The organism is Streptomyces sp. NPDC021019, assembly GCF_044333295.1.
GTDB lineage: Bacteria > Actinomycetota > Actinomycetes > Streptomycetales > Streptomycetaceae > Streptomyces.
In genome coordinates, this window is sequence record NZ_JBIRQR010000003.1 from 1023688 (window position 1) to 1080573 (window position 56886).

53 protein-coding genes and 2 pseudogenes (2 of these 55 cut by a window edge) are annotated in these 56886 nt (G+C 70.5%); 30 read left to right on the forward strand and 25 right to left on the reverse strand.

Translation table 11 applies throughout. The annotated features are described in order from the left end of the window. From ACH4RG_RS22160 to ACH4RG_RS22225, 14 genes and pseudogenes are all read right to left on the reverse strand, one after another. Positions 1 to 230 carry the 5' end (the start) of a rhamnogalacturonan acetylesterase gene (locus ACH4RG_RS22160; RefSeq protein WP_397918078.1) on the reverse strand. It extends 619 nt beyond the left edge of the window, so the window shows 230 of its 849 coding nt (coding positions 1-230); it begins with the start codon at positions 228 to 230; its stop codon lies off the left edge, out of view. A 116-nt stretch (positions 231 to 346) separates the two neighbouring features. Further along, entirely contained in the window at positions 347 to 1681 is a 1335-nt protein-coding gene (locus tag ACH4RG_RS22165) for an ABC transporter substrate-binding protein (RefSeq protein ID WP_397918079.1), read from the reverse strand. Continuing rightward, the gene (locus ACH4RG_RS22170; protein WP_398163662.1) at positions 1678 to 3282 is read right to left on the reverse strand and encodes a family 43 glycosylhydrolase; all 1605 of its coding nucleotides are present in this window, start codon (positions 3280 to 3282) and stop codon (positions 1678 to 1680) included. The genes ACH4RG_RS22165 and ACH4RG_RS22170 overlap by 4 nt, the downstream gene beginning before the upstream one ends. Then, a complete protein-coding gene (locus ACH4RG_RS22175) occupies positions 3279 to 4133 on the reverse strand; it encodes a PmoA family protein (protein WP_397918081.1) in 855 nt (284 codons plus the stop codon). Before ACH4RG_RS22175 ends, ACH4RG_RS22170 begins: the two co-directional genes overlap by 4 nt. Beyond that, a complete protein-coding gene (locus ACH4RG_RS22180) occupies positions 4130 to 5362 on the reverse strand; it encodes a Gfo/Idh/MocA family protein (RefSeq protein WP_398163663.1) in 1233 nt (410 codons plus the stop codon). The genes ACH4RG_RS22175 and ACH4RG_RS22180 overlap by 4 nt, the downstream gene beginning before the upstream one ends. Next, the gene (locus ACH4RG_RS22185; RefSeq protein ID WP_397918083.1) at positions 5359 to 6270 is read right to left on the reverse strand and encodes a carbohydrate ABC transporter permease; all 912 of its coding nucleotides are present in this window, start codon (positions 6268 to 6270) and stop codon (positions 5359 to 5361) included. The genes ACH4RG_RS22180 and ACH4RG_RS22185 overlap by 4 nt, the downstream gene beginning before the upstream one ends. Beyond that, complete coding sequence (locus ACH4RG_RS22190; protein WP_215103325.1) at positions 6267 to 7199, reverse strand: carbohydrate ABC transporter permease; 933 nt, start codon at positions 7197 to 7199, stop codon at positions 6267 to 6269. The genes ACH4RG_RS22185 and ACH4RG_RS22190 overlap by 4 nt, the downstream gene beginning before the upstream one ends. Positions 7200 to 7398: 199 nt before the next feature. Further along, on the reverse strand, positions 7399 to 9153 hold the full coding sequence (gene araD / locus ACH4RG_RS22195; RefSeq protein WP_397918084.1) for an L-arabinonate dehydratase: 1755 nt from the start codon (positions 9151 to 9153) through the stop codon (positions 7399 to 7401). Beyond that, entirely contained in the window at positions 9150 to 10052 is a 903-nt protein-coding gene (locus tag ACH4RG_RS22200; protein WP_397918085.1) for a dihydrodipicolinate synthase family protein, read from the reverse strand. Before ACH4RG_RS22200 ends, araD begins: the two co-directional genes overlap by 4 nt. Before the next feature lie 50 nt (positions 10053 to 10102). Next, a complete protein-coding gene (locus tag ACH4RG_RS22205; protein ID WP_397918086.1) occupies positions 10103 to 10759 on the reverse strand; it encodes a GntR family transcriptional regulator in 657 nt (218 codons plus the stop codon). A 563-nt stretch (positions 10760 to 11322) separates the two neighbouring features. Continuing rightward, complete coding sequence (locus tag ACH4RG_RS22210) at positions 11323 to 11757, reverse strand: hypothetical protein (RefSeq protein ID WP_397918135.1); 435 nt, start codon at positions 11755 to 11757, stop codon at positions 11323 to 11325. A gap of 140 nt (positions 11758 to 11897) precedes the next feature. Beyond that, positions 11898 to 12497, reverse strand: a complete 600-nt coding sequence (locus tag ACH4RG_RS22215) for a hypothetical protein (RefSeq protein ID WP_397918087.1) — start codon at positions 12495 to 12497, stop codon at positions 11898 to 11900. Between the two features lie 667 nt (positions 12498 to 13164). Beyond that, on the reverse strand, positions 13165 to 14079 hold the full coding sequence (locus ACH4RG_RS22220) for an ABC transporter ATP-binding protein (protein WP_397918088.1): 915 nt from the start codon (positions 14077 to 14079) through the stop codon (positions 13165 to 13167). Between the two features lie 70 nt (positions 14080 to 14149). Continuing rightward, positions 14150 to 15031: pseudogene (locus ACH4RG_RS22225) on the reverse strand (hypothetical protein); the annotation flags it as partial. A gap of 104 nt (positions 15032 to 15135) precedes the next feature. Between ACH4RG_RS22225 and ACH4RG_RS22230 the strand changes: the two are divergent. Then, positions 15136 to 15490 (forward strand): annotated as a pseudogene (locus ACH4RG_RS22230) (transposase family protein); the annotation flags it as partial. Between the two features lie 223 nt (positions 15491 to 15713). Beyond that, positions 15714 to 16589 (forward strand): glucose-1-phosphate thymidylyltransferase RfbA, encoded by an 876-nt coding sequence (gene rfbA / locus ACH4RG_RS22235; RefSeq protein ID WP_397925825.1) that lies wholly within the window; start codon positions 15714 to 15716, stop codon positions 16587 to 16589. Positions 16590 to 16971: 382 nt separating this feature from the next. On the opposite strand, the gene ACH4RG_RS22240 is transcribed toward rfbA, so the two are convergent. The 4 genes from ACH4RG_RS22240 to ACH4RG_RS22255 are packed head-to-tail and all read right to left on the reverse strand — an operon-like array spanning position 16972 to position 20667. Then, positions 16972 to 17985, reverse strand: a complete 1014-nt coding sequence (locus ACH4RG_RS22240; RefSeq protein ID WP_398540015.1) for a Gfo/Idh/MocA family protein — start codon at positions 17983 to 17985, stop codon at positions 16972 to 16974. Then, a complete protein-coding gene (locus ACH4RG_RS22245; protein ID WP_398540016.1) occupies positions 17982 to 19091 on the reverse strand; it encodes a DegT/DnrJ/EryC1/StrS family aminotransferase in 1110 nt (369 codons plus the stop codon). Before ACH4RG_RS22245 ends, ACH4RG_RS22240 begins: the two co-directional genes overlap by 4 nt. Positions 19092 to 19140: 49 nt before the next feature. Beyond that, positions 19141 to 19851 (reverse strand): class I SAM-dependent methyltransferase, encoded by a 711-nt coding sequence (locus ACH4RG_RS22250; protein ID WP_397925831.1) that lies wholly within the window; start codon positions 19849 to 19851, stop codon positions 19141 to 19143. A gap of 36 nt (positions 19852 to 19887) precedes the next feature. After that, a complete protein-coding gene (locus ACH4RG_RS22255; protein ID WP_397925833.1) occupies positions 19888 to 20667 on the reverse strand; it encodes a cyclase family protein in 780 nt (259 codons plus the stop codon). 189 nt (positions 20668 to 20856) lie between these two features. Here ACH4RG_RS22255 and ACH4RG_RS22260 point away from each other — a divergent pair, with 189 nt between their 5' ends. The 3 genes from ACH4RG_RS22260 (at position 20857) to ACH4RG_RS22270 (ending at position 22754) form a co-directional block, all read left to right on the forward strand. After that, on the forward strand, positions 20857 to 21300 hold the full coding sequence (locus ACH4RG_RS22260; RefSeq protein WP_397925835.1) for a nuclear transport factor 2 family protein: 444 nt from the start codon (positions 20857 to 20859) through the stop codon (positions 21298 to 21300). Positions 21301 to 21356: 56 nt separating this feature from the next. Next, a complete protein-coding gene (locus ACH4RG_RS22265) occupies positions 21357 to 22289 on the forward strand; it encodes an NAD-dependent epimerase/dehydratase family protein (protein ID WP_397925837.1) in 933 nt (310 codons plus the stop codon). Between the two features lie 207 nt (positions 22290 to 22496). Next, a complete protein-coding gene (locus ACH4RG_RS22270; protein WP_397925839.1) occupies positions 22497 to 22754 on the forward strand; it encodes a phosphopantetheine-binding protein in 258 nt (85 codons plus the stop codon). Between the two features lie 16 nt (positions 22755 to 22770). On the opposite strand, the gene ACH4RG_RS22275 is transcribed toward ACH4RG_RS22270, so the two are convergent. Continuing rightward, entirely contained in the window at positions 22771 to 23490 is a 720-nt protein-coding gene (locus ACH4RG_RS22275) for a class I SAM-dependent methyltransferase (RefSeq protein ID WP_397925841.1), read from the reverse strand. Between the two features lie 222 nt (positions 23491 to 23712). On the opposite strand from ACH4RG_RS22275, the gene ACH4RG_RS22280 reads away from it, so the two are divergent. The 4 genes from ACH4RG_RS22280 to ACH4RG_RS22295 all read left to right on the forward strand — a co-directional run bounded on the left by ACH4RG_RS22280 (position 23713) and on the right by ACH4RG_RS22295 (position 29309). After that, positions 23713 to 24939 (forward strand): aromatic ring-hydroxylating dioxygenase subunit alpha, encoded by a 1227-nt coding sequence (locus ACH4RG_RS22280; RefSeq protein WP_397925843.1) that lies wholly within the window; start codon positions 23713 to 23715, stop codon positions 24937 to 24939. A 66-nt stretch (positions 24940 to 25005) separates the two neighbouring features. Continuing rightward, entirely contained in the window at positions 25006 to 26223 is a 1218-nt protein-coding gene (locus ACH4RG_RS22285; RefSeq protein WP_397925845.1) for a methyltransferase domain-containing protein, read from the forward strand. Between the two features lie 48 nt (positions 26224 to 26271). After that, the gene (locus tag ACH4RG_RS22290) at positions 26272 to 27696 is read left to right on the forward strand and encodes an activator-dependent family glycosyltransferase (RefSeq protein ID WP_397932679.1); all 1425 of its coding nucleotides are present in this window, start codon (positions 26272 to 26274) and stop codon (positions 27694 to 27696) included. Next, positions 27687 to 29309 (forward strand): FAD-binding oxidoreductase, encoded by a 1623-nt coding sequence (locus tag ACH4RG_RS22295; protein ID WP_397925849.1) that lies wholly within the window; start codon positions 27687 to 27689, stop codon positions 29307 to 29309. The genes ACH4RG_RS22290 and ACH4RG_RS22295 overlap by 10 nt, the downstream gene beginning before the upstream one ends. A 43-nt stretch (positions 29310 to 29352) precedes the next feature. Here ACH4RG_RS22295 and ACH4RG_RS22300 read toward each other — a convergent pair whose 3' ends face one another. Continuing rightward, positions 29353 to 30471: a glycosyltransferase gene (locus ACH4RG_RS22300; protein ID WP_397925851.1), complete on the reverse strand. Its 1119-nt coding sequence runs from the start codon at positions 30469 to 30471 to the stop codon at positions 29353 to 29355. Positions 30472 to 30665: 194 nt separating this feature from the next. Here ACH4RG_RS22300 and ACH4RG_RS22305 point away from each other — a divergent pair, with 194 nt between their 5' ends. The 4 genes from ACH4RG_RS22305 (at position 30666) to ACH4RG_RS22320 (ending at position 34706) form a co-directional block, all read left to right on the forward strand. Next, positions 30666 to 31436 (forward strand): NAD-dependent epimerase/dehydratase family protein, encoded by a 771-nt coding sequence (locus tag ACH4RG_RS22305; protein WP_397925853.1) that lies wholly within the window; start codon positions 30666 to 30668, stop codon positions 31434 to 31436. After that, positions 31433 to 32668 carry an acyl-CoA dehydrogenase family protein gene (locus ACH4RG_RS22310; protein ID WP_397925855.1) on the forward strand — a complete coding sequence of 412 codons (1236 nt, stop codon included), beginning with the start codon at positions 31433 to 31435 and terminating at the stop codon, positions 32666 to 32668. The genes ACH4RG_RS22305 and ACH4RG_RS22310 overlap by 4 nt, the downstream gene beginning before the upstream one ends. Then, positions 32665 to 33744, forward strand: coding sequence for a methyltransferase (locus ACH4RG_RS22315; protein ID WP_398163094.1), 1080 nt, complete (start codon positions 32665 to 32667; stop codon positions 33742 to 33744). The genes ACH4RG_RS22310 and ACH4RG_RS22315 overlap by 4 nt, the downstream gene beginning before the upstream one ends. A gap of 68 nt (positions 33745 to 33812) precedes the next feature. After that, positions 33813 to 34706 (forward strand): alpha/beta fold hydrolase, encoded by an 894-nt coding sequence (locus tag ACH4RG_RS22320; protein ID WP_398540017.1) that lies wholly within the window; start codon positions 33813 to 33815, stop codon positions 34704 to 34706. Positions 34707 to 34768: 62 nt separating this feature from the next. Here the strand turns inward: ACH4RG_RS22320 and ACH4RG_RS22325 are convergent, their stop codons facing one another. Further along, the gene (locus tag ACH4RG_RS22325) at positions 34769 to 35389 is read right to left on the reverse strand and encodes a disulfide bond formation protein DsbA (RefSeq protein ID WP_397925860.1); all 621 of its coding nucleotides are present in this window, start codon (positions 35387 to 35389) and stop codon (positions 34769 to 34771) included. A gap of 27 nt (positions 35390 to 35416) precedes the next feature. Continuing rightward, positions 35417 to 35851 carry a SnoaL/DnrD family polyketide biosynthesis methyl ester cyclase gene (locus ACH4RG_RS22330; RefSeq protein WP_397925862.1) on the reverse strand — a complete coding sequence of 145 codons (435 nt, stop codon included), beginning with the start codon at positions 35849 to 35851 and terminating at the stop codon, positions 35417 to 35419. Positions 35852 to 36079: 228 nt separating this feature from the next. Here ACH4RG_RS22330 and ACH4RG_RS22335 point away from each other — a divergent pair, with 228 nt between their 5' ends. The 11 genes from ACH4RG_RS22335 (at position 36080) to ACH4RG_RS22385 (ending at position 46535) form a co-directional block, all read left to right on the forward strand. After that, positions 36080 to 36430 (forward strand): antibiotic biosynthesis monooxygenase family protein, encoded by a 351-nt coding sequence (locus ACH4RG_RS22335; RefSeq protein WP_397925864.1) that lies wholly within the window; start codon positions 36080 to 36082, stop codon positions 36428 to 36430. Then, positions 36430 to 37710 (forward strand): beta-ketoacyl-[acyl-carrier-protein] synthase family protein, encoded by a 1281-nt coding sequence (locus ACH4RG_RS22340; RefSeq protein ID WP_397925866.1) that lies wholly within the window; start codon positions 36430 to 36432, stop codon positions 37708 to 37710. The genes ACH4RG_RS22335 and ACH4RG_RS22340 overlap by 1 nt, the downstream gene beginning before the upstream one ends. After that, positions 37707 to 38927: a ketosynthase chain-length factor gene (locus ACH4RG_RS22345; RefSeq protein WP_397925868.1), complete on the forward strand. Its 1221-nt coding sequence runs from the start codon at positions 37707 to 37709 to the stop codon at positions 38925 to 38927. Before ACH4RG_RS22340 ends, ACH4RG_RS22345 begins: the two co-directional genes overlap by 4 nt. 8 nt (positions 38928 to 38935) lie before the next feature. Next, complete coding sequence (locus ACH4RG_RS22350; RefSeq protein WP_397925870.1) at positions 38936 to 39721, forward strand: SDR family NAD(P)-dependent oxidoreductase; 786 nt, start codon at positions 38936 to 38938, stop codon at positions 39719 to 39721. Positions 39722 to 39775: 54 nt separating this feature from the next. Then, a complete protein-coding gene (locus tag ACH4RG_RS22355) occupies positions 39776 to 40729 on the forward strand; it encodes an aromatase/cyclase (RefSeq protein ID WP_397925872.1) in 954 nt (317 codons plus the stop codon). Next, a complete protein-coding gene (locus ACH4RG_RS22360) occupies positions 40729 to 42066 on the forward strand; it encodes an activator-dependent family glycosyltransferase (RefSeq protein ID WP_398540018.1) in 1338 nt (445 codons plus the stop codon). The genes ACH4RG_RS22355 and ACH4RG_RS22360 overlap by 1 nt, the downstream gene beginning before the upstream one ends. Beyond that, entirely contained in the window at positions 42059 to 42832 is a 774-nt protein-coding gene (locus ACH4RG_RS22365) for an SDR family NAD(P)-dependent oxidoreductase (protein WP_397925876.1), read from the forward strand. The genes ACH4RG_RS22360 and ACH4RG_RS22365 overlap by 8 nt, the downstream gene beginning before the upstream one ends. 70 nt (positions 42833 to 42902) lie before the next feature. Beyond that, on the forward strand, positions 42903 to 44189 hold the full coding sequence (locus ACH4RG_RS22370) for a P450-derived glycosyltransferase activator (protein ID WP_397925878.1): 1287 nt from the start codon (positions 42903 to 42905) through the stop codon (positions 44187 to 44189). Between the two features lie 225 nt (positions 44190 to 44414). Beyond that, positions 44415 to 45299, forward strand: a complete 885-nt coding sequence (locus tag ACH4RG_RS22375) for an ABC transporter ATP-binding protein (RefSeq protein WP_397925922.1) — start codon at positions 44415 to 44417, stop codon at positions 45297 to 45299. Then, the gene (locus tag ACH4RG_RS22380) at positions 45296 to 46150 is read left to right on the forward strand and encodes an ABC transporter permease (RefSeq protein ID WP_397925880.1); all 855 of its coding nucleotides are present in this window, start codon (positions 45296 to 45298) and stop codon (positions 46148 to 46150) included. Before ACH4RG_RS22375 ends, ACH4RG_RS22380 begins: the two co-directional genes overlap by 4 nt. A 154-nt stretch (positions 46151 to 46304) precedes the next feature. Beyond that, positions 46305 to 46535, forward strand: coding sequence for a helix-turn-helix transcriptional regulator (locus tag ACH4RG_RS22385; RefSeq protein ID WP_397925924.1), 231 nt, complete (start codon positions 46305 to 46307; stop codon positions 46533 to 46535). A gap of 65 nt (positions 46536 to 46600) precedes the next feature. Here ACH4RG_RS22385 and ACH4RG_RS22390 read toward each other — a convergent pair whose 3' ends face one another. Continuing rightward, the gene (locus ACH4RG_RS22390; RefSeq protein WP_397932674.1) at positions 46601 to 47890 is read right to left on the reverse strand and encodes an activator-dependent family glycosyltransferase; all 1290 of its coding nucleotides are present in this window, start codon (positions 47888 to 47890) and stop codon (positions 46601 to 46603) included. A 162-nt stretch (positions 47891 to 48052) separates the two neighbouring features. Here ACH4RG_RS22390 and rdmE point away from each other — a divergent pair, with 162 nt between their 5' ends. The 6 genes from rdmE to ACH4RG_RS22420 are packed head-to-tail and all read left to right on the forward strand — an operon-like array spanning position 48053 to position 55145. Beyond that, positions 48053 to 49660, forward strand: coding sequence for an aklavinone 12-hydroxylase RdmE (rdmE, locus tag ACH4RG_RS22395; protein WP_397932673.1), 1608 nt, complete (start codon positions 48053 to 48055; stop codon positions 49658 to 49660). Positions 49661 to 49715: 55 nt separating this feature from the next. After that, positions 49716 to 50510, forward strand: coding sequence for a phytanoyl-CoA dioxygenase family protein (locus tag ACH4RG_RS22400; protein WP_397925886.1), 795 nt, complete (start codon positions 49716 to 49718; stop codon positions 50508 to 50510). A 16-nt stretch (positions 50511 to 50526) separates the two neighbouring features. Further along, entirely contained in the window at positions 50527 to 51681 is a 1155-nt protein-coding gene (locus tag ACH4RG_RS22405) for a P450-derived glycosyltransferase activator (protein WP_398540019.1), read from the forward strand. A 28-nt stretch (positions 51682 to 51709) separates the two neighbouring features. After that, on the forward strand, positions 51710 to 53020 hold the full coding sequence (locus ACH4RG_RS22410) for an activator-dependent family glycosyltransferase (RefSeq protein ID WP_397925890.1): 1311 nt from the start codon (positions 51710 to 51712) through the stop codon (positions 53018 to 53020). A gap of 50 nt (positions 53021 to 53070) precedes the next feature. After that, positions 53071 to 53880, forward strand: a complete 810-nt coding sequence (locus tag ACH4RG_RS22415; RefSeq protein ID WP_397925892.1) for an FkbM family methyltransferase — start codon at positions 53071 to 53073, stop codon at positions 53878 to 53880. A 20-nt stretch (positions 53881 to 53900) separates the two neighbouring features. Continuing rightward, positions 53901 to 55145 (forward strand): DUF418 domain-containing protein, encoded by a 1245-nt coding sequence (locus tag ACH4RG_RS22420; RefSeq protein WP_397932668.1) that lies wholly within the window; start codon positions 53901 to 53903, stop codon positions 55143 to 55145. Positions 55146 to 55166: 21 nt separating this feature from the next. On the opposite strand, the gene rfbB is transcribed toward ACH4RG_RS22420, so the two are convergent. Beyond that, positions 55167 to 56177, reverse strand: a complete 1011-nt coding sequence (gene rfbB / locus ACH4RG_RS22425) for a dTDP-glucose 4,6-dehydratase (protein WP_398540020.1) — start codon at positions 56175 to 56177, stop codon at positions 55167 to 55169. Between the two features lie 112 nt (positions 56178 to 56289). Then, a protein-coding gene (locus tag ACH4RG_RS22430) for a class I SAM-dependent methyltransferase (RefSeq protein ID WP_397925898.1) crosses the window boundary here: on the reverse strand, positions 56290 to 56886 show its 3' portion. The gene runs 264 nt beyond the window's last position; only the last 597 of its 861 coding nucleotides appear in the window; the start codon falls outside the window, past its right edge; its stop codon occupies positions 56290 to 56292.

The following is a 56886-nucleotide window of genomic DNA, read 5'->3' on the forward strand; positions in this document are numbered from 1 at the left end:
CGACCGGCGAGAAAGAAGGGGAGCGCCATGCCCCAACCCGTCTCGGGCGCGGCGTCGGCGTGTTTAACGGCGGCGGTGGAGTCACCGGCGACGTGGATCGTACGGGGCCGGGGTCTGCCGCCCTCTCTCCCGCCGCCATGGGCGAGCGCGGGGGTGGCGGCGAGGGCGAGGCCCGGGCCGAGGGGCAGGGTGAGCAGTGCGGTGGCGGTCTGTCTGCGGGTGAGTGACACGGGGAGGGCTGCCTCTCTTGTGTGCGCGCTTGCGCGGGAGAGGGGCCGGCGGCGGAGCGCGACCCGGACCGCCGCCGGCCCCCGTCAGTGGGGGAGGGACGGTGGAGGAGACCGGATCAGCCGTTGCCGATCTCCTTCCACTCCTTGTTGGCGGCGTTCAACTGCTCGGCCATGTCGTCCAGGAACGCCTTGGCCGTGATCTTGCCGAGCAGCACCTTCTGGAACTCCGGCTCGTTGTCAGCCTTGCTGATGTTGTTCCAGTCGGGCAGGTAGTAGGGCAGATCGACGACCTTCGTGGAACCGTCGGTCAGGGTCTTCGCGGCCAGCGCGGTCGACTCCGTCTCGGTGATCCAGGGGTCCTTCGCCGCTTCGGTGTTGGCCGGGATGGCGCCCGCCGACTCGTTCCACTTGCTGTTGGACGCGTGCGAGGCCGCGAACTCGATGAACTTCCACGCCGCGGTCTTGTTCTGGCTCGAACGGAAGAGGCCGAGGCCGTCGACGGGATTGGAGACCTGTACCCGGGTGCCGCCGTCCCCGATGGGGGCGGGTATGCCCGCGAACTTGTCTTCTCCCAGAGCCTTCAGATGGTCCTGGTAGGAACCCAGATTGTGGCTCAGCATGCCGATCGTGCCGGTGTCCCACTGGGCCACCATCTTGGTGAAGTCATTGTTGACGTCGGCGGCGGGCGTGGTCTTCTTGAAGAGCCCGGCGTACTTCTCCAGAGCGGCGACGTTCTTCGGGTCGTTGAGCGTCGTCCGGTCGCCGTCCCAGAACTCGGTGATGCCGGACTGCCCGTAGACGGCGTCCAGGGCCTGCGCGATGGAGCCGGCGCCGCCGCGGATCGTGTAGCCGAACTTGTTGTTCTTCGCGTCGGTCAGTTTCTCGGCCGCCGTATAGAAATTCGCCCAGGTGTCGGGAGCCTTCAGACCGGCCTGCTCGAACAGGTCGGTGCGGTACCAGAGCACACCGTTGTTCGCGGAGGTCGGTACGGAGTAGACGTCGTCGCCCCGCCCGGCCGCCGCGCGGACGCTCTCGACCATGGACTCGACCAGCTTGCCCCGCAGCGCGGACTTCTCCAGCCGGTCGTTGACCGGCTCCAGGGCCTCCTGGGAGACCATGTTGGCCAGATAGGCCGTGCCGACGCCGCCGACGTCGGGCAGCCCGCCGCCCGCGATCGCCGTGTCGTACTTGGACTGGACGTCGGCGATCGGGATCGGGACGTACTTGACCTTGATGTCCGGGTGCTGCTTCTCGAAGTCCTTGATGATCTCGGTCCAGACGGCGGTGCGCGGACCGCCGTTGTTGTCCCAGAAGGTGATCTCGCCCTTTCCGCTGCCCTCCGTGCCGGAGCCGCTGCCGTCGTCGCCGCACGCGGTGGCCGTCAGCGCGAGTACCGCCGTGAGGGAGATCGCGGCCGTGGCGCGCCCCCGCTGTGTCTTCGAGATGTTCATCGTCGGCTCTTTTCTGTCTGCTGGTGATGCGGGTGTGATGGGTCGTGCCGTGTGCGCTTCTGCGGGGGGTTGGGGCCGGTGACGCGGAAAGCGGTGAAGCGGGCCGTTCCGGCGGGGCCCGTCCCGGCCGGCGCGGTGGCGAAGAGCCCGAGGAGGGCACCGACCCAGCGCCAGGGGGTGGCGGCGAAGACCTGGCCCGAGGGCCGGAACCCGTCGCCGGTGTCGGCGAAGAAGCGGCAGCGGGCCCCCGCCGTGACCTCGACGCGCAGCCTGGCCCGTCCGTCGGGGGACGCGCGGGGCCCGGCCGCGTCCCGTTCGTGTGCGGCGACGCCCTCGGCGAAGCGGTGGACGAGCCGCGGCGTGCCGTCCGCGGCGACCGCGAGGCCGATCCAGCCGAAGGAGTCGCCCACCACGGCGAGTCCGGCCTTGGCGCCCGGTTCGCCGCTGACCAGCGCGAGGTCCACGTCGACGGTGAACGCTTCGGCGGGCATCCGCTGGACCAGGACGTTGGGCAGCAGCCGCAGGTCGTGCTCGTACGCGGTCCGTACGCAGGTGAGCCGCAGCCCGTCCCCGCTGTGCCGGGTGGTCCAACCGGGTCGCGGGTTGGCTGTCCACTGCCACTGGGCGCCGGGGCGGCCGCCGGGGAAGTCGTCGTCGACGGCGGGTGCCGCCACCGGCTGGGCGGGGGCGACGGGCTTGGTGTGCCGGGGCACGGGCTCGCCCCCGTCGCCGATGACGGGCCAGCCCTCGGCGTCCCAGCGCATCGGCTGGAGGTGGACGACCCGCCCGTACGCCCCCCGGGCCTGGAAGTGGAGGAACCAGTCCTCGCCCGCGGAGGTGTGCACCCAGCCACCCTGATGGGGGCCGTTGACGTCGGTGCGCCCCTGGGCGAGGACGACGCGCTCCTCGTACGGGCCGAAGAAGTCCCGGGAACGGAAGGCGCCCTGCCAGCCGGTCTCCACGCCGCCGGCAGGCGCGAAGATCCAGAAGTAGCCGTCGCGCCGGTAGAGCTTGGGGCCTTCGAGGGTGAACCAGCCCGGAATCCGGTCGGCGTCCACCAACGTCGATCCCTCGTCCAGGAGTTCGCGGCCGTCGGGGCTCATCCGGTGGCCGGTGAGCCGGTTCTTGACGCCGGAACGGGACTTGGCCCACGCGTGGACGAGATAGGCCTCGCCGGTCTCCTCGTCCCACAGGGGACAGGCGTCGATGAACCCCTTACCCGCCTTGAGCAGATGCGGGACGCTCCAAGGGCCCTCGACACGGGGTGCGTTGATCTGCTGGACGCCGTGGTCGGGGTCGCCCCAGAAGATCCAGAAGCGTCCGCCGTGGTGGCGCAGCGAGGGGGCCCAGACCCCGCGGTCATGGCGGGGAGCGGCGAACTCGGCGGCGGGTTCGAGGCGGTCCAGCGCGTGTCCGACGGCGGTCCAGTTGACCAGGTCGCGGGAGTGCAGGAGCGGCAGCCCGGGGGACCGGCCGAAGCTGGACGCGGTGAGGTAGTAGTCGTCACCGACGCGGACGACGTCGGGGTCGGACCAGTCGGCGTTCAGGACCGGGTTGCGGTACGTCCCGTCGCCGAGGTCGGAGGTCCAGGGCCGGCTCACCGGGCCACCGCCTCGCGCGCGTACCGGGCGGCGGTCTCCCGGTCGGGCCTGCCGTCCACGACGACGGTGATGATCCGTCGCACGACCGAGGACCCGGCGGGCACGGGCAGCCGCTCGTGCGCCGCGAGGCTGGAGCCGACGCCGGGGTACTCGGAGGTCCTCACGAACCACGGGTCGCGCCGGGTCTCCTCGGTCGCCCCCGTGAACACGAGCGCCCAGCCGTCCCCGGCCAGCGCCAGCCAGTCGGCGGTTCGGCCGTGGACCTCGTTCTCGCCCTCGTGCGTGGCGCTGAACACGGTGGGCGGTGCGGCCTCCTTGGGAGCGCGCCAGAAGAAGCCGCCGTATCCGGCGCCCGGGCGGCCGTTGGTCGCGGGGCTGCCGATGGAGAGACCGGTGTCCCCGGGGTTGGTGAGCACGAAGGAGAAGTCCAGCTCCCAGGTGGTGCCGGAGGTCCGGGTGGCCGACAGGGTGCGGTGCTCGCGCAGGAGCTCGACGCCTGCCGCTTCCCAGCCGAGCTCCTGGGTGAAGCCGTTCGGGCTGCGCTGGGGCCGGGCCAGGTGGCGCTGGACGCCGTGATTGTCGAGCGCGGTGGGCCCCTGACCCCGTACGAAGGTGCGCCCGCCCCAGAAGTTGTACCCGTCGACGTCGGGGATGGCGATGGAGACGCCCAGGTGGTGGAGGTGGTCGGCGGGGCGCTCCTCGGTGACGGTGATTCCGCCGAGGGTGGTGACGGGGTGGAGGCGGGGGCGGCCGTCCGCCTCCGGCGCGTAGCCGTAGTGGGCGACGGTGTCGGAGCCGCAGGCAAGGACGGACGGGAGGTCGGGGAACGGGTCCGTGGCGTGCTGGGTCATGAGGTGGCCGCCTCGCTCACCCGGGCCCAGGGGGCGCCCAGTTCGGAGAAGAGGCTGAGGGACTCGGCCCCGGCGGCGACCAGCGAGTCGATGCCCGGCACGACCCGCCTCGGCCCGCCGCCGTCCGGCCCGTCGTGCCGGGTCTCCCAGGCCGAGTCGGGCAGCGGGGCGGGCTCGGGGGCGGTGCGCACGGCCTCGACGACGCGCATGAACGCCCCCGTGGAGGCGGGCGGCACCAGCAGCGGTGTGCCGTGCCCCAGGTGGTCGAGGAGGTTCTCCAGGAGATCGGTCCGCCCGTGGACGGTCTCCTCGGGGCCCCGTCCGGCGCGCTGCACCAGGACGCGGTCCTGCTTGTACCAGAAGGTGATCCGGCCCTTCTCGCCGTGCACGATGACGTACGGCTCCCCGGGCCGTTCGGCGCACAGGGTGACGGCGACGGTGACAGGCGGCCCGCCTGCGGTGGTGATGCGGACGCTGCTGGTGTCGTCCGCCTCGATGGCATGGGCCCGGAACAGCTCTGTCTCGATGGAGACGACCTCCTCGGACCGGCCCCGGCAGGCCAGTTCGAGCGCGGTGGCCACGGCGTGCGCCAGGGGATTGGTGAGGACGCCGTCGACCACGTCGGTGGTGCCGATCCTGCGCCGCCCGGCCCAGGGCGCCCGCCGGAAGTAGGCGTCGTCCCGGACCCACGCGCCGGCGGCCCCGAAGCCGGTGACGTTCCCGATGGCTCCGGTGGCCACCAGCTCGCGGATGGCGGGCAGGGCGTGCGACCCGAAGGACTGGAACCCCACCTGGCAGGCGATGCCGGCTCGTTCGACGCCTTCGGCCATCCGCGCGTAGTCGGCCCAGCCGGCGGCGGGCGGCTTCTCCAGCAGCAGGTGCACCCCCCGGGCGGCGGCCGTGAGGGCCAGCTCGGTGTGGGTCTGGATGGGGGTGCAGATGATGGCCGCCCGCGCTCCGGTGACGCCCAGGAGCGCCCCGAAGTCGTCGGACTGCTCGGGCGACTCGTCGGCGCCGAAGCCGGAGGCGGCGAGTTCACCGGTGGACAGCGGCTCCAGCTCGCAGATCCCGGCCAGCCTGACCCGGCCCTGGTGCTGGAGCCGGCGCACATTGGCGAGGTGCCACCGGCCGTGGCCCCGGGCACCGGCCAGGACGACGGGCACGGGCGCGGCCGGGACGGCGGGCACGCGGGCGGCCGGGGTCGCCGAGGGGGCGGTCACTTTCCTCATCCCTTCACCGCGCCGGCGCTGAAGCCCGTGATGAGCCACTTCTGGATGAAGGCGAAGACGATCACCACGGGGACGGCCGCGATGACACCGCCCGCCGCGAGCGCGCCCAGGTCGACGCTGTCCGCGCCGATCAGCGTGTTGAGACCGACCGGAATCGTCTGCTTGTCCTGCTCGCTCAGGAACATCAGGGCGAAGAGGAAGTGGTTCCAGCTGTGCACGAACGCGAAGGAGCCGACGGCGATCAGCCCGGGGCGCAGGAGCGGCAGGACGACGGTGCGGAAGGCGGTGAAGCGTGAGCAGCCGTCGACCCAGGCGGCCTCCTCCAGGGACACCGGGACGTTCTTGATGAAGCCGCTGATCAGGATGATCGACAGCGGGAGCTGGAACACCGTCTCCGCGATGACGACGCTGCCCAGCGAATTGATCATCTGGAGGTTGCGGAAGATCTCGAAGAGCGGCACGAGCATCAGGGCGCCCGGGATGAACTGCGAGCAGAGCAGCGCGAGCATGAACGCGCCCTTGATCCTGAAGTCGAACCGGGCCAGGGCGTAGCCGCCGGCCAGGGCGACCAGGGTCGTGGCGACGAGCGTCGCGACGCCGACGATCATGCTGTTCTGGAAGAAGACGGCGAAGCTCCGCTCGTTCCAGACCTTGGAGAAGTGCGCTCCGGTCATCGGCCACGGCACCAGCGACGTGGAGCCGGCGGGCCGTACGGCGAAGAGCAGCATCCAGTAGAACGGGATGAGCGTGAAGAGCAGGTAGAGGCCGAGCGGCAGATAGATCTGCCAGCGCGGCACGTCGTCGAAGGCGCGCTCCCGGCCGGGGCGGCGGCGCGGGGCGGACGGCGGGGAGCCGGGAGCGGAGGACCGCCGAGCGGTTCCGTTCTTCTCGGTGAGCAGGGCGGTCACGTGCGGTCGCCTCCGAACTTGCTCAGGCGCAGATAGACGATCGAACAGAAGAGGAGGATCACGAAGGCGACGGTGGTGAGCGCGGAGGCGTACCCGAAGTCGTGGCCCTCGATGCCGGTGTTGGCCACGTAGAGCGGCAGGGTGGTGGTCTCTCCCGCGGGCCCGCCGCCGGTGAGGGTGTAGAGCAGGTCGACGTTGTTGAACTCCCAGACACCGCGCAGCAGCGTGGCGAGGATGATCGCGTCCCTCAGGTGGGGCAGCGTGATGTGGAAGAACTGCCGCAGCCGGCCCGCGCCGTCGACCGAAGCCGCCTCGTACAACTCCTTCGAGACGGACTGGAGGTCGGCGAGGATGAGAATCGCGAAGAAGGGGACGCCGCGCCAGAGTTCGGTGACGGTGGCCGCCCAGAAGACGGTTCCGGTGTCCGAGAGCACCGACGTGCCGTACTCGCCGATCCCGGCGTCCGCGAGGTAGCGGCTGAACCCCGTCGAGGAGTTGTAGAGCAGGATCCAGATCGTGCTGGTCAGCACACCGGAGACGGCCCAGGGGGAGAAGACCATGGCCCGGGAGATGCCGCGCCCGATGAACGTCTGGTTGACGATCAGGGCGAGTGCCAGGCCGAGGAGCAGCTGGAGCGTGACCTGGGTGAAGACCCACTGGGCACTGAACCCGAGCGTCGGCCAGAACTGGTCGTCCTCGGTGAAGACGCGCCGGAAGTTGTCGAGCCCGGCGAAGCCGTTCCGCCACGGCTTGGTGACGTTGTAGTTCTGCAGGCTGTAGTAGAAGACGCTGAGCACCGGGTAGGCGATGAAGCCCAGCATCAGGAGGCCCGCCGGCGCGATCAGCAGATAGGGCAGGCGGCGAGGGCTCGCCCGGCGGCGCCGGGACTCTTTGGGCGGCGGTGTGGCCACGGCTGCGGTTGGGGCCATGACGCGTCTCCGATCTCTGGGAGGTGCTGGATGCGCTGGACGTCTGTGCCTGTCGGCCATTGGTGGTGAAAGCGCTTGCCATGAGGAGCTGGAGCGACCCGGGGGGTCGAGGTGCAGAGGGGGGTCCCCCGGTTTCGCCCTCGTACTGGCACGGGCACGTGTACGGTCGCGGGACCCGCGTACGGTCGCGGGACCCGGTTCATCCCGCGTACGGGTCGGGCACCTCTCCCTCCCGGGCCAGGAACGCGAAGTCGCATCCGGTGTCGGCCTGGGTGATCTGGTCCTGGTACAGCGCCCCGTAGCCCCGCCCGTAGCGGGCGGGCGGCGGGGACCAGGCGGCCCTGCGCCGCTCCAGTTCCGCGTCGTCGACATCGAGCCGCAGGAGCCGGGCCTCGACGTCCAGCGTGATGAGGTCGCCGGTGCGGACCAGGGCGAGCGGGCCGCCGACGAAGGACTCGGGCGCGATGTGCAGGACACACGCCCCGTAACTGGTGCCGCTCATCCGCGCGTCGGAGATCCGCACCATGTCCCGCACTCCCTGCTTCAGGAGGTAGTCGGGGATCGGCAGCATGCCGTACTCGGGCATGCCGGGGCCGCCCTGGGGCCCGGCGTTGCGCAGCACGAGCACATGGTCCGGAGTGAGGTCCAGGGCCGGGTCGTTGATCGTGCGCTGGAGCTCGCGGTAGTCGTCGAAGACGACGGCGGGCCCGGTGTGGCGCAGCAGGCGCGGCTCGGCCGCGATGTGCTTGATGACGGCCCCGTCGGGACAGAGGTTGCCGCGCAGCACCGCCACCCCGCCCTCCCCGGCCAGCGGGTCGGAGCGCTCGCGGATGACGTCGCTGTTGTGGACGGGGGCCCCGTCGAGCTGCTCGCGCAGGGTGGCGTGCGCGACCGTGGGCCGGTCCAGATGCAGTACGTCGGTGAGCCGCCCGAGAAAGCCGGGCAGACCGCCCGCGAAGTGGAAGTCCTCCATCAGGTACCGCCCGCCGGGCCGGAGGTCGGCGAGGACCGGCACCGTACGGGCGATCCGGTCGAAGTCGTCCAGGGTGAGCTTCACGCCGGACCGGCCCGCCATCGCGATCAGATGGATCACGGCGTTGGTGGAGCCGCCGAGCGCGAGCACCGTGGCGACGGCGTCCTCGTACGCCTGAGGCGTCAGGATCTGCGACAACGTCACCTGCCGCAAGACGAGGTCGACGATCCGCAGCCCCGAAGCAGCGGCCATCCGCTCGTGCCCCGAGTCGACGGCCGGTATGGACGAGGCGCCCGGCAGGGTGACCCCCAGCACCTCGGCGGCGGCGGTCAGCGTGGAGGCGGTGCCCATCGTCATGCAGTGACCGGGGGAGCGGGCCAGACCGTTCTCCAGCTCGGCCATCTCGCAGTCACCGATGTTCCCGGCCCGCCGCTCGTCCCAGTACTTCCACATGTCCGTGCCGGAGCCGAGGACCTCGTTGCGCCAGTGCCCGGGCAGCATCGGCCCGGCGGGCACGAAGACGGTCGGCAGGTCCACCGAGGCGGCGCCCATCAGCAGCGCGGGCGTCGACTTGTCGCATCCGCCCAGCAGTACGGCCCCGTCGACGGGGTAGGAGCGCAGCAGCTCCTCGGTCTCCATCGCCAGCAGGTTGCGGTAGAGCATCGGGGTCGGCTTCTGGAAGGTCTCCGAGAGGGTGGAGACCGGAAACTCCAGCGGGAACCCGCCCGCCTGCCAGACCCCCCGCTTGACCGCCTGTGCCCGTTCGCGCAGGTGGGTGTGGCACGGGTTGATGTCGGACCAGGTGTTGAGCACCGCGATGACCGGCTTGCCGAGGTGTTCCTCGGGGAGGTAGCCGAGCTGACGGGTGCGGGCCCGGTGGCTGAAGGACCGCAGCCCGTCGGTGCCGAACCACCGGTGGCTGCGCAGCTCCTCGGGAGCGATACGGCCGGTTCCCGGACCCCGGGGGGACGTGTCGGTCACAGGGACCACTCGGCTGTCAGACCGGCGACCTCGGCGCGCCGGGCCTCGGGCAGGACCCGGCTCGGAGCGCGTACATCGCGGCGGCAGAGCCCCAGCGCGGACAGGGCTTCCTTCACGACGGTGACGTTGTCGGCGGACTGCTCCGCTGCGCGGAGCTCCTCGAAGCGGCGGATGCGCTCCCAGACCTTCATCGCCGCGACGTAGTCCCCGACCCGCAGCGCCTCCAGCATGTCGAGGGAGACGGACGGGGCCACGTTGACGAGACCGGAGGTGAAGCCGGTGGCGCCGGTGGCGAAGTAGGAGGGGGCGTACAGCTCCGCGAGGCCGGCGATCCAGACGAAGCGCTCCAGGCCGGCGTCCCGGGCGAAGGCGCCGAAGCGGGCCGCGTCCGGGACCGCGTACTTCACGCCGACGACGTTGGGGCAGGCGTCGGCGAGTTCCGCGAGCCGCTCGCCGGCCAGCAGCGGGCTGCGGACGTAGGGGACGACGCCGAGCTGCGGCACGGCCTCGGCGATCGACCGGTGGTAGTCGACCCACCCCTCCTGTGCGACGTACGGGTGCACCGGCTGGTGCACCATCACCATCGCCGCACCGGCCTCGGCGGCGTGCTCGGCCGCGGCCACCGCGGTCGGCACGTCGTGACCGACGCCCACCAGGACGGTGGCGCGCCCCGCGGCCTCCTCGACGGTCAGCTCGGTGACGAGGCGCCGCTCGTCGGGGGTGAGGGCGTAGAACTCCCCGGTGTTGCCGTTCGGGGTGACGGTGCGGACGCCGCCGTCGAGCAGCCTGCGCATCAGGGCGCGGTGGGTCGCGGTGTCGATGCTCCCGTCCTCGGCGAACGGCGTCACCGGGATCGCCACGACGTCTGCGAGGGCCGCCTTGAGCGGTGAGTGGTCCATGCGGACTGGCCTTTCTTCGAGGTGCTGGTGGAGCGTGCCCAGCGGGTGGTTCACGCGGCGTCGCCCCCGTCTTCGTCGTCGGGGAAGGCGCGGCGCACGAACGACGCGATGTGGTGGTGCAGGGCCCCGGCGGCGGCCTCCGCGTCATCGGCGAGGGCGAGCCGCAGGATCTCGCGGTGCTCGGCCGCCTCGCGCTCCCAGGACGGGACGGCCGACCAGGCCACGGTCGACACGAGCGCCGCCTGGTCGCGGACCTCGTCGAGCATCCGGGAGAGCAGAGGGTTGCCGCAGGGCAGGTAAAGGGCCCGGTGGAAGTCCCTGTTGGCCAGTGACCTGTCCGCCGTGTCGGCCGCCGAGTCGGCCCGTTCCAGGGCCTCCTGGGCCGCCTCCAACGAGGCGCCCCGGGTGATGGAGCGGCGCAGCGCCTCCGGTTCCAGCAGAAGGCGCACGTCGTACACCTCCCTGGCCATGGTCGCGTCGACGAGCCGCACGGTGACGCCCTTGTACTGGCTCATCACCACGAGTCCGGTGCCCGCGAGCGTCTTGAGCGCCTCGCGGACGGGAGTCTTCGACACCCCGAACTGCGCGGCCAGTTCGGTCTCCACCAGCGCCTGTCCCGGTTGCAGCTGCGCGGTGAGGATGGCGTGCTTGATGGCCTCCAGCACGTACTGGGTCCGGGACGGGATCGGGGCAGGGGCGAAGGTCATGGGTGACGGGCTCTCACATCTCGCGTATCGCGTCTCATATATGACGTACGAAGTACGACGCGATGAAACTAGGGCCACGTGGAATGTTTCGTCAACGCTTCCGACCGAAGAACTTCCCCGGTCCGCGCACCACTTGACGCCCCCGGTGGGCGTGCCGGCCCCTCCGGGTGGCCCCGCGAGCTGGGATCACCGACGACGGCTCGGGCTTCGTGACGGAGGACTCCCACGGCTTCGGGCTGCACGGAACGCGCAAGCGCCTGGCGGGCTCGGCGGCGAGCTCACCGCCACCGGTTCGGCCGGCGGCGGGGCGGTACCCGCGCCCTCGCCATGGTTCCCCCGGCGTTGCAGGGCTGAGATGGCCTACTGGCCCACAGCGGAGAAGCGGCTCCGGATCCCTGTGGCGGATGATCACACGGTCATGCGTGCCGGGGTCGTCACCCTGCTGGCGAACGAACCCACCATCGAGAACGAACCGACCATCGAGATCGTCGGCGAGGCCGAGGGCGGCCGGGCTGCCGTCCATCGCTGCGTCCGCCGACCGCGACCTCGGCGACGGTCTGGCGTCAGGCGGTGTCGGCATGAGGGGTACCGGCTTCGCTGAGCGGGAGCCGCGAGTGGACCGAGGAATCGTGCGGGAGGGGGAGTTCCCGGTGTGGCGGCAACGCGCCCAGGCTCATCCTGTCGAGGGCTTTCACGCCGCCCGGCGGCATCTGCTGCACCGCCAGAAGATCGATCCGCTCCCGTACGGACCAGTCGCACCACTGCCTGGGCGTCGGCGGCCCGTCGGTGTTGCTGGTGGCCGCACGCGGCTCAACCGCGCGTTCCGGCACCTGCGGGCCTTCAGGGAGGAACCGCGGTGCCGACAACACCGCGTGAGCGCTCACCGGGCTGCGGTGCCGGCCAGGGCCCATCGGGACCGCAACGCGGGGACAGCGGCCATCAGGCAACAGCACCAGTACGCCGACGACAGTCGTCCAGGGAACGAGCACCATCGGCATGGCCAGCGGTGTTCCGGCGTCGAGTCCTGTCGGCCGCACGTCGAGAGCGCCGGGCGGAGGGGAGGCGCTCGCTCCACGATGAAGAGCCCGTCAGCGTACTGACGGGCTCTCACTGCATTCGGAGCTAACCTGCCATCAGGTCAGATCGTCGGCGTCTCGTCGATGATCTCCTTGTGCGGTTCGACGACGAACTTCCAGCCCTCGCTGGGCTCGAGGAACCGCACCCGAGTCGGGAAGATGTCCAGAGCGCGACGGTCGCGGTTCTGGCCGTTCGCGTTCTTGCGTCCCCGGGCCGGCTCCTCGTACAGGTCGACCTTGACGTTCGGTACTTCGACGACTTCTTCGCTCCACCGCTGGACGATCCCCGCGCCGAATGCTTCGCGGGCCGCGGAATAGAGACCTTCCAGGGATTCCTTGCTTCCGCCGGGAACGAAGAGGGCCAGGTTCAGAAGAACGCCGGCGCTCTGGAGAACCTCGATTGCCTCCCCTGCCTTGTCTGCGATCCAGATGCCGCCCTCTTCGGCACTGTCGGGGAGGACATGAACCTCCTCGCCGAATGTCGTCCGTACCGTGAAGGACCCACCCTCAAAGCTCTTTCCCGATTTCGTAAGGAAAGCTGGTGCGTAGCAGTCGGGAGAAACGCCATCCATGCTTGCCCGGACGAAGACACCGTCCTGGGGGCCCAAACCTGAAGTCTCCTCGGCTGTAAGACGCCGAGCCGTAAGCTTCTCGGTATTCACGCCATTCCCCTTTTATTGCGTCGTTCTGATAAATCATCAAGACTCTATCACGCAAAGGAGGTGAAGGCTGCCCTCAGGTGTCTCATGCCGACAATGAAGCCAGTCATGGAATCGGTCGGCAGATGGGTCGTCCGTAGTCTATATGTATACGCCCAGACAAAAGGGGAATCGATGTCGCTGGATGACAACTCCCGCCGAAAGCAACGTGCCGCTGAGCGTGTGAACCATTCCACTCTCCGAGTGTCGGCATCCAGCTCGAGGTCGACGTCAACCGCCTCGGTGGTTCGCCGGATCCACGCCGGCAGGGGGCATGTGTTTGGTGAAGGTCGGAGGCCGGCAGGTAGGTGCAGGTGGTCGAGGGTGGGGCCGAGCTGTAGGGGCGGGCATGGTCAGGTCACGATCGAGCTCGCGGCAGATGAGGCGCTGGTGCTGTCGCATTGGCTGGAGAGCCGTCACGTGACGGGCCTCAGTCAACGAGTACAGAGACGGGTCGTGGACCGGACCTGTTCCGGGACGGCGATTTCCCCATCCATACGCTGACCTACGTGCGGGATCTGTGTCCCGCTCAAGCGCCTCAGCAGGCCGATGCGCGGAGTCACCTGTTCCCGGGCGGGCGGCTACGCGGGGCAGGCTGGCAGCCGGTCGGCCGCCGCCCCTGCCCGCCGGTTCAGGCCGGGGAGGCGTCGCCCGCGGTCGCCGACTGCCACGCGGCGTACGGCTCCGCGTACCGGCCGGGGCGTGCCGCCAGCTCCTCGTGCGTGTTCTGTTGGACGATGCGTCCGGCATCGAAGACCAGCACCCGGTCGGCCGTCTCGGCGGTGGAGAGCCGGTGTGCCACCGAGACGGCGGTACGGCCCCGGGTGGCGGTCTCCAGGGCCCGCTGGAGGCGCTGCTCGGTCGCCGGGTCGACGGCCGAGGTCGCCTCGTCGAGTACGAGCAGGTCCGGGTCGGCCAGGTACGCGCGGGCCGGCGCCACCAGTTGGCGCTCGCCCGCCGACAGCGCCTCGCCGCGTGGTCCGGCCTCGGTGTCCACGTCGTGCGGGAGGGACTCGACCCAGCCGGTCAACCCGAGATCGGCGAGCGCGCCGCGGACCGCGTCGTCGCCGACGTCGGGGCGGCCGTAGCGGATGTTCTCCCCGACGGTGGTGTTGAAGAGGAAGCCGTCCTGCGGCACCATCACCACCCGCCGCCGCAGCGAGGCCAGGGGCACGTCCGTCAGCGGGACCCCGCCCAGCACCACCCGGCCCGAGGTCGGATCGGCCAGCCTGGTCAGCAGTTTGACGAAGGCCGACTTACCCGAACCCGTCTCGCCGACCACAGCGACCCGGCTGCGCGGGGCGATCTCCACCGAGACCCCGTGCAGCACGTGCAGCACACGCGCGCCGTCGGGGTAGGCGTACTCCACCTCCTCGAAGCCAACCCCCACCGGGCCCGGCGCCAGCTCCACGCCCCTCTCGCCCGGGTTCTCGACCTCGCGCGGCGCCTCGATGACGGCAAGCGTCCGGCGCAGCCCGGCGAGCGCGTTCTGGAGCTCGTTGAGCACCTCGGTGCTCATCTGCGCCGGACCGATGAAGAGCGTCACCAGGAACCAGGAAGAGGAAGGCCAGCGACTCTCCCGCTGTCATGTGGCCATTGACGCCCAACACCACCCCGAAGCTGACCACCGCACCGATGGCCGGCGCCGCCGCGATCTCGCCGCTGGAGAGGGTGACGGTCACCAGCCGCTGGGCCCTGCCCTGCTCCCTGCGGTGCTCCTCCACCGCCGTGTCGGTACGTCGGCCGATCAGTCCGGAGGCATTGTGCGCGCGGATCACGGCCGTCCCGGCGACGGCCTCGCCGGTGGTGGTGAGCATCGCGCCGGCACGGGTCCGGACATTGGCGTAGCGGAAGGAGAGCTGGTTCTGCAACCTCGGCAGGATCAGCGCCAACGGCAGGAAGACCGCCCATACCGTCAGGGCCAGCGCCCAGGAGTGGCCGAACATCACGGCGCTGCCCACCGGCAGTTGGCAGCCGCTGATCAACAGCATGCCGCCGAACTGGAGGAAGATGCTGAACTGGTCCACGTCGCTGGTTCCCCTGGCCACCAGATCGCCGCACTGCTCGCCGCCGAGCGCGGGCCCGGACAGGGGTCGTGCACCCGCCGGAACGCCTTCTTGCGCATCTTCGCGAGCGCCGCCTTCACTTCCCCGTAGAGCAGGTGGCTCATCCGGTAGGTGACCCACGCCGTTGCCGACGAAGCGGCGGTCTGTGCGCGGTGGCAGGGTTCCGGCCACCGCGCAGCCGGTCGGCCAGGTCGGGAATGCGCAGCCCCGCCCGGTACCCGGAAGCATGCAATTGATCAAAAGCGCTGGTCGGCCGAACGTGGAGGGGTATTTCGTCGCGTTCAACGCCTTCAGTTCGGATCTCCTGTCCGGTATGACGAGCGGCCCTCTTTCTGGCGGTCGTGTCGACCGTGACGGCGGTACGGACACGCCGGGGGGTTCTGTTGTTGCCGGTGTCACGATGGATCGTGACATGTGAAGGGTCGCGGCCATTGCTCCCGGCGACCCATGAGACACGGAGTCTTTTCCAGCCTGACAGTGCTGGTCGTGCGTCGGACAGAGCGGTGGAACAACGAAGCTCCTGGTAGACGGGTTCTCTCGCTCTGGCCCATCCGCGATGCGGTGACACCTACGCCCGGTTCGCCGCCGGGTTCGGTATCGGCGTCGCAACCGTGTACCGCTACATACGCGAGGCCGTCGATGTGCTGGCCGCCCTCCCGCCCTGGCCGAGGCGATGGGCATAGCCCGGACCAAGGCGTTCGTGATCCTGGACGGCTCACCGGCGCCAGCCTCAAATGCTGGGCCTACTAGGCGAATCAAGGTGCCGGCGAGTCCATCCGAGTACCCTTCCGCGGCCGTCGGCTCAAGCGGTGGCAGCGCAGCCGCAACACCACACACGCCAAGATCCGCTGCCTCGGCGAGCAGGCCGTGGCCGTCCTGAAGGGCTGGCGACGGCGCTCTCTACGACGGGTTGAACTGCGGTCGGATCGAGGTGGATCGGCTGCGCTCCGACCTGGCCGCTCTGCCCTGTCAAGGATGAACGACGGCCGGATCGTGCTCGCGATGGACATCAGGGTGCGAGTGGTGCTTGAGGCTTTTGCGAGGGGTTGGGGTGATGCTGTGGTTTCCGGGGTGGGGGTGTTTCGGTGGTGTTTTGTTGTGGGAGGTGGGTTTGGTGAAGGGTATTGTTCTGGCGGGTGGTTCCGGGGTGAGGCTTTATCCGGTTACTCGTGCGGTGTCGAAGCAGTTGTTGCCTGTGGGTGGGAAGCCGATGGTTTATTATCCGTTGTCGGTTCTTATGCTTGCGGGTGTGAGGGATGTTTTGGTTATCGCGACGCCTCATGATGTGCCGCGTTTTCGTTTTCTTCTGGGTGATGGTTCCCGGTTGGGGATGAATATTAGTTATGCGGAGCAGGTTGTGCCGGCTGGTATTGCCGAGGCTTTGGTTATTGGTGCCGGTCATGTGGGTTCGGATACGGTCGCGTTGGTTTTGGGTGACAATATTTTTCATGGGCCTCGGTTTTCTGATGTGTTGGCCCGGGAGTCGCGGGATGTGCGGGGTTGCGTGTTGTTCGGGTATCCGGTGCATGATCCGCAGCGGTACGGGGTCGGGGAGGCCGATGGTGAGGGCCGGCTTGTCTCTATCGAGGAGAAGCCGGTACGGCCGCGGTCGAACCGTGCGATCACGGGCCTGTACTTCTACGACGACCGGGCGGTCGGTGTCGCGAAGAATGTCATGCCGTCGGCTCGGGGAGAGTTGGAGATCACCGAGGTGAACCGGTTTTACGTGGAGCGGGGTGAGGCCAGGCTGGTGGATCTGGGCCGGGGGTTTGCCTGGCTTGATACGGGGACACCGGAATCGCTTCTCCAGGCCAGTCAGTACGTGGGCACCTTGGAGGAACGCCAGGGTTGCCGTATCGCGTGCATCGAGGAGGTTGCGCTGCGGATGGGGTTCATCGATGCCGAGGCGTGCCACCGGCTGGGCGAGGAGAGCAGCGGGTCGAGTTACGGGCAGTACGTCATGTCGATTGCGCGGGAGGGGCTGGTCTGAGGTGCACCGGCTGGGCGGGGGTGTGGCGGGTCGGGTTACGGGCGGTACGTCATGTCGATTGCGCGGGAGGGGCTGGTCTGAGGTGTACCGGCTGGGCGGGGGTGTGGCGGGTCGGGTTACGGGCGGTGGGTTGTGGGGGTTGCCGGGGTGGGGCTGGTCTGAGGTTCACCGGTTGGGCGGGGGTGTGGCGGGTCGGGTTGTGGGCGGTGGGTTGTGGGGGTTGCCGGGGTGGGGCTGGTCTGAGGTGCACCGGCTGGGCGGGGGTGTGGCGGGTCGGGTTGTGGGCGGTGGGTTGTGGGGGTTGCCGGGGTGGGGCTGGTCTGAGGTGTACCGGCTGGGCGGGGGGCGAGCTGCGGGTCGGGTTGTGGGTGGTGGGGGTGGGTCAGTTGGTGGTGATTCTGGCGATGTTGCGGATGTCTTCTGCGAGTTGTGCCTGGAGCAGTGATTCGGTTTCGCCGAGTGGTCCGTTTCGGCCGGTGAGGACGGCGTCGGTGAAGGCGGTCAGTGCGTTGTGTACCTGGTGGTCCGCGGGCGTCGTCAGCTCGGTCAGCCGGTCTTGTTGCTGGAGCCGGATGACGGGTTTGAGGTGTTCGGGTGGGGTGTAGGCCCGCTCGGCCGAGAGTTGTCCCTGGCCGCCCCAGAGTGTGTAGCGGGACCGGTAGGAGTGCCGGAAGCCGTAGGCGAGTTGTGCCGCGGTGCCGTCGGGGGCGGACAGCAGGACGGTGCCGGCGACGTCGACGCCGGTCGCGCTGTCGACCCGGAGGGTGGCCGCCAGTACCTCGGGTTTGCCGGGCAGGTACATCTGTACCGTCCGTAGCGGGTAGACACCGACGTCCAGCAGGGCGCCGCCGCCGAGGGAGGGGGCGTAGCGGAATCCGGTGGGGTCCAGGGGTGGCACGCCGAACGAGGCGGACAGGACTTCCAGTTCGCCGATGGCTCCCTCGTCGAGGAGTGACTGGACGGCGGTGTGCTGGGAGTGGTGGAGGAACATGTAGTTCTCGGTGAGGATCCGGCGGTGGTGCCGTGCGAGTTCCATCAGTTCGGCGGTCTCCGCCCGGGTCGTGCAGAGCGGTTTCTCGCACAGTACGTGCTTGCCCGCCAGCATGGCCTCGGCGACCTGCTCGAAGTGGAGCGCGGGCGGGAGGGGGATGTACACCGCGTCGATGTCGTCGCGTTTCAGGAGGGTGCGGTAGCCCTTGACGCCGGCGCAGCCGAACCGGGCGGCGACCCGTTCCGCCTTGGCGGCGTCCCGGCTGGCCACGGCGACGAGCCGGGCCGAATCGGCCGCCGCGATGGCCGGGAGCATCCGGCGCAGCGCGATGTCCGCGCAGCCGAGCACGCCCATGCGGACCGGGCTGCCCGCGGGGCCGTCCCGCCCGGTGGGGACAGGGCTCACAGTGCCGCCAGGACGTCGCGGAGTGCGCCGATGACTTTGTCCTGTACCGCCGGGTCCAGTGAGGGGTACATGGGGAGCGAGAAGATTTCCTGGGCCGCTGTCTCGGTGACGGGCAGGGCCCCTCGGGTGTATCCGAGGTGGGCGAAGCCTGTCATGGTGTGGACCGGCCAGGGGTAGCTGATGTTGAGTGAGATGTCGTAGGCCTTCAGTGCCTCGATGATGCGGTCGCGCTGCGGGTGGCGTACGACGTAGAGGTAGTAGACGTGGTCGTTGCCGGGCGCGGTCGAGGGCAGTGCCAGACCGGTGCCGGCGAGTCCCTCGGCGTAGCGGCGGGCCACCGCGCGCCGCCCGTGGATGTACGTGTCGAGTCTGCGCAGTTTGCGGCGCAGGATTTCCGCGTGGAGTTCGTCCAGGCGGCTGTTGTGCCCCGGTGTCTGGATGACGTAGTACTGCTCCTCCATGCCGTAGTAGCGCAGCCGCCGGAGGCTGGCGTCCACTTCGGGGTCGGAGGTCAGGACGGCACCGCCGTCGCCGTACGCCCCGAGTACTTTGGTGGGGTAGAAGGAGAACGCGGCCGCGGCCCCCCACGTGCCGGCGAGCTGCCCGCCGCGGCGGGCGCCGTGGGCCTGCGCGCAGTCCTCCAGGACCAGCAGGCCGTGCTCGTCGGCCACGGCCCGCAACGCCGTCATGTCGACGCACTGGCCGTAGAGATGCACCGGGAGCAGGCATGTGGTGCGCGCGGTGACAGCGGCGGCCACCTGCTCGATGTCCATCAGGTACGTGTCGGGGTGGACATCGACGAAGACGGGCGTCGCTCCCACCGCGTCGATGGCCACCACGGTCGGCGCCGCGGTGTTGGAGACGGTGATCACTTCGTCGCCCGGGCCCACGCCGACCGCCTGAAGTCCCAGTTTGATCGCGTTGGTGCCGTTGTCGACTCCCACGGCGTGGCCGGCGCCGTGGTAGGCGGCGAACTCTTCCTCGAAGCCGCGCCCGCTGGCGCCGAGCACGAGCTGTCCGGACCGCAGCACGGTCTCGATCGCGTCGTGGATGTCCTCCCGCTCGTTGTCGTACTCGCGCAGGTAGTCCCATACGTAAGTGGTCATGGGCGAGTCACTGTCTCCGCTCGTCTCGGGGGATGCGCCTGGCTGGGGCTCACTGCCGTACGCCGACGAACAGGCCGCGGCCGGTCGGGTCGCCGGGGAGGAACTCCGCGGTGCACCCCGCGTCGGTGAACGCCGCGAGGTACTCGTCCTTGGTGAAGAGGGTGAGCACGTCGGTCTCGGTGAACTCCCTGATGCCGTCGCGGTCGCCGACCAGGAAACGTACCTCCATCCTGGTCGCGCGGCCCTGGAGGGTCGAGTGCGAGATCCGGGCCACGGTACGGCCGTTCTCCCGGCCGAGGTCACCCGCGACGTAGCCCTCGGCATGGTTCTCGGGGAACCACCACGGCTCGATGACGAGCACACCGCCCGGGCGCAGGTGGCGGGCCATCGACCGTACCGCCGTCCGCATGTCGGACACCGTGCCCAGGTAGCCGATGGCGCAGAACATGCACACGACCGCGTCGAAGGTGCGGCCGAGGTCGAAGGCGCGCATGTCGCCCGGGTGCACGGTCACCTCCGGCAGCCGTTTGCGCGCCAGTTCCCGCATGGGGTCGGCGATCTCCACGCCCTCGGTGTGCTTGAACAGCGTGGTGAAGGTTTCCAGGTGCGCCCCGGTGCCGCACGCCACGTCGAGCAGGGAGTCCGCCTCCGGGCACCGCGTCCGCACCAGTTCCGTGACGTGGGCGGCCTCCGCCGGCCAGTCCTTGCCCCGGCTGCGGTAGAAGATCTCGTAGACCTCCGCCAGTTCCTGTCCGTACATCTGCTCTCCTGTCGAGGTCGGTCCAAGGACGCCCGGTCACTCCTGGACCATGGCGACCGCCCTGGTCCAGCCCGCTCCCGCTCCCGCGATCTTCACGGGGAAGCACATGACGGTGAACCCGTAGGGGGCGGGCAGGGCGTCGAGGTTCGCCAGCCGCTCGACCTGGCAGTACTCCCGGTCGCGGCCGGCGAAGTGGGCCGGCCACAGCACCGAGGGGTCCCCCGTGCTCCGGTAGCGCCCGATGATGTCGGTGAACGGGGCGTCCAGGCTGAAGGCGTCCGTCCCGATCACCCGCACCCCCAGGTCCAGCAGCAGATGCACGGCCGCCCCGTCCAGCCCGGTGAACTCGGTGAAGTACTCCGGGGTGCCCGCCCGCGACGGGGCGCCCGTGTGCAGCAGGACGATGTCCAGCGGCGCCGGGGCGCGGCCGATCCGCTCGAACTCCTTCTCCAGCCGCTGCGCGCCCACGACGCCGGCCGGCGCGTCGGTGAGGTCGAGCACGATCCCCGGGCTGCAGAACCATTCCAGCGGCATCCGGTCGATGTGTCTCGGTGTGCCGTCGCCGTACCCGGCCCGGGAGCCGTAGTGCGACGGCGCGTCGACATGCGTGCCGGTGTGCGAGGTCAGCGTTATCCGGTCGAGCGACAGGAACTCCCCGTCGGGCAGCTCGTCCGGGTCGAACGCGAGCCGGAAGTGCTTCTGCATCTCCGCGCTCATGTGCTCCGCCCCCTGACGGGGCGTCAGTACTTCGTGTATCACGGGATCCGGTTCATAGGCCGTGGCATCCACCGCCGATGACAGGTCGATCAGGCGCACACGGGCCTCCCACTGCCGGTACCTGCGGCTTGCGCCGACGAGCCCCATCGTGTTCCGTGCGGACGGAGAAGCGCTCAAACCTCGCTCGGCCCCCGCACATCGGCTTCGAGCCGATGTCGAACGGTGTCGGGAATCGTTCGCGGGTACCGCCTGTTCGGATGCGAACGGGACCAGCCTGAGGAGGACGCGGTGGCAGTGACCACGGGGATCTCGTCGTCGGTCGAGTCCGTCTACGCCGAAGTGCAGCAGTTCTACGCCCGCCACATGCATCTGCTGGACTCCGGGGACGGCGAGGGATGGGCGCTGACCTTCACCGAGGACGGCTCGTTCGCGCCGCCCTCGCTGCCGGAACCCGTCGTGGGCCGGGACGCCCTGGCCACCGGGGTCAACCAGGCCGCCGCGGAGCTGTCCCGGGCCGGCGAGGTGCACAGGCACCTGCTCAGCATGGTGTCGGTCGAGCCGCGCGAGGACGGCGGACTGGGCGTCCGTTCCTACGCGCAGATCATCGCCACGCCCCGGAGCGGCAGCCCCCGGCTCCATCTGATGTGCGTGTGTGACGACGTGCTGGTGCGGGTGGAGGGCGAACTGAAGGTGCGCGAGCGCCGGGTGACACGTGACGACCGGCGCCCGTGACCCGCGAGCCGAAAAGAATCCGGACGGCCCGGGGCGGCCAGGAGAGGAAGGGTGCGGTGGAGGCGAGTGACGTGAGCCGGCCCGGCACGGTCGCCGTGCTGGGCGCGACCGGCGGCATCGGACGACAGGTGAGCGCGGCGTTCGCCCGCGCGGGACACGAGGTTCTCGGCGTGGCCCGGCACCGCGCACCGCACGCCGCCGGCCGCCCCTTCGTCCCCCTGGACGTGGCATCGGCGGATCCGGCCGAGATCACCGCACTCCTCGCCTCGCGAAAGGCGCAGATCGTGGTCAACGCCACGGGCGGCTGGGCGGTGACCGAGGAGGCGATGCACCACGCCCATGTGCGGCTGGTGGACCGGATGCTCGCCGGAGTCGCGGCGCTGCCCGCCCGCCCGCGCGTCGTCCACATCGGCAGCATCCACGAGTACGGTTTCGTGCCGCCCGGCACCAGCATCGACGAGTCGTCCCCCCCGGACCCGAGCACCCCGTACGCCCGTACGAAACTGGCCGGCTCACAGGCCGTACTGGAGGCGGCCCGCACCGGGGACGTCGACGGGGTCGTGCTGCGCGCCGTCAACGTCTGCGGGCCCTACCCGTCGCAGGCGAGCTTCCTGGGCGCCTTGCTGCACCGGCTGCGCAAAGCGGCGCCGGGGGAGCGGCTGGAGCTGATGATCGCGGACGCCGCCCGCGACTACATCGACGTACGCGACGTCGCCTCGGCGGTCCTGCGGGCCGCGCACGGGGCAGCTCCCGGCGCGGTGTTCAACATCGGGCGCGGCGAAGCACCGACGATGCGTGCACTGGTGACGACCCTGGTCGAGGTGGCCGGATTCCCGCCCGGGACGGTCAAGGAGACCGGCGGCCCGGTCGAGAGCAAGGGCGGCGGCTGGACCAAGGCCGACATCCGCCACGCGGAACGGGCGCTGGGCTGGCGCCCGGCCATCGGGCTGCGCGACTCCCTGCGCGACATGTGGGAGGCGGCGGGCTGAACTCCCGCCCCCCTCCCGACACCCGTCATGGGGGAGGCGGCGGGCTGAACTCCCGCCCCCCTCCCGACACCCGTCATGGGGGAGGCGGCGGGCTGAACTCCCGCCCCCCTCCCGACACCCGTCATGGGGGAGGCGGCGGGCTGAACCCCCGCCCCCCTCACCGCTCGGTGACGAGCGCTTCTTCCCCTGCGAACTGAGAGGTGTGTGATGAGCGAACTCACCCTGCCGGACCTGGTCGAAATATTCCGGCAGTGCGCCGGCGAGGCGGAGGGAGCCGGCCTGCGGAGCGAGGATGCCGGCGACATCGAACTGCTTGCCCTGGGGTACGACTCGCTCGCCCTGCTGGAGGCGATCAGCCAGGTCGAGCGGAAGTACTCGATCGGGATGCCGGACGCGGAGACCCGGATCCGGACGCTCAACCAGTTTCTCGACCAGGCCAACGAGCAACTGGCCCGACGGCCCTGACCTCCGGCCCGCCAGGTCAGCCGCCGGACCGGACACCGACGAACAGGCCGCGGCCGGCGGGCTCGACGGGGACGTAGTCCACGCCGAAACCGGCGGCCGCGAACGCCCCCTCGTACTGCGCCCGCGAGAACAGGCCGATCAGGTGCGTCTCATGGAAGTGCTGCACCCCCGACGCACCGTCGGCGACCAGATAGTGCACATTCATCCGGGACGCCGCCCCCTCCCGCACGGAATGGGAGACCCGCGACACGGTCCGCTCCCCGACGGTCACCGTGCTGCCGGCGACATGACCGTGCCGGTACGTCTCGGGGAACCACCACGGATCCACGGCCAGCACCCCACCGGGCGTCAGATGCCGGGCGAACCGCCGCAGCGCACCGGCCAGCGCGGACTCCGTCAGCAGATAGCCGATCGAGCCGAACATGCAGGTGATGACGTCGAAGGTACGGCCGAGACAGAAGGAGCGCATATCGCCCACATGTACAGGGACACGCGGCAGCGCCGCGCGTGCCAACCGGGCCATCGGCTCCGACAGCTCCAGCCCGGCCACTTCGCCGAACAGCCCCTCGAAGCAGCGCAGATGCGCCCCGGTGCCGCAGGCCACGTCGAGAAGGGCGGCGGCATCCGGCCTGCGCTTCCTCACCTGCCGCTCGACCTCCGCCGCCTCCCGCAGATAGTCCTTGCCCCGGCCCCGGTGGACCAGCTCGTAGATCCCGGCGAGTTCGGCTCCGTACACGGCGACCTCATTCATGACATGCCCGGCAAGAGGCAGGGGCGGCGGGCAGGGCCCGGAAGCACCGATCGTCGGGCCGCCTGCTAGTGGAACGCCGGAGACCGGCTGGACATGCGGGGCCCGGGCCCCGCACGGCCACCAGGCGCGCAGTCGAGCCGGGTTCGAATCCGCTTTGCCACGGTCGGGGCGACCAGGTACCCGCGGCACAGGCAGGGGAGTCCCACCGTGAGCACAGGCGTGAGCACAGGCCCGACCGCCGGCGAGAACCACCCCCCCACACCGTGCGGCGGTCACGACGGTACGCCCGGCGGCGGCGAGGTCGCCGCGCTCCTGGACGAGCTGCGCCGCTACCTGGACCGGGCACCCCAGCTCAGCCTCCCGCCGCGCGCGTTCACCTCACCCGGGCTGTACGACCTCGAACGCACCCGCGTCTTCGCACGCTCCTGGGTGCTCATCGCCCACCGCGACGACCTCGCCGAGCCGAACAGCTACCTCTCGGTCGACATCGCGGGCGAACAGGTGGTGGTCACCCGCGACGCGGACGGCGTACTGCACGGCCTGTCACCGATCTGCCGGCACCGGATGATGCCGCTCGTCGAACCCGGCGCCGCCGGCAGCACCCCGTCCTTCACCTGCCGGTACCACCTCTGGAAGTACGGACTCGACGGCCGGCTCATCGGCGCCACCCACATGCGCAAGAACCCCGACTTCGACCCCGGCAGCTGCCGGCTGCCCGCCTTCGCGGTGGAGGAGTGGCACGGCTTCGTGTACGTGAACCTCGACGCGGCCGCCGCCCCCCTCACCCCCCAACTGGCCCGCATATCGAAAGACCTGACGAACTACCGGCTCGACGGCATGGCGCAGCTCGGATCCTGGAGCGAGGAATGGGCCTGCAACTGGAAAATCGCCGTGGAGAACGCCCACGAGAACTACCACGTGATGGGCTTCCACCCGCAGACCCTCCAGCCCTCGACACCCGGCGGGTCCGACACCGACGTACGGGTCGACTCCCCGTGGGCCCTGCGTCTGCTCATACCGTTCACCGAGCCGCAGGAGACCCACGCCCTGCCGCTGACCGCCCAGGAGAAGGCCCACATGTACGGGTTCTTCGTCTTCCCCGGGGCAAGCCTCGCCGCGGCCGGCGAGATGATCATCTGGCTCAGCCTCATCCCGCAGACGATCGACCGGACACTGGTCCGCGGCGGGATCCTCGTACCGCGCGCCGCGCTGGAAGGCGCCGACCTCGACGAGATGCGCCGCCAGGCCCAGTCATACGCCGGCATGATCAACAGCGAGGACCGGGACGGCCTGGAGGCCGTACAACGAGCGGTGGGCTCACGCTTCGCCGGCCGCGGCCATCTGAGCCCCAAGGAACCCGGCGTCGTGGCCTTCTACCAGAGCCTGGCCAGGGCCCTGCTGCGCGACGACGACGACTGGCCCGGAGCCCTGTGAGCCACCGGACCCCACCCGTACGCCAAGACGAACGCTCCACATCACTCGAGGGAGAGGGCTTCCACCATGCTCAGTTGTCGGATCTGCGGCGGTCGGCTGCACGAGTTCATGGACTTCGGCCGGCAACCGCTCTCCAGCGGACTCCTGGAACCCGAGTACCCCGGCGACGAATTCTTCTTCCGGCTGGCCGTCGGCGTATGCGGAGACTGCACCATGGTCCAGCTCACCGAGGAAGTGCCCCGCCACCTCATGTTCAACGGCCACTACCCGTACCTCTCCTCCGGATCCTCCGTCATGCGCAAACACTTCGAGGCGACCGCACAGCACTTCCTGGAGACCGAACTCAACGGAAAGGACGCCTTCCTGGTCGAGGTGGGCTGCAACGACGGCGTCATGCTCCGCACCGTGGCCGAGGCCGGAGTCCGGCACCTCGGCGTCGAACCGTCCAACAGCGTGGCCGACCTGGCACGCCGCCAGGGCGCACGGGTCACCACCGAGTTCTTCCAGGAATCCACGGCCACCGACATCCGCAAGACCGACGGCCACGCACAGGTCATCTTCGCCGCCAACACCATCTGCCACATCCCCTACCTCGACTCCATCTTCAAAGGCGTCGACGCACTCCTCGCACCGGACGGAGTGTTCGTCTTCGAGGACCCCTACCTCGCCGACATCGTCGACCTCACCGCCTTCGACCAGATCTACGACGAGCACTACTACTTCTTCTCCGTCTCCTCCGTGAGCGCCATGGTCGAACGGTTCGGCTTCGAACTGGTCGACGTGGAACGCCTCCCCGTCCACGGCGGCGAAGTCCGCTACACCATCGCCCGCACAGGACGGCGCACCCCCACCCCGGCAGTCGCCCAACTGCTGCGCCAGGAACAGCAGCGCGGCCTGTCGGAACTGGAAAGCCTCAAAAGATTCGTCGGCCTCGTTCAGCGGGCCCGGGACGAACTGCTCACCCTGCTCCGCACGCTGCGGGCCGACGGCCGCACGGTCGCCGGCTACGGGGCCACCGCCAAGAGCGCCACCGTCACCAACTACTGCGGCATCGGACCCGACCTCGTCCCCTTCATCTCCGACACCACCCCCAACAAACAGGGACGGCTGACACCGGGCACACACATACCGGTGCGGTCCCGTGAGGAATTCGAGAACCCCTACCCCGACTACGCCGTGCTCTTCGCCTGGAACCACGCCGAGGAGATCATCGCCAAGGAACAGCAGTTCCGGGACGCGGGCGGCAAATGGATCCTCTACGTCCCCAAGGTCCACATGGTGTGAAAACCCCGCGCTCCCGCTTTGACCACGCCAGCCGAAGAAGGGTGCCCGATGAGGGTCCTGTTCACCACACACACCGCGAAATCCCACCTCTTCGCGCAGGTCACGCTGGCGTGGGCACTCCGGGCAGCCGGCCACGAAGTCCACATCGCCGGCCAGCCCGACCTCGCCGACGACATCACAGGCACCGGCCTGACCGCCGTGACGGCCGGCGCCCCCCTCGATCTGACGACACAGATGGAATCGTACGAGACCAACGACAACCCCGGCGGACCCGGTGACACCGGGCAGGACCCGGGAGCCCGGCACGAGGCCGACGGCGCGGACGACCACCGCGCCGTCGCCGAACGCTTCGAGTACTGGACGGACATGACCGAGATCCGCCCGGAGAAACTGACCTACACATACATGCACGGCGTCTTCACCGCCATGACCACACACGTCTTCCAGCAGTACTCCGCCCCCGCGATGATCGACGACCTGGTGCGCCACGCCCGGTGGTGGCAACCGGACCTGGTCCTCTGGGACCCGCTCACCTTCGCCGGCCCCATCGCCGCCCGGGCCAGCGGCGCGGCCCACGCCCGGCTCCTGTTCGGCCTGGACCTCATCGGCCGGATGCGCGAGCCCTACCTCGACGCGGTGCGCCGGCTGCCCCCGGGACAACGGGAGGACCCGATGGAGGAGTGGCTGGGCTGGACCATGCGACGGTACGGCGGAGAGTTCGGCGAGGACCTCGTCACAGGGCAGCGCACCATCGACCCCCTGCCCCCGTCCCTGAGCTTCCCGGCCACCACCGACCGCCTGCCCATGCGGACCGTGACCCACAACGGCAGCTCCGTCCTGTCCGACTGGCTCCGCGAACCACGCGAGCGCACAAGGGTCTGCCTGACGCTCGGCGTCTCGCACCGTGAACTGCTCGGAGCCGACCGGATACCCCTCGGCGAGGTGTTCGCGGCCCTGGCCACAGAGGACATCGAGGTGGTGGCCACCTTGGACAGAACCCAGCTCGCGTCCGTCACCGACCTGCCGGACAACGTCCGCGTCGTGGACTTCGTCCCCCTGGAGACACTGCTGCCCAGCTGCTCCGCGGTGATCCACCACGGCGGCGCGGGCACCTTCAACACCGCCCTGAGCTGCGGCACGCCGCAGCTGATCCTGCCCGACGGGGTGTGGGACACCGACCACAAGGCACGCCTGCTGGAAGAACACGGAGCCGGGCTCCGGGTCGCCGAACCGGAACGGGCCGACGCCGCGACGCTCCGCACCATGCTCAGACGGCTGCTGGAGGAACGCTCCTTCACCGATGCCGCCACCGCACTGCGCCGGGAGACGATGGACATGCCCGCCCCCAGCGCCGTCGTGCCGCTCCTCGAAGAGCTGGCGCAGACCGGCCGACGCGGCACCGCACAGAACCCGCACCGACCTGACGCCCCGAAACACCGGGCGGCCCACAACGAGACGGGACCGTGGCAGTGAAGGATCTCTCACGCCGTACATTCCTCGCGGGCAGCGCCGCGGCCGGCGGCACCGCGGCACTGCACCGTGCCGCAACCGCGGCGGCCGCGGAAACCGAACCCCATGACTGCCTCCCGGCACCCCCGGCCAAGGACATCGGCCCGCACGACCCGCGCTACGCCGAACTCAACGCCAGAGGCTACAACGGCCGCTTCTCCGGCCACCCGGAGTCCATCCGCCTGGTCCACCGCGCCGACCACGTGGTCAGCGCGGTCGACCAGGCACTGCGGACGCGCAGACGCATCGTCGTCCGCAGCGGCGGACACTGCTTCGAGGACTTCGTCGACGACCCGGCCGTACAGGTCCTCGTCGACGTCTCCGAGATGAAGTCCGTCCGCTACGACCCGGCGCACCGCGCCTTCGCCATCGAATCCGGCGCCACACTCCAAGACGTCTACCGCACCCTCTACCTCGGCTGGGGCGTCACCATACCGGCCGGCGCCTGCCCCAGCGTCGGCGCCGGCGGCCACATCGCGGGCGGCGGATACGGCGGACTCTCCCGCCACCACGGCCTCGTCGCCGACCACCTCCACGGCGTCGAGGTGGTCGTCGCCGACCGGCGCGGGCGAGCACGCCTGGTGCTCGCCACCCGCGACCCCGCCGACCCCCACCACGACCTGTGGTGGGCCCACACCGGCGGAGGCGGCGGGAACTTCGGCATCGTCACCCGCTACCTGATGCGCTCACCCGGCGCACGCGGCGCCGACCCCACCACCCTGCTTCCCCGCCCGCCGGCGACACTACGATCCCTCACCATCGGCTGGTCATGGGCGGACATGACCGAGTCCGCGTTCGTACAGATCCTGCGCAACCACGGCAGCTGGCACGAGAAGGAGTCCGGCACCGCCTCCCGCTACGCACCGCTCAGCAGCTGGCTCATCCTCAGCCACCGGGCGTCAGGACGCTTCACCCTCGTGGCCAACGTGGACGGCTCCCTGCCGCACGGCAGGAAACTGCTCGACGAGTACGTCACAGCGATCACCGCGAACACCGGTGTCCGCCACGACACCGAGGAATCCACCACACCGTGGATGAAGTCCACCCTGACCGCCGACCCGTACGCCGGCGGCAGATACCCCTTCAAGGCCAAGGCCGCCCTCCTGCGCACGGCCTGGACGCGGAAACAGATCCGTACCCTCCACCGCTACCTGACCCGGGGCGGGGACGAACACCAGGCATCGGCCGTATACCTCTCCACCCTCGGCGGCAGGATCAACACCGTACCCGCGACCGCGACCGCCATCCCGCACCGCGACTGCCTGTTCAGCGCCACGTACGAGACCTCATGGTGGCCCGGCGTCGACGGCGACGCCCAGCTGACCTGGGTACGCGATCTGTACCGGGACGTGTACGCCGACACCGGCGGCGTCCCCGTACCCGGCGCGGCCAACGGCGGCGCCTACATCAACTACCCCGACACCGACCTGACCGACCCCCGGTGGAACACCTCCGGGGTGCCGTGGCACACCCTCTACTACCGGGACAACTACCCGCGACTTCAGCGCGTCAAGGCACGCTGGGACCCCGCGAACGTGTTCCGCCACGCCATGTCCGTCCGGCCACCGGCCCCCTGACACACCACCGGCACCAACCGCCCGCCCGGACCCACCCCGCCCCTCACACCAGCGACTCCAGCCGCCCGACCAGCGCGGCGGGAGACGGCATCGCCGCGGTCTCCTCACGCACCTCGGCCGCAGCCCGGCGCAGCCCCTCGTCCTCCAGCAGGACGCGGAACTCCGCCGCGCCGACGGTCTCGGCCGCCGCCCCCACCGCGATGCCCCGCTCGACGACCGCACGCTCGTTGTCCTTCTGGTCAGGACTGAGCGGCATCACACACTGCGGCACCCCCAGAGCCATCGCCACCGCCGAGGTGCCCGACCCGCCATGGTGGATCAGCCCGCGGCAGGTCGCCAGCAGAGGCGCGAGGGACAGCCAGTCCACCGTCCGCACGTTGGCAGGCAGTTCACCCAGGAGCGACGGATCACCGCCGCCCAGGGTGACCACGAACTCCGCGTCCGTGCCCCCCGCCGCGGCGACGAGCGGCGCCAGCACCGCCAGGCCACCCCAGAGACCGGCGATCGAGCCCAGCGTGACCGCGATCCTGGGACGCCGCGGCGGCTCCAGCAGCCACCCCGGCAACTCACCGTCGCCGTTGAAGGGCACATAGCGCACCGGTACGTCGCCGGCCCCGCGCACCCGCTCCGGAAGCAGCCCCAGCAGGCTCTGCGGCATCGAGTTGAGCCGGAAACCGGGCACCGGCCCCGGCGCCACGCCGTGCCGCAGATAATGCTCCTTCATGTGGTCGCGCAGCAGACCACCGATGCGCGGCGCGCTGTCGGCCGGCCCCGTGACCACGGACACCGCCGGCACTCCGAGCACGCCCGCCGCCAGCGGACCGGCACCCTGCAGAGGCGAATGCACGATCAGATCCGCCGACCAGGCCCGGGCGACCTCCACGACCCGGTCGACGGTGACACCCGAAACCTTCGCGAAGAGCGCGGAGACGAACTCATCCCCACCGTCGACACTGAAATCGATCTCCTCGGGCCGGAACACCGCCGCGTAGTCGAGCCCAGGAGTCACATCGATGACATTGACACCGGCGGCGGCCACCGACCCGACATCTCCGCCCTGGGCGTACAGCACGTCGTGACCCGATGAGGCCAGCGCATGCGCCAGGGGCACAGTGGGGAAAATGTGCCCCAGCCCGGGAGAACTGACGAACAGAACGCGCATGGGAACTCCTCGCGCCACCAGAGGGATGAGGTAGGAGACGCCACCTTCCCCCCGCACCCTTGAAGGCGCGCGGAGCCTTGTTGAACCGCCTCTCCGACCAGCCCTCGCCCAGCTGTCCGAGCACCTTCGAGTCTCCCTCGACACCCGGCTGCGAAGGTCGGTGCCCCCAGCGAGCCGAAGGACTGCCTTGTCAGATGGAGATCATCGGGAACGGGTTCCTCGCACGACATCTCACACCGCTCTCGGCCGGGCACCCCAGAGCCACCGTGCTGGCAGCGGGCGTGCCCACCCACCCGCTGCCCGACGCCGAACACCGGCGTGAGACCAGACTCGTCGACGACACGATCCGGCACTGCCTGGGACGCGACCGCACACTCGTCTTCTTCTCCACCGCCAGCATGTACGGCGGGCCCGGAGGCCCGGGCGACGAGGACGGCCCCCCGACCGCCTCCACCCGCTACGGCCAGCACAAGCTGGACCTCGAACGGACGATCAAGGCCTCCGGGGTCCGCTACCTCATCCTGCGCCTGGGCTACGTACTGGGCCCCGACGAACCCGGCTTCCGCCTCCTCGCCGCGCTCACCGCCCAGGTGCTGGCCGGCCGGGTGCGCGTCCAGCGCGGGGCACGCCGCGACATGCTCCATGTGACGGACTTCGTCACCGTCGTGGACGCACTGCTCCGCACCCAAGTGCGCGACGAGACCGTGAACGTCGCCTCCGGGGACTGCGTCGAGGTCGCCACCATCGTGCGCCATCTCGAACACCGCCTCGGAGTCCAGGCCCACTGGCAGGTCACCGACGACAGCATCCAGCACTGCCCCTCGGTACACAAACTGCGACGGCTGGTTCCCGAAGTCGACCGGCTGGGACTGGGGCCCGGCTATCACCAAACCGCCATCGACCGCTACCTGATGGCGGCGCGCCCCGCAGACGTCGTCCGGACGGAAAGGACGAAACATTCATGACGGACCAGGCCGACAGCACGCACAGGGCAATGGCGGGCGCCCTCACCGAACCCCTCACCCCCCAGGGCCACGCCCTGCTGGAGATCCTGGACAGGCACCTGCCGGGCATGGCATCCGGCACCACCGCACACGACCGCGACGGCACCTTCCCACTCGACGTCTTCCAGCGCCTGGGCGACGACGGCGTACTCGGCGCGACCGTGCCACCGGAACTCGGCGGACTGGGCGTGAGCAGCGTCCACGACGTCTGCCTCGCCGTGAAGCGGATCGCCGAGACCGACGCGTCCGTCGCCCTGTCGCTGCACATGCAGTTCAGCCGCGGCATCACCATGTCGTACGAGCGTGAGCACGGCACCGGCACCGGACCCGCCCTCGCCGAGCGGCTGCTCAGGCTGATGGGCACCAAGAAAGCCCTGATCAGCGGCGCCCTGAAGGACGCCGGCGTCACCACCGAACTCGTCCCGGCAGCCGACGGCGGCTGGCGGCTGACAGGACGGAAGATCCTGGTCAGCATGGCCCCCTTCGCCACACACTTCGTCGTCGCGGCACAGACCCGCCCCACCTCCGGCAACCCTTTGACCGCCTCCGCCTTCCTGCCCGCCGGCACCCCCGGCCTGAAAGCACCCGACAACTGGAACGGCATGGGCATGCGGGCCTCCGCCAGCACCGAGGTCCTCCTCCAGGACTGCCCCGTCCCGGCGTCCGACGTCTTCGTGCGCGGACCGGCCGGCGTCCGCAACGACGCCGCCATGGCGGGCCAGACCGTCAGCTCGATCGGACTGCTCGGCGTGTACGCCGGCATCGCACAGGCGGCACGCGACTTCACCGTCACGGGCATCGCCCGGCACGGCGGAGAGCCGGCCGCCGCGGTCCGCACCCTGATAGCCGAACTCGACGTGAAGCTGTACACGCTGCGCACCGCGCTCGCGGCGGCACTGGCCCACACCGACCATCACGCCCACCGCACGACGGGCGACCCGGACGAACGCGGCCGGCTGATGATGGCTCCCTTCCAGTACGCGAAGCTCATCGTCAACCGCACCGCGGCCAGCATCGTCGAGGACTGCATGACCCTGGTCGGCGGGGCCTCCTTCACCGCCGACCACCCCCTGTCCCGCCACTACCGCGACGTCCGTGCGGGCTGGTTCATGCAGCCCTTCACCTACGCCGACGCCATCGACCACCTGAGCGCCCACGCGCTCGGCACGGACACGGCAGGCGGTACGCCGTGAGCGCCACGAACGGCCCGCCGGCCGACGACGGCACAGACACGGACGAACGGCCCGTCGACGCCCTGGTACGGATGTCGAACCTGGTGACCCCGATGGCCCTGCGGGTCGCGGCGACCCTGCACCTGGTCGACCACCTGCGCGCGGGCACCACGGACCCCCAGGCCCTCGCCGACGCCACCGGAGCGGACGCCGACGCGTTGGCACGGCTGATGCGGCACCTGGCGGCAGCCGGCGTCCTGGAGGAGACCACCCCCGGCCGCTACACCCCCACCCCCCTGGGCGACCTGCTCGCCGACGACGACCCCTCCCGCCAGCGTTCCTGGCTCGACCTCGACCAGGCGGTCGGCCGCGCGGACCTGACATTCCTCGGCCTGCGCGAGGCCGTCCGCACCGGGCGCCCGCAGTACGAGGCCCACTACGGCAAACCGTTCTGGACCGACCTGTCCGAGAACGAAGGACTCGGAGCCTCCTTCGACACACTGATGACGACACGGGAGGACACGGCCTTCGCCGCCCCCGTCGCCGCCTACGACTGGAGCCGGGCACAGCACGTACTGGACGTCGGCGGCGCCCCCGGCGGCCTGCTCAGCGCGATCCTGCGGGCCGCGCCCCAGGCCCGCGGCACCCTGCTGGACCTGCCCGGGGCGGCGGCACGGGCGCGCGAGCGCGTCGCGGCGGCCACCATGGGCGGCCGTATCGACGTCGTCAGCGGCGACTTCTTCGACGAACTGCCGGTGTCCGCCGATGTCGTGGTCCTGTCGTTCGTTCTCCTCAACTGGCCGGACACGGACGCGCTGCGGATCCTGGGGCGCTGCCGTGACGCCCTGCGGCCCGGCGGCCGGATCCTCCTGCTGGAGAGAGCGCAGGCACCCTCCGGCGGAACGCGGACCTCCGACCTCTACTTCAGCGTGCTGGACATGCGCATGCTGGTGTTCCTCGGCGGCCGGACCCGCACCGACCGCGAGTGGGCCGGCCTGGCCGGCGCCGCCGGCCTCGACATCGTCTCAAGGACCGGACCCCTGGCCTCACCCAACGTGCCGCTGGACTCCTGCCTCTGGGAACTGGCACCGCGCTGATCCCGTCCCCGCACCACGACCGCCGATCAACGGAACCAAGAGGTTCCCGGAGCCGAGAGGGACACCCAGTGGCACAACGCGTCGTCACGTCCAAGGACGTAGAGCTGTGGAGCGAAAGCTTCGGCGACCCCGCAGACCCCGCGCTGCTCCTGATCGCGGGCGGGAACCTGACCGCGATGAGCTGGCCGCAGGAGTTCGCCGAACGGCTCGCCGCCGGCGGCCTGCACGTCATCCGCTACGACCACTGGGGGGTGGGCCGCTCCACCGGCTGGGACCCCGCCGAGCGCCCCTACGGATATCTCCAGCTCGCCGCCGACGCCCTCGCGGTACTCGACGGATGGCAGACCGAACGCGCCCACTTCGTCGGGATGTCGATGGGCGCCGTCCTGTGCCAGCTGGTCGCACTGGACCACCCGCAGCGGATGCTGAGCATGTCGATGATGCTGAGCGGAGCACTCGACGTCGACTTCCCCGGCAACATCCGCCGCGCCTTCGCCGCAGAGCCCTCGGCCGACGGCCTTCCACTGCCGCAGGAACGGTTCCTCAAAGCGCTCGCCGTCATGAACGAGGACGCCGACGGCCTGGAGGCGGAACTGGACCGGCGGGTGCGCCGGTGGAAGCTGTTCTCGGGTGACCGGACCCCCTTCGGAGAGGCGGACTTCCGGCGGTGGGAACGGCAGGCCATCGACCACTCGGGCTCCCTCCGCGAACCACAGGCGCACTACGCCGTGCAGCCGCCGCCGCGCGAACGCGCCCCCGAACTGCGCGGCGTCCAGGTCCCCACCCAGGTGATCCAGGCCACCGAGGACCCCATCGCCCCGCCACCGCACGGCCGCCACCTCGCCGGCCTCATCCCGGGCGCGGACCTGGTGGAGATCCAGGACATGGGGCACGCACTGCCGGTCTCGGTGCACCGCCCCCTCGCAGACGCCCTGCTCCGGCACGTACTCCGGCACGGGTGACGGCGCGCCCGTCAGGGCACCCGGCCACCCGCCCCGGCGACCGCCCCGGCGACCGTGCCGCGTCAGCCGGACATGTCGAAACGGGGTTCCCCGTCCCGGCCGCGCTTGACCTCGTAAAAGCCCGGAACCGTGGCCATGAGACGAAAACCGTCCCACAACCGGCCGGCCGTCTCCCCCCTGGGAGCGGGAGAGACGACCGGTCCGAAGAACCCGACCCGCTCACCGCCCGGCCCGGCGAGCGACATCACCGGGGTGCCGATGTCACCGCCGGCCAGCGCGACGGCCTGCGCGTGCGACGAACGGATCACCTCGTCGTACTCGGTGGACCCGGCGACCTCCGCGAGCTCCTCGGGCAGACCGGCATCCGCCAGGGCCGCCGTGAGGTTCCCCCAGTCCTCCAGGAGATGGAAGCGGGTCCCCATGGCCGTGAAAAGGTCACCCAGCGCCCGCTGCCCGAACCGCTCCTGGACCGCGGCGCAGACGCGCACCGGCGCCCACATGTAGTCCTCCCACTCGCCCTCCGGGCTGTCGTCCCGGTGCTCATTGAGCACCGACAGACTCATCACCCGCCAGCGGACGGTCACCGGCCGCACCCTGGCGACCTCCACCAGCCACCGCGAGGAGATCCACGTGTACGGGCATACGGGATCGAACCAGAAGTCGACGCTTTGCTGTTCGGCCATCGGATCGGCTCCTTGCACAGTCTCGGTCTACGGGCGCCAGCCCTCCGGCTCGGGCCACGGCTCACCGAGCTGGCGGTAGGTGCTCTGATACTCCGGCCAGTCCCGGTGGTCCCGGATCTTGCCGTCGACGATACGCAGCAAATGAATCTGCTCCCCGGCGAAACGGCGGCCGGTCGGCGCGAAGCCCACCATGGGGCCGACCTGACGACCGTAGAGCACCAGGTACGCCCGCACCCAGTCGCCCCGCTCCTCGACCTTGACCTCCTCCAGGTGCGCGTCCTCGGAGAAGGTCATCCGCAGCCAGGCCACCGCCATCGCGAACGCCTGAGGGCCCTCACCGATGCCGTGCTCGATCGTGGCCGGATTCAGATACTCGGAGTGGATGAACTCGTGGGCGTCATCGGTGGAACCCGTGTTGTACGCCTTGATCATCCGCCGTACGGCTTCGACGTTCTGACTCATCGCGTGCCCTTCGGATCGGTGTCCTCGTCACCGACGAGCATCCCAGCACCACGATCGGCAGCGGATCGACGTTCGCTCGATCCGCCGCTCCACGGCCGCTCGACCCCTCGCCGGGCCACGGACACCACCGGTTCCAGGGGCTGTTGAGCCGCCTGCGAGAGACGGCACCCACGTTGGACGACGCCCCAGCGTCCAAGACCGACGCCGCACGTGAGAAGAGGCGATGAGATGCAGCCCAATGACCATGATCCCACCGGGAGCGGGGTGGTCACCTTCATCAACAGGTTCACCGTGCACGCCTCACCCGAGGAGTTCGAGAAGACCTTCGCCGAAACCGGACGGTACCTGGCGGAACGTGACGGCTTTTTGCAGTACACCCTGCACCAGCACGCCGAGGACCCGACCCGCTGGGTCAACATCGCGCACTGGCGCGACGCGCACGCCTTCCGCGCGGCGGTGGGCGCCCCCCTCCTGCCGCAACACGCGGCGGCAGTCAGGAAACTGAGCACCAGCGAGCCCGGCCTGTACGTCCCCCGGCAGCATGTGCCGGGGCAGCGGGCGGCGACGGAGGACCGCTGATGGCCACCCCCGCGGGCCGCCGGGTCGTCATCACCGGCATCGGTGTCGTCGCTCCCGGCGCCGTCGGGCGCAAACCCTTCTGGGACGCGCTGACCGCCGGGCGCACGGCCACCAGAAGAATCAGCTTCTTCGACCCCGCCCCCTACCGCTCACAGATCGCCGCCGAGGTCGACTTCGACCCGCTGCGCGAGGGACTGACCCCGCAGCAGGCCCGGCGGATGGACCGCGCCGCACAGTTCGCCGTGGTGAGCGCCCGGGAGAGCATCACCGACAGCGGCCTCGAACCCACGGAACTGGACCCGGCCCGGACCGGTGTCACCATCGGCAGCGCCGTGGGCTGCACCATGAGCCTGGAGGACGAGTACTCCGTCGTCAGCGACGGCGGCCGCCACTGGCAGGTGGACCACTCCTATGCCGGGCGGCACCTCTTCGACTACTTCGTGCCCAGCTCGATCGCCGCCGAGGTCGCCCGCGACGTCTGCGCCGAGGGCCCCGTCTCACTGATCTCGACCGGCTGCACCTCCGGGCTCGACTCGGTCGGCCACGCGGTCGAACTGATCAGGGAGGGCTCGGCGGACGTGATGGTGGCCGGCGCCACCGACGCCCCGATCTCCCCGATCACCGTGGCCTGCTTCGACGCGATCAAAGCGACCACACCACGCAACGACGACCCCGGACACGCCTCGCGGCCCTTCGACCGCACCAGGAACGGTTTCGTCCTCGGCGAGGGCGCTGCCGTCTTCGTCCTGGAGGAGATCGAGCACGCCCGGCGACGCGACGCCCACATCTACGCCGAGATCAGCGGGTTCGCCTCCCGCTCCAACGCCTTCCACATGACCGGGCTGCGCCCGGACGGCAGGGAGATGGCCGAGGCCATCCGCGTCGCCATGCGACGGGCCGCGATCACCCCACAGGACATCCACTACGTCAACGCGCACGGCTCGGGCACCATACAGAACGACCGGCACGAGACGGCCGCCTTCAAGAAAGCCCTCGGACAAGACGCCCGCCGGGTGCCCGTCAGCGGCATCAAATCGATGATCGGGCACTCCCTGGGGGCGGTCGGCTCGCTGGAGATCGCCGCCTGCGCGCTCACCATCGAGCACAACACCATCCCGCCCACCGCCAACCTGCACGAGCCCGACCCCGAGTGCGACCTGGACTACGTACCGCTGACCGCACGGGAACAGCGTGTGGACGCGGTGCTCACCGTGGGCAGCGGCTTCGGAGGCTTCCAGAGCGCCATGGTGCTGCGCGGCCCGGAAGGGGCGACACCATGACACCCGCCGCTGCGATCACCGGTATGGGCGTGCTCGCGCCCACCGGCCTGGGCACGGCCTCCCACTGGGACAGCACGCTCGCCGGACGGCCCGCGATCGGCCCGATCAGCCACTTCGACCCAGGGCGCTACCCCAGCCGGCTGGCCGGTGAGATCCAGGGCTTCGACGCCCAGGAACACGGCATCCCCAGCCGCCTCATCCCGCAGACCGACCACATGACCCGGCTGGCGCTGGTGGCCGCCGGATGGGCGATCGAGGACGCCGGGGCGGATCCCGGCTCACTGCCGGACTACGACATCGGCGTCGTCACCGCCAGCTCGGCCGGCGGCTTCGCGTTCGGCCACCGGGAACTGCACAACCTCTGGAGCAAGGGCCCCGAGCACGTCAGCGCCTACCAGTCCTTCGCCTGGTTCTACGCGGTCAACACCGGGCAGATATCCATCCGCCACGGACTGCGCGGCCCGGGCGGCGTCGTCGTCACCGAGCAGGCCGGCGGGCTGGACGCCCTGGCGAAAGCCCGGCGGCACCTGCGCGAAGACACCCGGATGGTGATCGCGGGAGGCATCGACGGCTCACCGTCACCCTGGGGCTGGGTCGCACAGCTCGCGAGCGGCCGGATCAGCACCGTGGACGACCCCGGGCGGGCGTACCTGCCCTTCGACGCCGACGCCTCCGGATACGTACCGGGGGAGGGCGGCGCGCTGTTCGTCCTGGAGTCACCGGAGTCGGCACGCGCCCGCGGCGTCCGCTCCTGGCACGGGGAGATCGCCGGATGCGCCTCGGCCTTCGACCCACCCCCCGGGACGGGCCGGCCGCCCAACCTGCGGCGCGCCGCCGAACTCGCCCTCGCCGACGCCGGACTGGAACCCGGCGACATCGACGTCGTGTTCGCCGACGCCGCGGGCGTCCCCGAACTCGACCGCGCCGAGGCCGACGCCATCCGCGCGGTCTTCGGCGCGCACGGCGTACCCGTGACGGCACCCAAGACCATGACCGGACGGCTCGGCGCCGGAGGCGCGGCCCTGGACCTGGCGACCGCCGTGCTGGCCATCCGCCACCAAGTGATCCCGCCCACGGCGAACGTACGGCAGCCGGTTCCCGCATACGGGATCGACCTGGTCCGCGCCCCCCGCGAAGCCCCGGTGGCCGCCGCGCTCGTACTGGCCAGGGGACACGGCGGCTTCAACGCGGCCGCCGTCGTGACCCGACAACGATGAGGAGAGACATGTCCCCCCAGGACGACCGGTGCGCCGTGGTCACCGGTGCCACCAGCGGCATCGGACTCGCCGTCACGACACTGCTGTGCCGGCTCGGACAGCGCGTGTTCCTCTGCGCCCGTGACCCCGAGAACGTCGCGCTCACCGTCGAACAGCTCCGCGACAAGGGGTACGAGGTCGCGGGACAGGCGTGCGACGTGCGCTCCACCGAACAGGTCGGCGCCTTCGTCCAGGCTGCTGTGGACCGGTACGGCCCGGTGGACGTGCTGGTGAACAACGCCGGCCGCAGCGGCGGCGGCGCCACCGCGCAGATCACCGACGAGCTCTGGCTCGACGTCATCGACACCAACCTCAACAGCGTCCTCAGGGTCACGCGTGCGGCGCTCACCACGGGCCGGATGCTCGAGCGGAGCACAGGCCGGATCATCAACATCGCCTCGACCGGCGGCAAGCAGGGCGTGGTGCTCGGAGCCCCGTACTCCGCGTCCAAGCACGGCGTCATCGGCTTCACCAAGGCGCTGGGCCTGGAACTGGCCAAGACCGGGGTCACCGTGAACGCGGTCTGCCCCGGCTACGTGGAGACACCGATGGCACAGCGGGTACGCCAAGGCTACGCCGAGGTCTGGCAGACCACCGAAGAGGCGGTGCTGGAACGGTTCGAGGCGAAGATCCCGCTCGGCAGGTACACCACCCCGGAAGAGGTCGCCGGCCTCGTCGGCTACCTCGTCACCGATCAGGCCGCCCCCGTCACGGCGCAGGCGATCAACGTCTGCGGCGGACTGGGCAACTACTGAAGCGGACCGGGCCGCTACTGACGGCCCCCGCGCGAGGACCAGGAGACCGGCATCATGACCAACCATCACCGAGCCGAACACCGGATCACCGTGGAAGCGCCCGCACACACCGTCTTCGGCCTGATCGCGGACGTCGGCGCATGGCCGCGGGTCTTTCCCCCGACCGTGCACGTGGACGTCCTGGAACGGACCGCCGGCGAGGAGCGCATCCGGATCTGGGCGACCGCCAACGACTCCGTCAAGACATGGACCTCACGCCGCGTCCTGGACCCCGGGGCCCTGCGGGTGAGCTTCCGCCAGGAGGTGTCCCAGCCGCCCGTCGCCGCGATGGGCGGCGCATGGATCATCGAACCGCGATCGGATTCCCGGACTCTGGTCCGGCTCACCCACGACTTCCGGGCGGTCGACGACGACCCGGAGGGCGTGGACTGGATCACCCGGGCCATCGACCGCAACACCGACGCGGAACTGGGCGCGCTCAAGAAGGCCGCGGAACAGACCCCCGAGGCCGGTGGCGGCGAACTGACCCTGCGGTTCGACGACGTGGTGGAAGTGGCCGGCGACCCCGCCGAGGTCTACGACTTCCTCTACGACGCGGGACAGTGGGAGAAGCGGCTGCCCCACGTGAACCGGGTCGGACTGGAGGAGAGCACCCCGAACCTGCAACTGCTGGAGATGGACACCCTCACCCCCAACGGCGCGGTCCACACGACGAAATCGGTACGCGTCTGCTTCCCGGCCAGGACCATCGTCTACAAACAGCTGAGGACACCGGCGCTGCTGACCCTCCACAACGGCCGCTGGCTGATCGAGAAAAGCCCCTCGGGCTGCACCGTCACCTCCACACACACCGTCGTGCTCAACCCCGACGCGGTCGTCCCCGTACTCGGCGAGGGCGCCACGCTCCAGGACGCGCGCACCTTCGTCCGCGACGCACTCGGCAGCAACAGCACCGCGACGATGCTCCTCGCCAAGGAGCACGCCGAACGAGCGGCACGGGAACACTGATGCGCGTCCTGTTCACCACCTTCGGCGCCCGCAACCACGTCCACGCCCAGGTCGCGCTCGCCTGGGCGCTGCGGGCCGCCGGGCACGAGGTCCGCATGGCCAGCCACCCCGACCTCACGGACGTGATAGCCCGCACCGGCCTGACCGCGGTTCCCGTCGGAGGGGAGCTCAACGAGGACCGGGTGATGGAGGAGCTGCGCGAACGCCAGGACACCTCCCGCCAGACGTACGACGACGACACCCCCGACGCCCAGCTGCTCCTGGCGATGGACGAACTGCGCCCGCAGAAGCTGACCTATGACCACATGCACGGCGTGTTCACCGCCATGACCTCGGCGGTCTTCCAGAACTACTCATCGGCCCGGATGACCGCGGATCTGGTGGACTTCGCCCGCGGCTGGCGCCCCGACCTGGTGGTCTGGGACCCGCTCACCTTCGCCGGGGCCGTCGCCGCCCGGGTCACCGGCGCGGCACACGCCCGGCTGATGTTCGGCCTGGACCTGGTCGGCCGCATGCGCGAGAGCTATCTGGCGCGGATGGACAGCCGCCCGCCCGCGCTGCGCGAGGACCCCCTGCGGGAGTGGCTCGGCTGGGTGATGGAGCGCTACGGCGGCACGTTCTGCGAGGACCTGGTCACCGGTCAGTGGACCATCGACCTGGTCCCGTCGTCCCTGCGGCTCCCGGCGGACCTGCCGTACGTCGCGGTCCGCTGCGTCGCCTACAACGGCCGGGGCAGCATCCCGCCCTGGCTGCACGAGGTGCCCCAGCGCCCTCGGGTGTGCCTGACGCTCGGAGTGTCGCACCGCGAGGTGATGGGCGGCGACCAGGCATCCATCGGCGAGCTGATCGACGCGGTCGCCGGACTGGACGTCGAGGTGGTCGCGACCCTCAACGCCCGCCAGCTCCGGGAGGTCGACAGCCTTCCCGCCAATGTCCGCGCCGTCGACTTCGTCCCGATGGACGCCCTGCTGCCGAGCTGCTCGGCCATCATCAGCCACGGGGGTTCCGGCACGGCCCACGCCGCCTTTCTGCACGGAGTTCCGCAGATCATGGTGCCCGGCACCATGTGGGACAACGGCATCCGCGCCGACCTCGTGGCACGCTCCGGCGCCGGCCTGCGCCTGGACGCGCAGACGCTCACCGCCGACGCCCTGCGCGGCGCACTCAGCAGACTGCTGACGGAGCCGTCGTTCGCCACCGCGGCCGGCCGGCTGCGCCGGGAGACGCTCGCCGCTCCCTCCCCGCGGGACATCGTCCCGGTACTGGAATCGCTCACCGCCGAACACCGGCGCCACACCGCAACGGGACACGACGACCCTGTGAGGAACCATGTCTGACACAGTCTCCCTCCCGCCCGCCCCGCGATCGACCGTGGTGACCGGAGGCGGTTCCGGTATCGGCAGGGCCACCGCACGCGCCTTCGCCGACCGGGGCGCGGACGTCCTGGTCGTCGGCCGCACGGCCGCCGACCTCGCCGGCACGGCAAAGGGCTACGACACCATCCGGACGCTCGCCCTCGACCTCACCGAGGCCGACGCACCGCAGAAGGTCGTCGACACCGCCCTGCGCGAGCTCGGCGGGATCGACGTCCTGGTGAACAACGCGGCGGTCCTGGGCCACCGCGCCCTCGCCGATGTGGACCCGCAGCAGGTGACCGCCCAGCTCGGCACGAACCTTGCGGTGCCCGTGCTGCTTGTCCGGAGCGCGCTCGAGGCCCTCTCCGCCGACGGCGGCGGCACCGTGGTGAACGTCAGCTCGTCCGGTGCGCGCGGATCGCGGGCCTGGGCCGGCAACAGCGTGTACGGCGCCGCCAAGGCGGCGCTCGACTTCCTGACCCGCACCTGGGCGGTCGAACTCGCACCGCGCGGCATCCGGGTCGTCGGCGTCGCCCCCGGCCTGGTCGACTCCGGGTTCGCGCAGCGGGCGGGCATGCCGCCGGAGCAGTACGACAGCATGCTCCGACACGTCGGCAGCCTGACACCGCAGGGCCGCGTCGGCACCCCCGAGGAGATCGCCTGGTGGATCACCCGGCTGACCCTGCCGGAGGCCCACTACCTGACCGGCGCCGTGCTGCCGGTCGACGGCGGCCTCTCCCTGACCTGACCTGACCTGACCTGGCACGAGCCGACACCGGGACCTGACCGCGACAAGGCCCCGAGAAAGCGGAGCTGACATGGCGAGCATGACCGAGAGCGAGCTGGGCCGTGTGCTGCTCACGCACCGCGGCGTCCAGTGGATCATCGGCACCAAGGACGACCCGTACGCGCTGCTGCTGCGGGCCGCCGACGACGATCCCCACCGGCTGGGCGGACTGATCCGGGAACGGGGCCCCCTGTACCGGAGCAGCGCCGAGGCGTGGGTGACGGCCCGGCACGAGGTCGCGGTGGCGGCGCTCGGGGACCTCCGGCTGAGCTTCCGGCACCCCGACGCGGACGCACCGGCCCCGGACGACGGCGGGGAACAGCGCGAGCCCATGCCCTGGGAGGTGCCCGCACTGCGCGACATCCTGCCTTTCGGCGAGATGTTCCTGACCGCGGGCCGGGCCGACTGCGCGCGCGTGGGCGAGCTGCTCGAGCCGCTCCTCGGCGCGAGGGCCCTGGAGCGCTGGCGGCCCGCGGCCGAGGGGGCGCTGCGCGGCGCCCTCGCCGCCGCGGGCACCGGGTTCGACCTGCGGGCCGACGTCGCGGACGGGTTCGCCGCCGGCCTGGTGCGGGACATCCTCGGCGTGCCGGAGGAGGACCACGACCGTTTCGCCGCGCTGTGCCGGGGCGGGGCGGGCGCCCTGGACGCCATGGTGTGTTCCCCGCACCTGCGGACGGCGCACGAGCTGATCACCTCGGTCGAGGGCATGAGCTCCCTGCTCACCGGTCTGATCGAGCGGCGGCGCCAGAAGCCGGGGGACGATCTCGTGAGCGCTCTGCTCGCCAGGACGCACGAGGACGAGGTGCGGTCGGTGTGCATGCTGGTGGCCCTGGTCGGCTCCGAGCTGACCGCGACCGTGTTCTGCGACGCGGTGGCGGCTCTGCTCGACCACCCCGGGGTGTGGCGGTCCCTGTGCCAGAACCCCGGCCTCGCGCCGGCGGTGGTCGAGGAGACCCTGCGGTATGCCCCTCCCCTCCGGCTCGTACCCCTGTACGCGCGTGAGGACCTGGAACTGGCCGGGACCGCCGTCCCGGCCGGCAGCCAGGTCGTGGTGGCCCTGGAGGCGGCCCTCCGGGACCCGGCGGTTCACGCGGAGCCGGCCGCCTTCGACCCGGCGGCGGAGCGGAGCGGGGGGCAGCTGGTGTTCTCCGGGGGGCTGCCCACTTCGCTTCTCGCCCCGCTGGTGCGGCTTCAGGCCGAGTCAGGGCTCCGCGTCCTGTCCGCCGAGGCGCCCGGGGTGCGGCGCGCCGGCCCCGTCCTGCGGCGACTGAGGTCGGGGGTCACCGGAGCCGTACTGGAGCTTCCCCTGACGCGCTGATCCACGCTTGACGCGCTGATCCACGCTCCTGCACGGTGCGTCACGAACCCAGCGGACGTGTGACTTGTACAACTCGTAGTAGAGATACTATCTTTGATCTAACGGGTCTGATCGAAAGGTAGACGTCCTATGACTGGGACAAGTGATGTGCACGAGTTGGGTCAGACCGCGGGATTACCGGACGGCTCCCCGGAGGAACGGGTGATCGACATCCGCGGACTGCGGATGCGCTACGGGTCCAAGGACGTGCTGAACGGAGTCGACTTCAGCGTCCGCCAGGGCGAGGTCGTTGCGCTGCTCGGGCCGAACGGTGCCGGAAAGACCACGACCATCGAAATCATGGAGGGGTTCCGCACCCGGTCGGCCGGCGAGGTCAGCGTGCTCGGCGCCGACCCCGCCAAGGCCGACGAGCAATGGCGCGCCAGGCTGGGCATCGTGCTCCAGTCATGGCGCGACCACGGGAAATGGCAGGTCCGGGAGCTGCTGGCCCAGCTGGGCGACTTCTACCGGCCCTACTCCACCGCCCAGCGGCCCCGCCCCAGGAATGTGGACGAGCTGCTCGCCATGGTGAGCCTGGAGGAACAAGCGGACCAGAAGATCGCGAACCTGTCCGGCGGACAGCGTCGTCGCCTCGACGTCGCGATCGGCATCGTCGGACGGCCCGAGGTGCTGTTCCTGGACGAGCCCACGGTGGGGTTCGACCCCAAGGCCCGCCGTGACTTCCACGATGTGGTGCACCGGCTCTCCGACCTGGAGGACACCACGATCCTGCTCACGACGCACGACCTCGACGAGGCCGAGAAGCTGTCCGACCGCATTCTGATCCTGGCCGGCGGGCAGATCGTCGCCGACGGCAGCGCGGACCAGCTCGCCCGGCAGGCGTCCGGCAAGGCCGAGGTCCGCTGGAGCGTGAACGGCGAGCACTTCGTCCACGCGACCCCCGACGCCAGCACGTTCGTCCACGAGCTGTTCAAACAGCACGGAGACCGGGTGGGCGACCTGGAGGTCCGCCTCGCCAGCCTGGAGGACACGTACATGACCATGGTCCGGCAGTACGAGGCCGGCCGGTCCGAAGAGGCGATCGCCGCGTTCCAGGAGGCCGGTCAGTGAATCCCACCGTGTACGCCGTGCGGCTCGGCCTGCGCCGGGGCTGGACCGAGTTCCGGCAGTCCCTGACCACCCCCGGCGACATCATCTACTACCTGTTCCTCGGGGGCGTCTTCCTCGGCGTCCTGTTCTTCATGCGGGACACGACCGTGGAAGGCACCGACCTCTCGCTCGCGACGCTGTCCATGCCGAGCATGATCGGCGGGCTGCTGGCCTTCCAGGCGCTGGGCGGCGCCGCGTTCGCCCTGGCGGCCGAGAGGGAGGACGGCACGCTGCTGCGGGCCAGGACCGTACCGCAGGGCCTCATCGGCTACATCGCGGGCCGGGTGCTGGGGATCGCGCTGAGCACCCTGCTCACGCTGACGATCATCCTGGTGCCCAGCGTGTTCCTCTTCGGCGACCTCGTGACCGATGGCCTCGGCAGGTGGCTCAACCTGCTGTGGGTGCTGGGCCTCGGCCTGCTCGCCACCCTGCCGATCGGCCTGATCATCGGGGCGATGGTGAAGAATCCGCGGGGCGCCAACACCTGGGGTATCTTCCCGACGATGGGTCTGATGGCGATCTCGGGTATTTTCTATCCGATCACCTCGCTGGTGGGCTGGCTCCAGGGCGTATCGCAGATCTTTCCCGTGTACTGGGTCGGACTGGGCACCCGCGCCGCACTGCTGCCGGAGGCGGCGGTCGCCGTCGAGCTCGGCGACTCCTGGCGCAGGCCCATGACCGCGGTCGTACTGCTTGTCTGGGCCGTCGCCGCCTTGCTGATCGCGCCGAGGGTCCTGAGCCGTACGGTGCGCGGCGAGACGGGATCGAAGGTCGAGGCACGCCAACAGGAGGCATTGAAGCGCGTTGGGTGACAGGACATCCGGCAGGAAGAGCGCTCCGGCGCGCAACAGCGCGCCGGAGCCGCAGACCGGGGCACCGGAACCCCGGCCCGGTACCGGCAAGCCCGCCGCGGGCTGGCGGTCAACCGGTGAGCAGGGCCGCGCCCGGGGCGGCGGGACAGAGACGGTGCACAACCGCATCGCCGTACTGCGGGTGGAGCGCGCCATCACCCGCAGACAGCTCGCCGCCGCCCTCGGCGTGCACTACCAGACAGTGGGCTACCTGGAACGCGGCGAGTACAGCCCCAGCCTGTTTCTCGCCCTGCGGATCGCGGAGTACTTCGAGGTCCCGGTCGAGGTGATCTTCTCGACCGCCCCGTTCCCCCGTATCGGGAGCACCACGCCCCCGCCCCCGTGAACGCGTCGGGGCGGTGAGGACGCCGGCGCCCTCACCGCCCCAACGCGTTCACGGGCGCCCCCCATTCAGTCCGAACGCGCCCTGTGTTCCGCTGTGAGCCTCTCCAGCACCGGGACAATGTCGGCGGGAGCAGGCGTGCCGGCAACCTCCCGGCGCAGCCGTTCCGCGCTCGCCCGGAACGACGGTTCCCCCAGCACCCGGACCAGCGAGGCACGCAGCCCCCCCGGTGTCAGCTCCCGCGGATCGATACAGAGCCCCGCACCCGCGGCCTGCACCCGCTGCGCTTTGGGGACGTTGCACCACATCCTGGACGGCACCACCACCTGCGGGACACCATGTGCCAGCGCGGTCTGCAGGGTCCCCGAACCGCCGTGGTGGACGATCGCCGCGCTGGTGGGCAGCAGGGCGTCCAGCGGAGCGAAGTCGACGATCCGCACGTTGTCCGGCACGCGCTGGCCCGGTTCGAGCTGATCCGCGGTGAAGGTGGCCACCACCTCCACATCGAGCTCCGCCACGGCGGCCAGCAGATCACTCACAGACGTCCGGTCCGCCCCGACCACCTCGCGGAACGACCGCCCAAGGGTCAGACAGACCCGGGGCCGCCGCGGTGGCTCCCGCAGCCAGCCGGGGACCGTCGCCTCCCCGTTGTACGGCACGTAACGCACCGGGACGGACGGCAGGCCCACGGGCAGCCGCAGCGACGGCGGAACGGGGTCGATGGTCCACTGGCCCACGACCAGGTCCTCGGCGAACTCCTGGCCGTGCCGCCGCAGGATCCGGCTCATCCACTCCTCGAGCGGATCCTCCCGCAGCGCGGGCGGCAGCCCGGCCATCCCCACCAGGTAATGCCGGCGCATCAGCCCCACCAGATCCAGGCCGAACATCAGCCGGGCATGGGCCGCGCCGCTGATCCGCGCCGCGAGCGCGCCGGGGTAGTACATGGTGTCCCACACCACCAGATCCGGCCGCCAGGCACGGGCGAAGCCGATCAGCTCCTCCGTGGCGTCGTCCGGCAGGGTGTTCTGGTAGACGAACGACGTCCACGCGGTGAGCACACCGTGGACATACGAATAGGTCAGTTTCTCCGGCCGGGTCTCGCTGATGTCGAGAACGTCCAGCCAGGCTTCGTCACGGATCTCGTCGGGCTCGTCTGTGTACTCCGGGTTCATCGTGGCCGGAACGTCGAGGACCCCGCCGACCGCGACCGCGGTCAGGCCGGCGTTGTTGATGTCCTCGACGACGTCCGGCCGGGTGGCGACACGGACCTCGTGTCCCGCGGCCCGCATCGCCCACGCCAGCGGTACCTGGGTATGGACGTGGGTGCTCGCCGGGAACGGCGTGAACAGCACTCGCATGGGACCCCACCCTGCCCGTGCACCGTCGCACGGCGCTCGAGGAATCCCGCAGCCCCGCACGAGCCCCCGGCCACAGCCCCTCCAGCGGACTTCGAAGCACACCGGCGAGTCTCGGCCCGGGTACCGGCCCGACGGATGCCGGACCGAAGCGGGAGGACGGCAATGGCGAAAGCCGGCACAGAGGTTGATGTCCTGGTCGTGGGCGCGGGCCTGGGCGGACTCTCGACGACGATGTTCCTCGCCCGGCTCGGTGTACAGGTACTCATGGCCGAGAAACACCCGACGACGTCGATCCACCCCAGAGCCATCGGCCAGAACCCACGCACCATGGAACTGCTGCGGCTCGCCGGGATCGCTGAACAGGTACAGGAAATCACCGACCACCGCGGCGCCAAGGGCCACTTCACCACCCGGGTCGCCGAAACCGTACGCGGCGAGGTGCTCGGCTCCTTCGAGGAGGGCTTCGAGCACCTCGTCGCCAGCACCGCCCCCTGTTCCCCGATGCCATGGGCGCTGGCCTGGCAGGACCAGCTGGAGCCGCTGATGCGGGCCCGGGCACGGAAGGACGGAGCACAGGTCCGGTTCGGCACCGCGCTGGTCACCTACGAACAGGACCACAGCGGTGTCACCGCCGTGCTGCGCGACCGGGAGAGCGACGAGGAGACCACCGTACGGGCGCGCTACCTCGTCGCCGCCGACGGCGACCGCAGCCCCATCCGGGAAGGGCTCGGCATCGCCCGCCACGGCCACGGCTCGCTCTCCCACGTCGTGGGAATGATCTTCGAGGCCGACCTGTCGACGGTTCTCCCGGCGGACGCCTCCGGCCTGTACTACCTGCGCAACCCTCACTTCAGCGGCGTCTTCATCGGAAGCGACCGCCCCGAACGGCACACCTTCCTGGTCGAGTACGACCCCGAACGCGGCCAGTCCGCCGACGACTTCACCCACGACCGCTGCGTCGAGCTGATCCGCATCGGCCTGGACGCGCCCGGCCTCGAACCCAAGGTGCTGGACATCCAGCGCTGGGAGATGGCGGCCCGTATCGCCGAACGGTGGCGCGCCGGACGGGTGTTCCTGGTGGGCGACTCCGCCAAGGTCGTACCGCCCACCGGCGGACTCGGCGGCAACACCGCCATCGGTGACGGGTTCGACCTGGCCTGGAAACTGTCCGCCGTACTGTCCGGCGGAGGCGGGCCGGGACTGCTGGACAGCTACGAACCGGAACGCAGGCTCATAGCACAGCTCGTGATGGACGAGTCCATGCACCTGTACGCCTCCCGGCTGGCCCCGCACCTGAAAGACCGGATGGCACAGCCCGTCGGCTACGCCGAGGTGGTCCTCGGCTTCCGGTACCGCTCGGACGCCGTCGTCATCGACGAGGAGGACACCTCCCGCGTCGAGTCCCCGGCCCGGCCCACCGGACGGCCCGGATTCCGGATGCCGCACCTATGGGTGCGGCGAGCGGGCGAACGCATCTCCACCGTGGACCTCTTCGGCTCCGGCTGGCTGCTGATGACCGGTGAGGACGGCGCCGGCTGGACCGGGTGGAGCCTGAGCGCGAGCAAGGAACTCGGCATCCCCCTCGCGGTCCACGGCCTGGCCACCGACCTCAGCGACCTCGACGACGACCTGGCCGAACGGTTCGGCATCGGCACAACCGGCGCCAGCCTGATCCGGCCGGACGGCATCGTCGCCTGGCGCACCGCCACCCGGCCGGACGATCCCGCCGGGGCCCTGCGCGACGCCCTGACCCGCGTGCTGTCCCGCTGAACCCGCCCCGGCGCGCACAAGCCCGTACCACCGCGATGAAAGGAGTGAACCCGCCATGACGGCCCGCACCGCCCCGACCACGGCCGGCGTCCTCACCGACGAGGCCCACCGCCACTACCAGGAGAACGGCTTCGTCCGGATTCCGCAGGTCCTCTCCGCCGCCGAGACGCAGCGGTACAGGACGGCCTCCGAGGAACTGATGACCCAGTACGGCCCGGAGATATGGGGCGCGGGCGAGGACGAGGTGCAAGTGCACTTCGTCGCCCAGGCCTGGCTCAAGCACGAGGCGCTCCGCGACCTCGCGCTGCACCCGGCGGTCACCGCGATCGCCAAGCGCCTCGCCGGCGCCCCGCTGCGCCTCTACAGCACCGACGTCCTGCTCAAACCGGGCCGGAAGGACCTGAACACGCTGCCCACGCTCGCGCACGACGACGAGACCGGCCTCCCGCTCGACGGCCTGGAACGGACCCTCACCGCATGGGTCGCGCTGGCCGACGTACCGGTCGAACGGGGCTGCCTCAGCTACGTGCCCGGCTCCCATCTGCGCGACGCGGCCCACCGGCAGACCCACATGACCAGCTTCGCGGAACACCGGGCCATCGACGACATCTGGCCGGACTACGGCTGGCAGCCCCGGATCACCGTCCCGCTGAAGGCCGGAGACGTCACCTTCCACCACTGCCGCACCGTGCACATGGCCGGCCCGAACCTCACCGACGACCCCCGGATGGGCCACGGCATCGTCTACATGGACGCCAAAGCCACCTACCGGCCCGGAACCGAGGACGCCCACATCTCCCACATGACGCCGGGCGAACCACTCGACAACGAGAAGTTCCCCCTCGTATAGGGCACACCGCAAGGAGATGAACGCCATCCAAGGAACACAGGACCCCCAGCACATCGGCGAACTGGGCAGGCGGCTGCAGCGGACACACGGGGAAGTATGGCTGCACCACATGAAGGGCGACCCGTACGCCGATGTGCTCCGCGGCCACACCGAGGACCCGCACCCGGCCCACGAACGGATCCGGGCGCTCGGCCCGCTGTGGCGAAGCACCACGGGCACCTGGGTCACCGCGGACCACACCCTCGCCGCGACGCTCCTGGGCCAGACCTGGCCGCACGGCCCGGCAACCGGTGAGACCGGCCGGATACCGGTTGACGACGCGGGCCTGAGCGGCGACGCCGCACACTACGAGCGGCTGCGCGAAGCGGCGGCGACCGCCTTCACCCCCTCCACGGCCACCGCGGTGTGCGAGCGCGCGGTCGGCGGCCTGACCGGGAACTTCGATCTCGTCACCGACCTCGCCGAACGCGTTCCCGTGGACCTGCTGGCCAAGACCTTCGAACTCCCCGCCCCGCACCACCCGGAACTCGCCGATGCCTGCGCCGCCACAGGCATCCTCCTCGACGGCCTGCTGTGCCCCCAGCGACTGGAGGCCACCCGGCGTGCCGTGACCGCCACCGGCCGACTACGGACACTCCTCGCGGCGCCGGACCACGACCCGGACACCGGCCGGCTGGCACTGCTGCTGGCCACCGCCGGGGTACGCACCGCGGCGCGGCTCACAACCAGCGCCGTCCTGGCGGTGGTGGACCACCCCGGGCAGTGGAAACGGGTGGCCGACGACCCCGGGTACGCGGCCCTCGTCGTGACCGAGACCCTGCGCCACGACTCCCCGATACAGCTGCATCCGGCGGTCACCCGCGCCGACATCGAGTTCGCCGGACAGCATGTCCCGGCGGGCGAGCAGGTGGTGGTGCTCGTCGGGGCCGCGAACCGCGATCCCCAAAGCTTCGCCGACCCCGGCCGGTTCGACCCCGGCCGCCCGGCCGACACGCTCGTCCCAGCCCTCTACCACCGGGTGACCCTGCCGTTCGCCCGAACCCTGGCCGAAGCCACCGTCCGCGCCCTGGTGGCCGCCGGCCCGCAGCCACACCGGGCCGGCCCACCCCTGCGCAGCCGCCGCTCGCCGGTGACCAGGCACCTGCTCAGCTGCCCCCTGACCACCGGCTGACCGGTACCGACAGACAAGGAATCCGGCGATGCGCGTCCTGTTCACCTCGATCGAGGGCAACCACTTCCACCAGATGGTCCCGCTGGCCTGGGCCCTGCGCACCGCGGGTCATGAGGTGCAGGCGGCCTGCAACGGACAACTGGTCGACACCGTCACCCACACGGGCCTCACCGCCGTGCCGATCGAGTCCCCGACCCTTTGGGAACAGCTCGACGACTTCCAGAAAGACGCGATCTCCCTCTTCAACGAGATCGGCACCAGCAAACAGGACCCCTCCAAAGCGACCTGGGAGGACCACCTCGCCTACGAGAACATGGTGGTTCCCGCCCTCTACCAGCCGCTCAACAACGACGCGCAGATCGACCAACTCGTGGAAGTCGCCCGCAGCTGGCAGCCGGACCTCGTCATCTGGGAGAGCTTCTCGATCGCCGGGGCAGTCGTCGCCGCCGCGGTCGGCGCGGCCCACGCCCGCCTGGTCTCCGGCCCCGAACTGGCCCTCCAGATGGTCACCCGCGGACACTTCGCACGCCACCGCGACCAGCAACCCCAACCCCTGCGCGAGGACCCCACGGCCGAATGGATCGACTGGACGCTCGAACGCCTCGGCAGCGACCGGCGGTTCGACGAAACCATGCTGACGGGCCAATGGACCATCGACACCCGGCCCGGCAGCCTGCGCCAGGAACTCGACCTGCCCACCGTGCCGATGCGCTACGTTCCGTACAACGGACGCTGTGTGGTACCGAAGTGGCTCTACGAACCGGCCAAGCGCCGACGGGTCTGCATCACCCTCGGCACATCCATCACCAGCGAGGAGTCCCAGCGGTTCCAGCTGGGCGACACCCTCACCGCCCTCTTCCAGAGCCTGGCCGGACTGGACGTCGAGATCATCGCCGCCCTCGATCCGGCACAGCGCGACGCCCTGCCCCGGCTGCCGGACAACATCCGCACCACCGACTTCGTCCCGCTCAACGAACTGGCCCCCTCGTGCTCGGTGATCGTCCACCACGCCGGCTACCAGACGAAGGCCACCGCGGACCTGCACGGCGTACCCCAGGTCGTCATCGTCGGCTACGAATGGGTGAGCGAGGACATGGGGGAGGAGTACGAGAAGTCGGGCACCACCCTGGCCGTCTCCGCCCGCGGCCTGACCGCCCGGACGCTGCGCGAGAAGATCCTCCGACTGCTCGACGAGCCCTCCTACACCGAGCGGGCCAGGGACCTCGGCAAGGAGATCCGCGCCATGCCGACACCCAACGACGTGGTACCCGTCCTCGAGAGGATGACCAGGGAGCACCGGCCCGGCGCACGACCCGGCGCACCGGCCCGGCCACGGTGAACCAGTGCCCTTCGTGCGCTCCTCGAGACCGGTGCGCGAGCGTCGTCGGCATGCCGAATCCGTGGGACCTCCCAGACGAACTGCCCACCGACCTCCCCGCCGCCCGATGCGAACTGCCCGACGGCCGCACGGTCTCGGCGGTGCAGGAGGCGGAAGCACACACCCTCTGGGAGGAGATCAGCAGCGCCGCCCCCTACCGCAGAGCCGCAGAGGGCATCGCCGCCGGCGAAACCATCATCGACGTCGGCGCGCACATCGGGCTGGCGTCCCTGCTCTTCGCCCAACTCGCCCCCCAAAGCCGCCTGATGGCCTTCGAACCCGCCCCCAAGGCCTACACCTGCCTCGACGAGAACCTCGCCCGCCACCTGCCGGAGGCGACCGCGTACCGGCAGGCGCTCGGAGCCGCGCCCGGAAAGTCCGAACTGATCTACCGCCCCTACGTGGCCTCGGCGTCGACCCTGTACGCCGACGCCGAGGACGACACCCGCAACCTCGAAGCACACCTCGACAACATCGGCGCGGACATACAGACCCGCGAGGTCGTGCGGCGGACCTTCGACGTGACCCAGCGGATCCCGGTCGAGGTGACCACGCTGACCGCCGTCATGGCAGAGCACGGCGTGGACCGCGTGGGCCTGCTCAAGGTCGATGTGGAACGCGGCGAACTCGACGTCCTCCACGGCATCGACCCCAGCTGCTGGCCCCGCATCCGACGAGTTCTGCTCGAAGTCCACGACATCGACGGCAGGCTCGGCCGCATCGTCTCCACACTGACCGGCCTCGGCTTCCGGGCCGCCGTCTCCCAGTGGGGCGTCTATGTCGGCGGAAGCGTCCACCTGGTGCTCGCGGAGCGGGACTGACCAACCGAGAAGGAAGGACGATGAGCGACGACGCCTCGCGCCCGTCCGGCCCCGACGCCCCGCGACGTCGTTCCCTCGCCCCTGACCTCGCCCGGGGCCTCATGCTGCTGATCGTCGCCCTGGTGCACGCCCACATGTTCGTGAGCGGCAGCGCCGCGGTGATCCGGGGCTACCCCCCGGTCGCCGGCTCCCCGGCGGACGCCTTGACGGCAGGACTGCTCACCGTCCTCGCCGACAGCCGCAGCTTCCCCATGTTCGCCCTGCTGTTCGGCTACGGCACAGGCCGGACCCTCGCCAGTGAAACAGAGAAAGGGCAAAAGACGCCCGGGGCCCGCACCGTACTGCGCAGGCGCGCCCGATGGCTCCTGCTGTTCGGGTCCGTCCACGCCCTGCTGCTGTTCGCCGGAGACGTCCTGGGCGCCTACGGACTGCTCGGACTGCTCGCGGTCGGCCTGACCGGCGTCCGTGACCGCACCCTGTACACAGTGGCGGGCGCCGGGACCCTCATGGGGGCGGTGCTGTACGGCACCACCCTGGCCGCGCATGCCTCCGGCGACGCGAGCGACCCCACGGCGGCGATGTTCCTGGCCGCCGACCCGGCCACCGACGCCGCGTACCGGGTCGGCACCTGGGCGGTCACCACACCACTGTTCGCCCTGGTATCGCTCGGCCCGTTCCTCATCGGCGCCCGCATGGCCCGCCGGCGCATCCTGGAGGAGCCGGCCCGCCACTGGGCCCTGCTGCGGCGGACCGCGCTGACCGGCACCGCACTCAGCATCCTCGGTGGACTCCCTCTGGCGATGATCACCTCCGGAACGTGGCCCACCGCCCCCTCGGACGTGACCCTCTGGCTCAGCGTGCTGCACGTCCTCACGGGGTACGCCGGCGGCTGCGGCCTCGCCGCGGCGGTCGCCCTGCTCGCGCTGCGCCTCCAAAGCCGACGGAGCGCCCTCGTGAGGGCGGTCGCCGCGTCCGGCAGGCGGTCCTTGAGCTGCTACGTGTGGCAGTCGGCCGTCTGGCTGGTGCTGTTCGCCCCGTACGCCTTCGGGCTCGGCGACCGCATCGGCGTCTTCGCCTCGGCGCTCATCGCCCTCGGCACCTGGTGCGGGGGCGTGCTGCTCGCCGAACTACTGCGCCGGAAAGACAGAGCCGGGCCCGCAGAAGCGCTGCTGCACAAGGCGACCCGTCGTGCCGGAAAACACCCCGGAGCGCCCCCAAAGGAGCACGGCAGCACAGCGGACACCTCCCGGCGACCGCCGAACTGACCCCCCGTACGGCGCCGCGGCTCATCCGAGCCGCGGCCCCGGTTGTGCCGATGCCGGACCGGCCGTACGACGGACGAGAGGCTGCCACCAGGCACGGTTGTCGCGGTACCACTGGACGGTCTCGGCGAACCCCCGCTCGAACAGGATCCGCGGCTCGAAGCCGAACTCCTCCCTGATCCGACCGGCGTCCAGGGCGTACCGGCGGTCGTGGCCCTTGCGGTCGGCGACGCGGTCCACCCGGTCCCAGCCGGCGCCCAACTCCGCCAGCACCATCCGGGTCAGATCCCGGTTGGTCAGCTCCCTCCCGCCGGCGATGTTGTACGTGACACCCGCCCTGCCGGACTCCAGCACCAGCTGGACCGCCCGGCAGTGGTCGTCGACGTGCAGCCACTCCCGTACGTGCAGCCCATCGCCGTACAGCGGGACGTTCCTGCCCTCCAGCAGACGGGTGACGAAGAGCGGAATGACCTTCTCGGGGAACTGGTGAGGCCCGTAGTTGTTGGCACAGCGGGTGACCGAGGTCCACAGGCCATGGGTCCGGTGGAAGGACCGGACCAGCAGATCACTCGCCGCCTTGGAGGCCGCGTAGGGAGAGCTGGGCTCCAGCGGGGACTGCTCCGAGAACGCCCCCTCCTCGGCAGACCCGTACACCTCGTCCGTCGAGATGTGCACGAACCGGCTCACCCCGGTGCCGACACAGCACTCCAGCAGGGTGTGGGTGCCCGTGACATTGGTGCTGACGAAGGCGGCGGAACCGGCGATGGACCGGTCCACATGGGACTCTGCCGCGAAGTGGACCACGGCGTCATGACCCGGCAACAGGTCCATCAGCAGCCCACGATCACAGATGTCGCCCCGCACGAACGTCAGCCTCGGATCGGTGAGCGGCAGATTGGTGAGCGTGCCCGCGTAGGTGAGCTTGTCCAGTACGGTCACCCGCGCGTCCTCGTAACCGCGATAGCGGCCGGTGAGCAGGCTCCGCACATAGTGGGACCCGATGAAACCGGCGCCACCGGTGATCAGCAACCTCATGACGGACGGCCCTTCGCCGGATACGGACAGGGGAGACCGGGCGGGCCGCACCCCTCTGCGGACGGAACCGCGCACGGCGCCGCACCGGCGTACGCGGTCCGCGCACGGGAGGTCAACGGGCCACGCCCGCGGTGACATAGCGCACCGGCGTCTCGATCGACAACGGCCCGCCGTCCTCGCGCATGTCGTCCAGTGCCTCGGTGAGCCGGACCCGCAGCCGCTCCCGGTCGCCGTCGGGCAGGTGCTCCCACAGCAGGCGCATCCCCTGGGTGTGGGACCAGTTCACCCACGCCTCGCCGGACGGCGCCACGAGGCCGACCGGTTCGTCGGCGATCTCCACATCCCGGAACCCCGCCAACTCCAGGGCCCGGCGCAGGTCCGCCTCCTTGGCCAGCCAGCTGTTGAAGCGGCGCTGGAGTTCCTCCGGACGCCACTGCGCAGGCAGATTCTCCAGCAGCGACCGCGGGATGAGCTCGGTGAAGACCGGAGGGAGAAAGGGGAAGGTGTCATCGTCGAACACCGGGCTGGTGAAGGCGATGCGCCCGCCGTCGGCGAGCAGACCGGCATAGCGCGGCAGGGCGGCCTGCGCGTCCGGGAAGAAGATGAGGCTGTAGCTGCCGATGACGACATCGAAGGAGCCGGCCGGCAGGTCGGGAAACTCCCCGTCCATCACACGCAGTTCGACATTGCCGACCCCGTCGGCCGCTGC

What these genes read in the sequence shown, in the direction of transcription:
- ACH4RG_RS22165 (WP_397918079.1), bottom strand. Translation starts at nt 1,681, where the DNA reads ATGAACATCTCGAAGACACAGCGGGGGCGCGCCACGGCCGCGATCTCC.
- ACH4RG_RS22175 (WP_397918081.1), bottom strand. Translation starts at nt 4,133, where the DNA reads ATGACCCAGCACGCCACGGACCCGTTCCCCGACCTCCCGTCCGTCCTT.
- ACH4RG_RS22180 (WP_398163663.1), bottom strand. Translation starts at nt 5,362, where the DNA reads ATGAGGAAAGTGACCGCCCCCTCGGCGACCCCGGCCGCCCGCGTGCCC.
- ACH4RG_RS22190 (WP_215103325.1), bottom strand. Translation starts at nt 7,199, where the DNA reads ATGGCCCCAACCGCAGCCGTGGCCACACCGCCGCCCAAAGAGTCCCGG.
- ACH4RG_RS22200 (WP_397918085.1), bottom strand. Translation starts at nt 10,052, where the DNA reads ATGGACCACTCACCGCTCAAGGCGGCCCTCGCAGACGTCGTGGCGATC.
- ACH4RG_RS22205 (WP_397918086.1), bottom strand. Translation starts at nt 10,759, where the DNA reads ATGACCTTCGCCCCTGCCCCGATCCCGTCCCGGACCCAGTACGTGCTG.
- ACH4RG_RS22210 (WP_397918135.1), bottom strand. Translation starts at nt 11,757, where the DNA reads ATGCCGATGGTGCTCGTTCCCTGGACGACTGTCGTCGGCGTACTGGTG.
- ACH4RG_RS22245 (WP_398540016.1), bottom strand. Translation starts at nt 19,091, where the DNA reads ATGACCACTTACGTATGGGACTACCTGCGCGAGTACGACAACGAGCGG.
- ACH4RG_RS22250 (WP_397925831.1), bottom strand. Translation starts at nt 19,851, where the DNA reads ATGTACGGACAGGAACTGGCGGAGGTCTACGAGATCTTCTACCGCAGC.
- ACH4RG_RS22270 (WP_397925839.1), top strand. Translation starts at nt 22,497, where the DNA reads ATGAGCGAACTCACCCTGCCGGACCTGGTCGAAATATTCCGGCAGTGC.
- ACH4RG_RS22285 (WP_397925845.1), top strand. Translation starts at nt 25,006, where the DNA reads ATGCTCAGTTGTCGGATCTGCGGCGGTCGGCTGCACGAGTTCATGGAC.
- ACH4RG_RS22290 (WP_397932679.1), top strand. Translation starts at nt 26,272, where the DNA reads ATGAGGGTCCTGTTCACCACACACACCGCGAAATCCCACCTCTTCGCG.
- ACH4RG_RS22300 (WP_397925851.1), bottom strand. Translation starts at nt 30,471, where the DNA reads ATGCGCGTTCTGTTCGTCAGTTCTCCCGGGCTGGGGCACATTTTCCCC.
- ACH4RG_RS22305 (WP_397925853.1), top strand. Translation starts at nt 30,666, where the DNA reads ATGGAGATCATCGGGAACGGGTTCCTCGCACGACATCTCACACCGCTC.
- ACH4RG_RS22310 (WP_397925855.1), top strand. Translation starts at nt 31,433, where the DNA reads ATGACGGACCAGGCCGACAGCACGCACAGGGCAATGGCGGGCGCCCTC.
- ACH4RG_RS22325 (WP_397925860.1), bottom strand. Translation starts at nt 35,389, where the DNA reads ATGGCCGAACAGCAAAGCGTCGACTTCTGGTTCGATCCCGTATGCCCG.
- ACH4RG_RS22330 (WP_397925862.1), bottom strand. Translation starts at nt 35,851, where the DNA reads ATGAGTCAGAACGTCGAAGCCGTACGGCGGATGATCAAGGCGTACAAC.
- ACH4RG_RS22335 (WP_397925864.1), top strand. Translation starts at nt 36,080, where the DNA reads ATGCAGCCCAATGACCATGATCCCACCGGGAGCGGGGTGGTCACCTTC.
- ACH4RG_RS22340 (WP_397925866.1), top strand. Translation starts at nt 36,430, where the DNA reads ATGGCCACCCCCGCGGGCCGCCGGGTCGTCATCACCGGCATCGGTGTC.
- ACH4RG_RS22345 (WP_397925868.1), top strand. Translation starts at nt 37,707, where the DNA reads ATGACACCCGCCGCTGCGATCACCGGTATGGGCGTGCTCGCGCCCACC.
- ACH4RG_RS22350 (WP_397925870.1), top strand. Translation starts at nt 38,936, where the DNA reads ATGTCCCCCCAGGACGACCGGTGCGCCGTGGTCACCGGTGCCACCAGC.
- ACH4RG_RS22355 (WP_397925872.1), top strand. Translation starts at nt 39,776, where the DNA reads ATGACCAACCATCACCGAGCCGAACACCGGATCACCGTGGAAGCGCCC.
- ACH4RG_RS22360 (WP_398540018.1), top strand. Translation starts at nt 40,729, where the DNA reads ATGCGCGTCCTGTTCACCACCTTCGGCGCCCGCAACCACGTCCACGCC.
- ACH4RG_RS22365 (WP_397925876.1), top strand. Translation starts at nt 42,059, where the DNA reads ATGTCTGACACAGTCTCCCTCCCGCCCGCCCCGCGATCGACCGTGGTG.
- ACH4RG_RS22370 (WP_397925878.1), top strand. Translation starts at nt 42,903, where the DNA reads ATGGCGAGCATGACCGAGAGCGAGCTGGGCCGTGTGCTGCTCACGCAC.
- ACH4RG_RS22375 (WP_397925922.1), top strand. Translation starts at nt 44,415, where the DNA reads ATGCGCTACGGGTCCAAGGACGTGCTGAACGGAGTCGACTTCAGCGTC.
- ACH4RG_RS22390 (WP_397932674.1), bottom strand. Translation starts at nt 47,890, where the DNA reads ATGCGAGTGCTGTTCACGCCGTTCCCGGCGAGCACCCACGTCCATACC.
- rdmE (WP_397932673.1), top strand. Translation starts at nt 48,053, where the DNA reads ATGGCGAAAGCCGGCACAGAGGTTGATGTCCTGGTCGTGGGCGCGGGC.
- ACH4RG_RS22400 (WP_397925886.1), top strand. Translation starts at nt 49,716, where the DNA reads ATGACGGCCCGCACCGCCCCGACCACGGCCGGCGTCCTCACCGACGAG.
- ACH4RG_RS22405 (WP_398540019.1), top strand. Translation starts at nt 50,527, where the DNA reads ATGAACGCCATCCAAGGAACACAGGACCCCCAGCACATCGGCGAACTG.
- ACH4RG_RS22410 (WP_397925890.1), top strand. Translation starts at nt 51,710, where the DNA reads ATGCGCGTCCTGTTCACCTCGATCGAGGGCAACCACTTCCACCAGATG.
- ACH4RG_RS22415 (WP_397925892.1), top strand. Translation starts at nt 53,071, where the DNA reads ATGCCGAATCCGTGGGACCTCCCAGACGAACTGCCCACCGACCTCCCC.
- ACH4RG_RS22420 (WP_397932668.1), top strand. Translation starts at nt 53,901, where the DNA reads ATGAGCGACGACGCCTCGCGCCCGTCCGGCCCCGACGCCCCGCGACGT.
- rfbB (WP_398540020.1), bottom strand. Translation starts at nt 56,177, where the DNA reads ATGAGGTTGCTGATCACCGGTGGCGCCGGTTTCATCGGGTCCCACTAT.